This is a genomic window from Streptomyces sp. NPDC031210, from assembly GCF_055570395.1.
Window position 1 is genome coordinate 112,840 of the sequence record NZ_JBVIHH010000018.1, and the last position, 44,584, is coordinate 157,423.

45 protein-coding genes (1 of these 45 cut by a window edge) are annotated in these 44,584 nt (G+C 71.9%); 35 read left to right on the top strand and 10 right to left on the bottom strand.

What is annotated here, in order from left to right; translation table 11 throughout:
* The 11 genes from secY to truA all read left to right on the top strand — a co-directional run.
* A protein-coding gene (gene secY, locus ACZ45Z_RS28445) for a preprotein translocase subunit SecY (RefSeq protein ID WP_468368178.1) crosses the window boundary here: on the top strand, window positions 1-1,100 show its 3' portion. It extends 214 nt beyond the left edge of the window; only the last 1,100 of its 1,314 coding nucleotides appear in the window; the start codon falls outside the window, past its left edge; the stop codon is at window positions 1,098-1,100.
* Complete coding sequence (locus tag ACZ45Z_RS28450) at window positions 1,100-1,753, top strand: adenylate kinase (RefSeq protein WP_468368181.1); 654 nt, start codon at window positions 1,100-1,102, stop codon at window positions 1,751-1,753. Before secY ends, ACZ45Z_RS28450 begins: the two co-directional genes overlap by 1 nt.
* A 152-nt stretch (window positions 1,754-1,905) precedes the next feature.
* Entirely contained in the window at window positions 1,906-2,748 is an 843-nt protein-coding gene (gene map / locus ACZ45Z_RS28455; RefSeq protein WP_468368184.1) for a type I methionyl aminopeptidase, read from the top strand.
* A gap of 180 nt (window positions 2,749-2,928) precedes the next feature.
* Window positions 2,929-3,150, top strand: a complete 222-nt coding sequence (gene infA, locus ACZ45Z_RS28460; protein ID WP_003956442.1) for a translation initiation factor IF-1 — start codon at window positions 2,929-2,931, stop codon at window positions 3,148-3,150.
* 60 nt (window positions 3,151-3,210) lie between these two features.
* Complete coding sequence (rpmJ, locus tag ACZ45Z_RS28465) at window positions 3,211-3,324, top strand: 50S ribosomal protein L36 (RefSeq protein WP_003956441.1); 114 nt, start codon at window positions 3,211-3,213, stop codon at window positions 3,322-3,324.
* A gap of 200 nt (window positions 3,325-3,524) precedes the next feature.
* Entirely contained in the window at window positions 3,525-3,905 is a 381-nt protein-coding gene (rpsM, locus tag ACZ45Z_RS28470) for a 30S ribosomal protein S13 (protein WP_006604894.1), read from the top strand.
* A gap of 99 nt (window positions 3,906-4,004) precedes the next feature.
* Window positions 4,005-4,409 (top strand): 30S ribosomal protein S11, encoded by a 405-nt coding sequence (rpsK, locus tag ACZ45Z_RS28475; protein WP_004571845.1) that lies wholly within the window; start codon window positions 4,005-4,007, stop codon window positions 4,407-4,409.
* 26 nt (window positions 4,410-4,435) lie between these two features.
* Complete coding sequence (gene rpsD, locus ACZ45Z_RS28480; RefSeq protein WP_468368188.1) at window positions 4,436-5,062, top strand: 30S ribosomal protein S4; 627 nt, start codon at window positions 4,436-4,438, stop codon at window positions 5,060-5,062.
* Between the two features lie 107 nt (window positions 5,063-5,169).
* Window positions 5,170-6,192, top strand: a complete 1,023-nt coding sequence (locus ACZ45Z_RS28485; RefSeq protein ID WP_003956430.1) for a DNA-directed RNA polymerase subunit alpha — start codon at window positions 5,170-5,172, stop codon at window positions 6,190-6,192.
* 96 nt (window positions 6,193-6,288) lie between these two features.
* A complete protein-coding gene (rplQ, locus tag ACZ45Z_RS28490; protein WP_468368191.1) occupies window positions 6,289-6,777 on the top strand; it encodes a 50S ribosomal protein L17 in 489 nt (162 codons plus the stop codon).
* Between the two features lie 80 nt (window positions 6,778-6,857).
* Window positions 6,858-7,709 carry a tRNA pseudouridine(38-40) synthase TruA gene (gene truA / locus ACZ45Z_RS28495; protein ID WP_468368194.1) on the top strand — a complete coding sequence of 284 codons (852 nt, stop codon included), beginning with the start codon at window positions 6,858-6,860 and terminating at the stop codon, window positions 7,707-7,709.
* A 65-nt stretch (window positions 7,710-7,774) separates the two neighbouring features.
* Here the strand turns inward: truA and ACZ45Z_RS28500 are convergent, their stop codons facing one another.
* Complete coding sequence (locus ACZ45Z_RS28500; protein ID WP_468368197.1) at window positions 7,775-8,650, bottom strand: hypothetical protein; 876 nt, start codon at window positions 8,648-8,650, stop codon at window positions 7,775-7,777.
* A 56-nt stretch (window positions 8,651-8,706) separates the two neighbouring features.
* Here ACZ45Z_RS28500 and ACZ45Z_RS28505 point away from each other — a divergent pair, with 56 nt between their 5' ends.
* From ACZ45Z_RS28505 to glmM, 4 genes are all read left to right on the top strand, one after another.
* A complete protein-coding gene (locus ACZ45Z_RS28505; protein WP_468368200.1) occupies window positions 8,707-10,335 on the top strand; it encodes an ABC-F family ATP-binding cassette domain-containing protein in 1,629 nt (542 codons plus the stop codon).
* 311 nt (window positions 10,336-10,646) lie between these two features.
* Complete coding sequence (gene rplM, locus ACZ45Z_RS28510; protein ID WP_393487445.1) at window positions 10,647-11,090, top strand: 50S ribosomal protein L13; 444 nt, start codon at window positions 10,647-10,649, stop codon at window positions 11,088-11,090.
* Between the two features lie 41 nt (window positions 11,091-11,131).
* On the top strand, window positions 11,132-11,650 hold the full coding sequence (gene rpsI, locus ACZ45Z_RS28515; RefSeq protein WP_468368204.1) for a 30S ribosomal protein S9: 519 nt from the start codon (window positions 11,132-11,134) through the stop codon (window positions 11,648-11,650).
* A 140-nt stretch (window positions 11,651-11,790) separates the two neighbouring features.
* Window positions 11,791-13,149 carry a phosphoglucosamine mutase gene (gene glmM / locus ACZ45Z_RS28520; RefSeq protein ID WP_468368207.1) on the top strand — a complete coding sequence of 453 codons (1,359 nt, stop codon included), beginning with the start codon at window positions 11,791-11,793 and terminating at the stop codon, window positions 13,147-13,149.
* Window positions 13,150-13,251: 102 nt separating this feature from the next.
* Here the strand turns inward: glmM and coaA are convergent, their stop codons facing one another.
* Window positions 13,252-14,241: a type I pantothenate kinase gene (gene coaA, locus ACZ45Z_RS28525; protein ID WP_468368210.1), complete on the bottom strand. Its 990-nt coding sequence runs from the start codon at window positions 14,239-14,241 to the stop codon at window positions 13,252-13,254.
* A gap of 191 nt (window positions 14,242-14,432) precedes the next feature.
* Between coaA and ACZ45Z_RS28530 the strand changes: the two genes are divergently transcribed.
* The 9 genes from ACZ45Z_RS28530 to ACZ45Z_RS28570 all read left to right on the top strand — a co-directional run bounded on the left by ACZ45Z_RS28530 (window position 14,433) and on the right by ACZ45Z_RS28570 (window position 23,101).
* The gene (locus tag ACZ45Z_RS28530) at window positions 14,433-14,717 is read left to right on the top strand and encodes a hypothetical protein (RefSeq protein WP_468368213.1); all 285 of its coding nucleotides are present in this window, start codon (window positions 14,433-14,435) and stop codon (window positions 14,715-14,717) included.
* Between the two features lie 25 nt (window positions 14,718-14,742).
* Window positions 14,743-16,590, top strand: a complete 1,848-nt coding sequence (glmS, locus tag ACZ45Z_RS28535; RefSeq protein ID WP_468368215.1) for a glutamine--fructose-6-phosphate transaminase (isomerizing) — start codon at window positions 14,743-14,745, stop codon at window positions 16,588-16,590.
* A gap of 4 nt (window positions 16,591-16,594) precedes the next feature.
* Entirely contained in the window at window positions 16,595-16,963 is a 369-nt protein-coding gene (locus ACZ45Z_RS28540) for a holo-ACP synthase (RefSeq protein ID WP_468368218.1), read from the top strand.
* A gap of 65 nt (window positions 16,964-17,028) precedes the next feature.
* The gene (locus tag ACZ45Z_RS28545) at window positions 17,029-18,453 is read left to right on the top strand and encodes an NAD(P)H-hydrate dehydratase (RefSeq protein ID WP_468368221.1); all 1,425 of its coding nucleotides are present in this window, start codon (window positions 17,029-17,031) and stop codon (window positions 18,451-18,453) included.
* A 184-nt stretch (window positions 18,454-18,637) separates the two neighbouring features.
* Window positions 18,638-19,522 carry a L,D-transpeptidase family protein gene (locus ACZ45Z_RS28550; protein ID WP_468368223.1) on the top strand — a complete coding sequence of 295 codons (885 nt, stop codon included), beginning with the start codon at window positions 18,638-18,640 and terminating at the stop codon, window positions 19,520-19,522.
* Between the two features lie 80 nt (window positions 19,523-19,602).
* Complete coding sequence (gene alr, locus ACZ45Z_RS28555; RefSeq protein ID WP_468368227.1) at window positions 19,603-20,778, top strand: alanine racemase; 1,176 nt, start codon at window positions 19,603-19,605, stop codon at window positions 20,776-20,778.
* On the top strand, window positions 20,775-22,046 hold the full coding sequence (locus ACZ45Z_RS28560; protein ID WP_468368231.1) for an alpha/beta fold hydrolase: 1,272 nt from the start codon (window positions 20,775-20,777) through the stop codon (window positions 22,044-22,046). Before alr ends, ACZ45Z_RS28560 begins: the two co-directional genes overlap by 4 nt.
* 83 nt (window positions 22,047-22,129) lie before the next feature.
* Window positions 22,130-22,666, top strand: a complete 537-nt coding sequence (gene tsaE, locus ACZ45Z_RS28565; protein WP_468368234.1) for a tRNA (adenosine(37)-N6)-threonylcarbamoyltransferase complex ATPase subunit type 1 TsaE — start codon at window positions 22,130-22,132, stop codon at window positions 22,664-22,666.
* Window positions 22,667-22,873: 207 nt separating this feature from the next.
* Window positions 22,874-23,101 carry a hypothetical protein gene (locus ACZ45Z_RS28570; protein WP_468368237.1) on the top strand — a complete coding sequence of 76 codons (228 nt, stop codon included), beginning with the start codon at window positions 22,874-22,876 and terminating at the stop codon, window positions 23,099-23,101.
* Between the two features lie 51 nt (window positions 23,102-23,152).
* Here ACZ45Z_RS28570 and ACZ45Z_RS28575 read toward each other — a convergent pair whose 3' ends face one another.
* On the bottom strand, window positions 23,153-23,728 hold the full coding sequence (locus ACZ45Z_RS28575; RefSeq protein ID WP_468368240.1) for a hypothetical protein: 576 nt from the start codon (window positions 23,726-23,728) through the stop codon (window positions 23,153-23,155).
* A gap of 138 nt (window positions 23,729-23,866) precedes the next feature.
* On the opposite strand from ACZ45Z_RS28575, the gene tsaB reads away from it, so the two are divergent.
* From tsaB to tsaD, 3 genes are all read left to right on the top strand, one after another.
* Window positions 23,867-24,526, top strand: a complete 660-nt coding sequence (tsaB, locus tag ACZ45Z_RS28580; protein WP_468368243.1) for a tRNA (adenosine(37)-N6)-threonylcarbamoyltransferase complex dimerization subunit type 1 TsaB — start codon at window positions 23,867-23,869, stop codon at window positions 24,524-24,526.
* An 80-nt stretch (window positions 24,527-24,606) separates the two neighbouring features.
* Window positions 24,607-25,107: a ribosomal protein S18-alanine N-acetyltransferase gene (rimI, locus tag ACZ45Z_RS28585; RefSeq protein WP_468368308.1), complete on the top strand. Its 501-nt coding sequence runs from the start codon at window positions 24,607-24,609 to the stop codon at window positions 25,105-25,107.
* A 5-nt stretch (window positions 25,108-25,112) separates the two neighbouring features.
* The gene (gene tsaD, locus ACZ45Z_RS28590) at window positions 25,113-26,231 is read left to right on the top strand and encodes a tRNA (adenosine(37)-N6)-threonylcarbamoyltransferase complex transferase subunit TsaD (protein WP_468368246.1); all 1,119 of its coding nucleotides are present in this window, start codon (window positions 25,113-25,115) and stop codon (window positions 26,229-26,231) included.
* A 24-nt stretch (window positions 26,232-26,255) separates the two neighbouring features.
* On the opposite strand, the gene ACZ45Z_RS28595 is transcribed toward tsaD, so the two are convergent.
* Together ACZ45Z_RS28595 and ACZ45Z_RS28600 are read right to left on the bottom strand one after the other, a co-directional pair.
* The gene (locus ACZ45Z_RS28595; RefSeq protein ID WP_468368249.1) at window positions 26,256-27,479 is read right to left on the bottom strand and encodes a THUMP-like domain-containing protein; all 1,224 of its coding nucleotides are present in this window, start codon (window positions 27,477-27,479) and stop codon (window positions 26,256-26,258) included.
* Between the two features lie 68 nt (window positions 27,480-27,547).
* Window positions 27,548-28,915, bottom strand: a complete 1,368-nt coding sequence (locus ACZ45Z_RS28600) for an FtsW/RodA/SpoVE family cell cycle protein (RefSeq protein WP_468368310.1) — start codon at window positions 28,913-28,915, stop codon at window positions 27,548-27,550.
* 424 nt (window positions 28,916-29,339) lie between these two features.
* Here ACZ45Z_RS28600 and groES point away from each other — a divergent pair, with 424 nt between their 5' ends.
* Window positions 29,340-29,648: a co-chaperone GroES gene (gene groES / locus ACZ45Z_RS28605; RefSeq protein WP_010986397.1), complete on the top strand. Its 309-nt coding sequence runs from the start codon at window positions 29,340-29,342 to the stop codon at window positions 29,646-29,648.
* A 168-nt stretch (window positions 29,649-29,816) separates the two neighbouring features.
* Window positions 29,817-31,445 (top strand): chaperonin GroEL, encoded by a 1,629-nt coding sequence (gene groL / locus ACZ45Z_RS28610; RefSeq protein ID WP_468368251.1) that lies wholly within the window; start codon window positions 29,817-29,819, stop codon window positions 31,443-31,445.
* Window positions 31,446-31,547: 102 nt separating this feature from the next.
* Here the strand turns inward: groL and ACZ45Z_RS28615 are convergent, their stop codons facing one another.
* From ACZ45Z_RS28615 to ACZ45Z_RS28625, 3 genes are all read right to left on the bottom strand, one after another.
* Window positions 31,548-32,240, bottom strand: coding sequence for an ester cyclase (locus ACZ45Z_RS28615; protein ID WP_468368254.1), 693 nt, complete (start codon window positions 32,238-32,240; stop codon window positions 31,548-31,550).
* 86 nt (window positions 32,241-32,326) lie between these two features.
* Window positions 32,327-33,376 (bottom strand): hydroxyacid dehydrogenase, encoded by a 1,050-nt coding sequence (locus ACZ45Z_RS28620; RefSeq protein ID WP_468368257.1) that lies wholly within the window; start codon window positions 33,374-33,376, stop codon window positions 32,327-32,329.
* Between the two features lie 142 nt (window positions 33,377-33,518).
* Window positions 33,519-34,628, bottom strand: a complete 1,110-nt coding sequence (locus tag ACZ45Z_RS28625) for a LacI family DNA-binding transcriptional regulator (RefSeq protein WP_468368259.1) — start codon at window positions 34,626-34,628, stop codon at window positions 33,519-33,521.
* A 389-nt stretch (window positions 34,629-35,017) separates the two neighbouring features.
* Between ACZ45Z_RS28625 and ACZ45Z_RS28630 the strand changes: the two genes are divergently transcribed.
* A complete protein-coding gene (locus ACZ45Z_RS28630; RefSeq protein WP_468368262.1) occupies window positions 35,018-36,928 on the top strand; it encodes a DUF2264 domain-containing protein in 1,911 nt (636 codons plus the stop codon).
* A 126-nt stretch (window positions 36,929-37,054) separates the two neighbouring features.
* Here ACZ45Z_RS28630 and ACZ45Z_RS28635 read toward each other — a convergent pair whose 3' ends face one another.
* Window positions 37,055-37,828, bottom strand: a complete 774-nt coding sequence (locus ACZ45Z_RS28635; RefSeq protein WP_468368264.1) for an SDR family NAD(P)-dependent oxidoreductase — start codon at window positions 37,826-37,828, stop codon at window positions 37,055-37,057.
* A gap of 508 nt (window positions 37,829-38,336) precedes the next feature.
* Here ACZ45Z_RS28635 and ACZ45Z_RS28640 point away from each other — a divergent pair.
* Window positions 38,337-39,248, top strand: coding sequence for a LysR family transcriptional regulator (locus tag ACZ45Z_RS28640; protein WP_468368266.1), 912 nt, complete (start codon window positions 38,337-38,339; stop codon window positions 39,246-39,248).
* 73 nt (window positions 39,249-39,321) lie between these two features.
* On the opposite strand, the gene ACZ45Z_RS28645 is transcribed toward ACZ45Z_RS28640, so the two are convergent.
* Window positions 39,322-39,654, bottom strand: coding sequence for a WhiB family transcriptional regulator (locus ACZ45Z_RS28645; RefSeq protein ID WP_468368269.1), 333 nt, complete (start codon window positions 39,652-39,654; stop codon window positions 39,322-39,324).
* Between the two features lie 380 nt (window positions 39,655-40,034).
* Between ACZ45Z_RS28645 and ACZ45Z_RS28650 the strand changes: the two genes are divergently transcribed.
* The 4 genes from ACZ45Z_RS28650 (at window position 40,035) to ACZ45Z_RS28665 (ending at window position 44,467) form a co-directional block, all read left to right on the top strand.
* Window positions 40,035-40,646: a response regulator transcription factor gene (locus tag ACZ45Z_RS28650; protein WP_003948568.1), complete on the top strand. Its 612-nt coding sequence runs from the start codon at window positions 40,035-40,037 to the stop codon at window positions 40,644-40,646.
* Window positions 40,647-41,006: 360 nt separating this feature from the next.
* Window positions 41,007-41,582, top strand: a complete 576-nt coding sequence (locus ACZ45Z_RS28655) for a sigma-70 family RNA polymerase sigma factor (RefSeq protein ID WP_468368272.1) — start codon at window positions 41,007-41,009, stop codon at window positions 41,580-41,582.
* 147 nt (window positions 41,583-41,729) lie between these two features.
* Entirely contained in the window at window positions 41,730-43,232 is a 1,503-nt protein-coding gene (gene guaB, locus ACZ45Z_RS28660) for an IMP dehydrogenase (protein ID WP_468368274.1), read from the top strand.
* 107 nt (window positions 43,233-43,339) lie between these two features.
* The gene (locus ACZ45Z_RS28665) at window positions 43,340-44,467 is read left to right on the top strand and encodes a GuaB3 family IMP dehydrogenase-related protein (protein ID WP_468368277.1); all 1,128 of its coding nucleotides are present in this window, start codon (window positions 43,340-43,342) and stop codon (window positions 44,465-44,467) included.
* The last annotated feature ends 117 nt before the right edge of the window (window positions 44,468-44,584 follow it).

Sequence of the window (44,584 nt, forward strand, 5' to 3'; positions counted from 1 at the left end):
TCACGATCTTCGCGCTGGGGATCATGCCGTACATCACGGCCAGCATCATCCTCCAGCTCCTGACCGTGGTGATTCCGCGCCTGGAGGCCCTCAAGAAAGAGGGCCAGACCGGCCAGGCGAAGATCACCCAGTACACCCGCTATCTGACCGTGGCGCTCGCCGTGCTGCAGGGCACCGGCCTGGTGGCCACCGCCCGCAGTGGTGCGCTCTTCCAGAACTGCCAGGTCGCCAGCGAGATCGTTCCCAGCGATTCGATTTTCACCACCATCACGATGGTCATCACGATGACCGCCGGTACGGCCGTCGTCATGTGGCTCGGTGAGATGGTGACCGACCGCGGTATCGGCAACGGCATGTCGATCCTGATGTTCATCTCGATCGCCGCGGGCTTCCCGGGCGCGCTGTGGCAGATCAAGCTCACCGGCAAGCTCGCCGACGGTTGGATCGAGTTCTTCGCGGTCATCGCGGTGGGTCTGGCGATGGTCGCCCTGGTGGTCTTCGTCGAGCAGGCCCAGCGGCGCATTCCGGTGCAGTACGCGAAGCGGATGATCGGCCGCCGCTCCTACGGCGGTACGTCCACATACATCCCGCTCAAGGTGAATCAGGCGGGTGTGATTCCCGTCATCTTCGCGTCATCGCTGCTCTACATTCCGGCCTTGATCGCACAGTTCAGCGGGTCGAAGGCGGCATGGGCGACGTGGATCGCCACCAACTTCACCAAGGGAAATCACCCGGTTTACATCGTTACGTACTTCCTGCTGATCGTCTTCTTCGCCTTTTTCTACGTCGCCATCTCCTTCAACCCCGAAGAAGTTGCCGACAACATGAAGAAGTATGGTGGCTTCATCCCGGGCATCCGGGCTGGTCGCCCGACGGCCGAGTACCTCAGCTACGTGCTCAACCGGATCACGTGGCCGGGCTCGCTGTATCTGGGGCTGATCGCGCTCGTACCAACAGTGGCGTTGGTGCTTTTCAACGCGAACCAGAACTTCCCGTTCGGCGGGACGAGCATCCTGATCATCGTGGGTGTGGGTCTGGAGACCGTGAAGCAGATCGAGAGCCAGCTCCAGCAGCGCAACTACGAAGGGTTCCTCCGCTGATGCGAATCGTCCTCGTCGGACCCCCGGGGGCCGGCAAGGGTACGCAGGCTGCGTACCTTGCCAAGAACCTCGCGATCCCGCACATCTCCACGGGTGACCTCTTCCGCGCCAACATCAGCCAGGGCACGCCCCTGGGGGTCAAGGCGAAGTCCTACATGGACGCCGGGAACCTGGTACCGGACGAGGTGACGATCGGCATGGCCGAGGACCGGCTGGAGCAGCCGGACGCGGCCGAGGGGTTCCTGCTGGACGGATTCCCGCGCAACCTCAAGCAGGCCGAGGCGCTCGACGTCTACCTCAAGGGCAAGGGCATCACGCTGGACGCGGTGCTCGACCTGGAGGTCCCGGAGGAAGAGGTCGTCAAGCGGATCGCCGGCCGGCGCATCTGCCGCAGCAACTCCGCGCACGTCTTCCACGTCGAGTACGCCAAGCCGGCTGCCGAAGGCGTCTGCGACGAGTGCGGTGGCGAGCTGTACCAGCGGGACGACGACCACGAGGACACGGTGCGCAAGCGCCTGGAGGTCTACCACTCGGAGACCGAGCCGATCATCGACTACTACAAGGCCCAGGACCTGGTCGTCACGATCCCGGCCCTCGGCAAGGTCGAAGAGGTCACCCGGCGCGCCATGCACGCACTGGGCCGCGGAGAGTAACCGCCGCTCGATTTCGCGCATACGGCCGCGATGCCCGGCAAGGGCGTCGCGGCCGTATCGTATGGAGGGGCGGGCGCGCCCGCGCGGCGGTCGGCCGCCGCGCGAAGACGCACATTGTCGTAATCGTCGGTTCAGGAAGGCGTCAGGCCGCCATGGTGGAGATCAAGACCCCGGAGCAGATCGCGAAGATGCGCGAGGCGGGGCTGGTGGTCGCCGCCATTCACGCGGCGACCCGTGAGGTCGCGGTGCCGGGCGCGACGACGAAGGACCTCGACGACGCGGCGCGCAAGGTGCTCGCCGACCACGGCGCGAAGTCGAACTTCCTCGGCTACGGCGGCTTCCCCGCCACGATCTGCACCTCGGTGAACGACGTGGTGGTCCACGGCATCCCCGACACCGAGACGGTGCTGCGCGACGGCGACATCATCTCCATCGACTGCGGCGCGATCGTCGACGGCTGGCACGGCGACGCCGCGTACACCGCGTTCGTCGGCTCCGGTCACTCCCCGGAGCTGATCGAGTTGAGCCGGGTCACCGAGGAGTCGATGTGGGCCGGCATCGCGGCCGTCGCCAAGGGCAACCGGCTGGTGGACATCTCCAAGGCGATCGAGGGCTACATCCGCCGCCAGCCGCGGCCGGCCGGCGGGAAGTACGGCATCGTCGAGGACTACGGCGGCCACGGCATCGGCTCGCAGATGCACATGGACCCGCACCTGCTGAACTACGTCGACCGCCGGCGCGGCCGCGGTCCGAAGCTGGTGCCCGGTTTCTGCATCGCGATCGAGCCGATGGTCAACCTCGGCACGGCCAAGACGCACGTCCTCGACGACGACTGGACCGTCAAGACCAACGACGGTAGCTGGTCCTCGCACTGGGAGCACTCCGTCGCGCTGACGGAGGAGGGCCCGCTGGTGCTGACCGCCGTGGACGGCGGCAAGGCGAAGCTGGCCGAGCTGGGGATCACGGTCGCGCCGGACCCGTCCGCCAAGCTCTGACGCGCCCGGCGAGCGCCCCAGCGCTTAAGGATCACCGTCGGTGGGCAATAATCGTGGATTCGTCTTTTGGTGACCACTGAAGTAGACTGACGCGTCGGCTCTCGTGCATCCGTGTGCCCGCTTCTCGAAGCGGCTCGCCGCAGGAGAGCTGATCAAGGTAGCCGATTCGAAAGGCGAAGCGTGGCCAAGAAGCAAGGTGCCATCGAGATCGAGGGCACCGTGATCGAGTCTCTGCCGAACGCGATGTTCAAGGTGGAGCTCCAGAACGGTCACAAAGTCCTCGCGCACATCAGCGGCAAGATGCGGATGCACTACATCCGCATCCTCCCGGATGACCGGGTCGTGGTGGAGCTCTCTCCGTACGACCTGACGCGTGGCCGGATCGTCTACCGCTACAAGTAGATCTTGTCGGCGCCCCGCTCCCGTGGGGTGACGGCACTGACCCGGAGAACCTCACATCCCATGAAGGTCAAGCCGAGCGTCAAGAAGATCTGCGACAAGTGCAAGGTGATCCGCCGTCACGGCCGGGTCATGGTCATCTGCGACAACCTGCGCCACAAGCAGCGCCAGGGCTGACGCACGCCGACCAACCTGCATTTCGCAGTTTTTCGCGCGACGCAAGCAAGTACGTACATACGCAGTCACCCGACCCCCGCATCTGTCGCGTGGGGACGACACCCTCGGCTCGGAGGCCGGGGACCCGGCTCGTAATTCTGAAGAGTCTTACGGGAACGGTGCTGCGGAAGACCTCCGAATAGCCATCAGGAGCCACATCAATGGCACGCCTCGCAGGCGTTGATCTCCCGCGCGAAAAGCGCGTGGAGGTCGCCCTCACCTACGTCTTCGGTATCGGGCGCACGCTGTCGCAGCAGACCCTCGCCGCCACCGGCGTGAACCCGGACACCCGTGTTCGCGACCTGGCCGAGGAAGACCTGGTCAAGATCCGCGAGTACGTGGACAACAACCTCAAGACCGAGGGTGACCTCCGTCGCGAGATTCAGGCCGACATCCGCCGCAAGGTCGAGATCGGCTGCTACCAGGGTCTGCGTCACCGCCGCGGCCTGCCGGTGCACGGTCAGCGCACCAGCACCAACGCCCGTACCCGCAAGGGTCCGCGTCGCGCGATCGCCGGCAAGAAGAAGCCGGGCAAGAAGTAGTCCTCACCGGACGCACTGCGGTGTGCGGGAGCGATCCCAGGTCACCGCAGGCCATCGCGGTCCGAGTAGTAGGACCGACCACCTCCACGGGAGTAATGAATGCCTCCGAAGGGCCGTACGGCCGGCGCCAAGAAGGTGCGCCGCAAGGAGAAGAAGAACGTCGCCCACGGGCACGCTCACATCAAGAGCACGTTCAACAACACCATCGTTTCGATCACCGACCCCACGGGCAACGTGATCTCTTGGGCCTCTGCCGGCCACGTCGGCTTCAAGGGCTCGCGCAAGTCGACCCCCTTCGCCGCGCAGATGGCCGCCGAGTCGGCCGCTCGCCGCGCGCAGGAGCACGGCATGCGCAAGGTCGACGTCTTCGTCAAGGGTCCCGGCTCCGGCCGTGAGACCGCGATCCGCTCCCTCCAGGCCACCGGCCTCGAGGTGGGTTCGATCCAGGACGTCACCCCCACCCCGCACAACGGATGCCGCCCGCCCAAGCGCCGCCGCGTCTGACAAGCTGAAGTAGGAGACAAGACAATATGGCGCGTTACACCGGGGCCGACTGCAAGCGTTGCCGTCGGGAGAAGCAGAAGCTGTTCCTCAAGGGCAGCAAGTGTGAGAGCGCAAAGTGCCCGATCGAGATTCGTCCTTACCCCCCGGGTGAGCACGGACGCGGGCGCACCAAGGACAGCGAGTACCTGCTGCAGCTTCGTGAGAAGCAGAAGTGCAGCCGCATCTACGGTGTCCTTGAGAAGCAGTTCGTGAACTACTACAAGGAAGCGAACCAGAAGTCCGGCAAGACCGGTGAGAACCTTCTGCGCATCCTTGAGACTCGTCTCGACAACGTGGTCTACCGGGCCGGCTTCGCCAAGTCCCGTGACCACGCCCGTCAGCTTGTCCGTCACGGACACATCAACGTGAACGGCCGCAAGACCGACATTCCGTCGGCTCGTGTGTCCGCGAACGACATCATCGAGGTCCGTGAGGGCTCCCGGAACCTGACCCCCTTCCAGGTGGCTCAGGCCGAGGCCGGCGACAGGACCGTTCCGGCGTGGCTGGAAGCGATCCCGTCGAGCCTCCGGGTCCTCGTGCACAGCCTGCCCGAGCGCCAGGTGATCGACACCCAGGTGCAGGAGCAGTTGATCGTTGAGCTCTACTCCAAGTAAGAGCTGAATGGTCTGGGCGGTACGGAGCCAATGGCGCCGTACCGCCCGTACCCTTTGAAGTACAGAGGGCGTCAAATAGCGGGCGCCCACGACTGAAGGATTTCACCATGCTGATCGCTCAGCGCCCCTCGCTGACCGAAGAGGTCGTCGACGAATACCGCTCGCGGTTCGTGATCGAGCCGCTGGAGCCGGGCTTCGGCTACACCCTCGGCAACTCCCTGCGCCGCACGCTCCTCTCCTCGATCCCCGGCGCGGCGGTTACGTCGATCCGGATCGACGGTGTCCTGCACGAGTTCACCACCGTGCCGGGCGTCAAGGAGGACGTCACCGACCTGATCCTCAACATCAAGCAGCTCGTCGTCTCCTCGGAGCACGACGAGCCGGTCGTGATGTACCTGCGCAAGCAGGGCCCGGGTCTGGTCACCGCCGCCGACATCGCGCCGCCGGCCGGTGTCGAGGTGCACAACCCCGACCTGGTCCTCGCCACGCTGAACGGCAAGGGCAAGCTGGAGATGGAGCTGACCGTCGAGCGCGGTCGCGGCTACGTCTCCGCCGTCCAGAACAAGCAGGTGGGCCAGGAGATCGGCCGTATTCCGGTCGACTCCATCTACTCGCCGGTGCTCAAGGTCACGTACAAGGTCGAGGCGACCCGTGTCGAGCAGCGCACCGACTTCGACAAGCTGATCGTCGACGTCGAGACCAAGCAGGCCATGCGTCCGCGTGACGCCATGGCGTCGGCCGGTAAGACCCTGGTCGAGCTGTTCGGTCTGGCGCGCGAGCTCAACATCGACGCCGAGGGCATCGACATGGGCCCCTCGCCCACGGACGCCGCCCTGGCCGCCGACCTGGCGCTGCCGATCGAGGAGCTGGAGCTCACCGTTCGGTCGTACAACTGCCTCAAGCGCGAGGGCATCCACTCGGTGGGCGAGCTCGTGGCCCGCTCCGAGGCGGACCTGCTCGACATCCGCAACTTCGGTGCGAAGTCGATCGACGAGGTCAAGGCGAAGCTGGCCGGCATGGGCCTGGCCCTCAAGGACAGCCCGCCCGGATTCGACCCGACCGCCGCCGCGGACGCCTTCGGCGCCGACGACGACGCGGACGCCGGGTTCGTGGAGACCGAGCAGTACTGAGCCGTCCCGGCTCGTGAATCTTCCGCGGGGCGACCGCCTCGCGGGAACTGACACCGGTACCTGATACGGCCGGTGCAGCCATGAAGGAGAAACACCATGCCGAAGCCCGCCAAGGGTGCCCGTATGGGCGGCAGCGCCGCGCACGAGCGTCTGATGCTGCGGAACCTTGCCACCGCTCTCTTCGAGCACGGTCGCATCACGACGACCGAGGCCAAGGCCCGTCGTCTGCGCCCGTACGCCGAGCGTCTGGTGACCAAGGCGAAGAAGGGCGACCTTCACAACCGCCGTCAGGTCATGCAGCTCATCTCGGACAAGAGCGTCGTCCACACGCTCTTCACCGAGATCGGTCCGCGGTTCGAGAACCGCCCGGGTGGCTACACCCGGATCACCAAGATCGGTAACCGTCGTGGCGACAACGCTCCCATGGCCGTCATCGAGCTGGTGGAGGCGCTGACCGTGGCCCAGCAGGCCACCGGTGAGGCCGAGGCCGCCACCAAGCGTGCGGCCAAGGACGCCGAGACGGCTCCGGCCGCGGCCGAGACCGCTCCGGCCGCCGCCGAGGGCGACGAGGTCAAGGACGCCTGAGTTCCGGCGCACTGAGCGGGTCCGTCCCCTTACGGGGGCGGGCCCGCTTTCGCGTGTCGCGAGGCTGAGAGGATTGCGGTGTGAGTGACGAAGTGGAGCCCGGGTACGTCCGGGTGCGGCTGGACCTGTCGTATGACGGGAAGGACTTCTCGGGCTGGGCGAAGCAGCGGGAGCGGCGGACCGTTCAGGGGGAGCTGGAGACCGCGCTGCGCACGGTGACCCGGTCGGACCGGACGTATGAGCTCACCGTCGCCGGGCGGACGGACGCCGGGGTGCACGCCCGCGGGCAGGTGGCGCACGTGGACCTGCCGGAGACGGTGTGGGCCGAGCACGGCGAGCGGCTGCTGCGGCGGCTGGCCGGGCGGCTGCCGAAGGACATCCGGGTCTGGCGGGCGGCCGAGGCGCCGTACGGCTTCAACGCGCGGTTCTCGGCGATCTGGCGGCGCTACGCCTACCGGGTCACCGATCACCCGGGGGGCGTCGACCCGCTGCTGCGCGGCCACGTGCTCTGGCACGACTGGGCGCTGGACGTCGAGGCGATGAACGAAGCCTCGCGGGCGCTGGTGGGCGAGCACGATTTCGCGGCGTACTGCAAGCGGCGGGAGGGCGCGACGACCATCCGGACGCTCCAGGAGCTGAGCTGGGTGCGGGACGCGGACGGGGTCATCACCGCGACGGTGCGGGCGGACGCCTTCTGCCACAACATGGTGCGTTCGCTGGTGGGCGCGCTGCTGTTCGTGGGGGACGGGCACCGGCCGGTGGAATGGGCCGGCAAGGTGCTGGCCGCGGGGGTGCGGGACTCGGCGGTGCACGTGGTGCGGCCGCACGGGCTGACGCTGGAGGAGGTCGGCTACCCGGCCGACGGGCTGCTGATGGCGCGCAATCTGGAGGCGCGCAACAAGCGGACCCTGCCGGGCGCCGGCTGCTGCTGAGGCGGCGCGTCGGCGTGGGGGACGGCGGGCCCGGTGGGCCGGCCCGGGCGGGCCGGCCGGGGCCGTCAGGAGGCGGACTCGGCCTTCTTACGGGCTTCCTCGGCCTGCTTCGCGGCGGCCTTCGTGGCCTGGTCCTTGCCGCGCTGGGTGATCCGGCTGAAGGCGTACGCGCCGCCGTCCCGGGCGATCTGGCGGGCCTGGGTCTCGGCGTCGGCGACGGGCTTGCCGTCGTTGTAGCCGGCGATCGTGAAGTAGGCGTAGCGGCCGGTGGCGTTCGTCGTCATCCGGCACCGCGTGCCCTGGCAGAAACCGGCCGGGACGCCGCCGCCGGCCAGCGGCATGAGGTTGGCCTTGTTGAGGTTCATGACCTTCGTGGCCTGGGCCGGGGAGGTGAAGACCGCGACACCGACGGTGACCGAAACGCCGCCCTTGGAATACGTCGCGCGCAGCAACTGGGTGCAGCCGTTGTGGGACAGCACCGAGACCAGGGCGCCCTGGACGGCGGCGGTGCAGTCCTTGGTGGTGGAGGTGTTCGTCCGGGGATAGATGTGTTCGCCGACGACCATCTTCTTGTCGGGGAAGAGGGTGGCCGGGGTGAGCGGCGCCCGGTCCTTCTTGGGGTCGGAGATGTAGTCGCGGGGGTTGGGCGGGGGCGGCACGGAGACGTCCGGGAAGGACGGCTTGTCGTCCGGCTCGGCCGGCACACCGGAGGCCGAGGGCGACGCGGTGGTGCCGCCGGTCGCCGTGTCGCCGCCGCCGGCCACGACCGCGGTGGCGACGATGCCGGCCACCGCGACGGTCGCCAGAGCGCCGCCGCCGATCAGCATCCACCGCTTGCGCCGGGCGCGTGCTTCGCTCTCCGCGGCGAGTGCCTCCCAGTCCGGGGCCGACGACTGAGGTCCCCCGGGGCCGTCGAACGGCCCGCCTTGCCCAAAGCTCATGCCGCGCATCCTAAACCGATTGGTGGAATGCGCGGTGGGCCGTGACAATCCAGCCCATGGGACATCTTGAAGCCGGGCATCTGGAGTACTACCTGCCGGACGGGAGGGTCCTGCTGGGGGATGTGTCCTTCCGGGTGGGGGAGGGCGCCTCGGTGGCGCTGGTGGGGGCCAACGGCGCCGGCAAGACGACGCTGCTGCGGCTGATCGCGGGGGAGCTGCAGCCGCACGGCGGGGCGGTGACGGTCAGCGGCGGGCTGGGGGTGATGCCGCAGTTCGTCGGGTCGGTGCGGGATGAGCGGACGGTGCGTGACCTGCTGGTCTCCGTCGCGCAGCCGCGGATCCGGCAGGCGGCCGCGGCCGTGGACGCCGCCGAGCTGGCGATGATGACCTCGGATGACGAGGACGTGCAGATGGGGTACGCGCAGGCGCTGAGCGACTGGGCGGAGGCGCGGGGCTACGAGGCCGAGACGGTCTGGGACATGTGCACCATGGCCGCGCTGGGCATGCCGTACGACAAGGCGCAGTGGCGTCAGGTGCGCACGCTCTCGGGCGGTGAGCAAAAGCGCCTGGTGCTGGAGTCGCTGCTGCGCGGCACGGACGAGGTGCTGCTGCTGGACGAGCCGGACAACTATCTGGACGTGCCGGGCAAGCGGTGGCTGGAGGAGCAACTGCGCGAGACCCGTAAGACGGTGTTGTTCGTCTCGCACGACCGGGAGCTGCTGGCGCGCGCCGCGGAGAAGATCGTCAGCGTCGAGCCGGGGCCGGCCGGTTCCGACGTGTGGGTGCACGGCGGCGGCTTCGCCACGTACCACGAGGCCCGCAAGGAGCGGTTCGCGCGCTTCGAGGAGCTGCGCCGGCGCTGGGACGAGAAGCACGCCCAGCTCAAGAAGCTGGTGCTGTCGCTGCGGCAGGCGGCGTCGATCAGCCACGAGCTGGCCTCGCGGTACGCCGCCGCGCAGACCCGGCTGCGCAAGTTCGAGGAGGCCGGGCCGCCGCCGGAGCCGCCGCGCGAGCAGGACATCACGATGCGGCTGCACGGCGGCCGTACGGGGGTCCGGGCGATCACCTGCGAGGGCCTGGAGCTGACCGGGCTGATGAAACCGTTCGACCTGGAGATCTTCTACGGCGAGCGGGTCGCGGTCCTGGGCTCCAACGGCTCCGGCAAGTCGCACTTCCTGCGGCTGCTGGCGGGGGACGCCGAGCGTCCCGTGGAGCACACCGGGAAGTGGAAGCTGGGCGCGCGGGTCGTGCCGGGGCACTTCGCGCAGACGCACGCGCATCCCGAGCTGCTGGGGCGCACGCTGCTGGACATCCTGTGGAGTGAGCACGCCAAGAACAAGGGGCAGGCCATGTCGGCGCTGCGCCGCTATGAGCTGGAGCGCCAGGCCGACCAGCGCTTCGAGAGGCTTTCGGGAGGCCAGCAGGCCCGTTTCCAGATCCTGCTGCTGGAGCTGTCGGGCACGACCGCGCTGCTGCTGGACGAGCCGACCGACAACCTGGACCTGGAGTCGGCGGAGGCGTTGCAGGAGGGGCTGGAGGCGTACGACGGGACGGTGGTGGCGGTGACGCACGACCGGTGGTTCGCGCGGTCCTTCGACCGGTTCCTGGTGTTCGGCTCGGACGGGCGGGTGCGCGAGACGCCCGAGCCGGTGTGGGACGAGCGCCGTGTCGAGCGGGAGCGGTAGCGGCCGGGCGGCAGCCGGGGGGAGTGGGCCGTCCGGGGCCGGATCGCACGCCGGTTCGGGGCGCGTTTTGACCCGTACGGGGTTGGGTCGGTATTCTGCGAGTTCGTTATGCGTATTGGCTTGCTCTATCTCACGTGAGGGGCCCTTACGCCGGTCCACCGGGCCGATGACCAGCGGCGGACGATCGGGTTGCGTCACCCGTAGTGCCGCCAGCGCTGAATGTCGACCGTGGTGACCAGTACAGGACCCGTCCCCTTGAGCCCTCGCGGGCTTGCGGAGACCCCATCACTGAAGAAGCGAAGGCTACGACCGTGCGTACGTTCAGCCCCAAGCCCGGCGATGTCCAGCGCCAGTGGCACATCATTGACGCGCAGGACGTTGTCCTGGGCCGTCTGGCCAGCCAGGCCGCGTCCCTCCTGAGGGGCAAGCACAAGCCGGTGTACGCGCCGCACGTTGACATGGGTGACTTCGTCATCATCGTCAACGCCGACAAGGTGCACCTCTCCGGCAACAAGCGGAGCCAGAAGATGGCCTACCGCCACTCGGGCTTCCCGGGTGGTCTGCGTTCCGTCCGCTATGACGAGCTGCTCGACAAGAACCCCGAGAAGGCTGTCGAGAAGGCCATCAAGGGCATGCTTCCGAAGAACACCCTCGGCCGTCAGATGCTCTCGAAGCTGAAGGTCTACGCGGGCGCCGAGCACCCGCACGCTGCGCAGCAGCCGGTCCCGTTCGAGATCACCCAGGTCGCGCAGTAAGTCCGGCCACCCCCTAAGACGAAAAGAATCTGAGGAGCATCGTGGCCGAGACCACTCCCGAGACCCCCGTCAACGAGAACGACGAGGCGGCCGTCGAGGAATACACCACCGAGACCGAGGTCGTGGAGTCGGAGTACACCTCCGAGTCCCTCGCCTCCCGCTTCGGCGACCCGCAGCCGGCTGCCGGCCTGGGCCGCCGCAAGAACGCCATCGCCCGCGTCCGGATCGTTCCGGGCACCGGCCAGTGGAAGATCAACGGTCGCACCCTTGAGGGCTACTTCCCCAACAAGGTGCACCAGCAGGAAGTCAACGAGCCCTTCAAGGTGCTCGAGCTCGACAACCGCTACGACGTCGTCGCCCGCATCTCCGGCGGCGGCATCTCCGGCCAGGCCGGTGCGCTGCGTCTGGGTGTCGCCCGTGCGCTGAACGAGGCGGACGTGGACAACAACCGCGCCCCGCTGAAGAAGGCCGGCTTCCTCAAGCGCGACGACCGTGCGGTCGAGCGTAAGAAGGCCGGTCTGAAGAAGGCCCGTAAGGCGCCGCAGTACAGCAAGCGCTAAGCCGCTCGCTGCACCGTGCAGCTCTTGGCGAACGCCCCGGTGGCACGAATCGTGCCGTCGGGGCGTTCGGCTATCCGGGACCAGGGGCGTATACCTGGACTTCAGTCTCTGGTCCAAGCTCATCTACTCGGAGGACAGCAGTGGGACGACTCTTCGGCACGGACGGTGTGCGCGGTGTCGCCAACGCGGACCTGACGGCGGAGCTCGCGCTCGGCCTGTCGGTCGCGGCGGCGCATGTGCTCGCGGAGGCGGGCACGTTCGAGGGGCACCGGCCGGTGGCCGTGGTCGGCCGTGATCCACGCGCGTCCGGGGAGTTCCTGGAGGCCGCGGTCGTCGCGGGTCTGGCCAGTGCGGGGGTGGACGTCCTGCGGGTCGGGGTCCTGCCGACGCCGGCGGTGGCGTACCTGACCGGCGCGCTCGGCGCGGACCTGGGCGTGATGCTCTCCGCCAGCCACAACCCCATGCCCGACAACGGCATCAAGTTCTTCGCCCGCGGCGGCCACAAGCTCGCCGACGAGCTGGAGGACCGGATCGAGAAGACCTACCGCGGGCACCGCACCGGCGAGCCGTGGGAGCGCCCGACGGGTGACGGCGTGGGCCGGGTCACCGTCTACGACGAGGGCTTCGACAACTACGTCGCGCATCTGGTCGGCGTGCTGCCCAACCGCCTCGACGGGCTGAAGATCGTCATCGACGGCGCGCACGGCGCGGCGGCGCGGGTCTCGCCCGAGGCGTTCGCCCGGGCCGGCGCCGACATCATCACCATCGGCACCGAGCCCAACGGTCTGAACATCAACGACGGCTGCGGCTCGACCCACCTGCGGCTGCTGCGCGAGGCCGTCGTCGAGCACGGCGCCGACCTCGGTGTGGCGCACGACGGTGACGCGGACCGCTGCCTGGCCGTGGACCACGAGGGCAACGAGATCGACGGTGACCAGATCCTGGCCGTCCTGGCCCTGGGCATGCGCGAGGCCGGCACGCTGCGCAAGAACACCGTCGTCGCCACCGTCATGTCGAACCTGGGCTTCAAGCTGGCCATGGAGCGCGAGGGCATCGAGTTCGTCCAGACGGCGGTCGGTGACCGTTACGTCCTGGAGGAGATGAAGGCGGGCGGCTTCGCGCTGGGCGGTGAGCAGTCCGGGCACGTCATCGCGCTGGACCACGCCACGACCGGCGACGGCACGCTGACCGGTCTGATGCTGGCCGCGCGGGTCGCGGCGACCGGCCGGTCGCTGGCCGAGCTGGTGGGCGTCATGGAGCGGTTGCCGCAGATCCTCATCAACGTCCCCGACGTCGACAAGTCGCGGGTGGCCACCTCCGCGGAGCTGACCACCGCGGTCGTCGAAGCGGAGCGGGAGCTGGGCGCCACCGGCCGGGTGCTGCTGCGTTCGTCCGGCACCGAGCCGCTGGTGCGGGTCATGGTCGAGGCCGCGGACATCGAGCACGCGCGGTCGGTCGCGGAGCGGCTCGCCGACGTGGTGAAGTCCGCGCTGGGCTAGCCGGCCCCGGACGTCCACCGTCACGCCGTCACGCCGCCGCGCCGGGTCTCCCGCGCGGCGGCGTCCGGCTGTCGCGGGGCGGCGGCCGGAGCGGTGCGGTGATCAGAGCTTGCGCAGGGACAGCCGCTGCACCTTGTGGTCCGGGCCCTTGCGCAGGACGAGGTTCGCGCGGCCGCGGGTGGGCGCGACGTTCTGCTGGAGGTTGGGCTTGTTGATCGTGCGCCACATCTTGCGGGCGTAGTCCAGCGCCTCGTCCTCGGAGACCTGGGTGTACTTGCGGAAGTACGAGAACGGGTTCTGGAAGGCGGTCTCGCGCAGCTTGCGGAACCGGTCGAGGTACCACTTCTCGATGTCCTCGGTGCGCGCGTCGACGTAGACGGAGAAGTCGAAGAAGTCGGCGAGGCCCAGGCGGGTGCGGCCGTCCTTGCCGGGCAGCGCGGGCTGCAGCACGTTCAGGCCCTCGACGATGAGGATGTCCGGGCGCTGCACGGTCAGCCGCTCGCCGGGCACGATGTCGTAGATGAGGTGGGAGTAGACGGGCGCGGTGACCTCGGCCCGGCCGGATTTGACGTCCGCGACGAAACGGGTGAGCGCCCGGCGGTCGTAGGACTCCGGGAAGCCCTTGCGGGACATCAGACCGCGCCGGTGCAGCTCGGCGTTGGGGAAGAGGAATCCGTCGGTCGTCACCAGCTCGACCCGCGGATGCTCCGGCCAGCGCGCCAGCAGCGCCTGGAGCAGGCGGGCGGTGGTCGACTTGCCGACCGCGACGCTGCCCGCGACCCCTATGACGAAGGGGGTGCCGGGCTGCGAGCCGTGGCCGCCGCCCGCGTCGCCGAGGAAGGTGTTCAACGCGCCGCGCAGGTTGCTGGTGGCGCCGACGTAGAGGTTGAGCAGGCGGGACAGCGGGAGATAGACGTCGCGCACCTCGTCGAGGTCGATGACGTCGCCCAGACCGCGCAGCCGTTCGACCTCCTCGGCGGTCAGAGGCAGCGGTGTCTTCTCGCGCAGCGCGCTCCACTGCTCGCGGGTCAGATCGACGTACGGCGAGCTGTCGGCGCGGCGTCGGTGCTGCGGATCGGTCGTGAGGGGCACGCGCCCATTGTGCGCGCGTCCGCCGGGCGACCGGTGGCGGGGTGGCCTCGCGGCGTTACGGGGCGGCCTTGGGCCGCGTCGGGCGGTGGTCGCGTTTCGGCCTTAATGCCTGTACCGGCAGGTAGCTCCCGGGTACGGTCGGCGGTGGGGAACGGGGCCGGATGCGGCCGCGGACGACAAGGGGGGTGGGCGTGGGAGCGCGCCTGTCGGGACTGCTGGGTCAGGCCCGTGACAAGAATGGCAAGAGGGGTCGGCGGGGCGGCGGCCCGGGGGCGGACACCGCACCGGACGACTTCGCCGCCCGGGTGTACGCCGAGCTGGCCGAGGACCTGCCGGACGAGGACATCGCGGAGGATCTCGCCGACTTCCTGGAGCGTTACGAGCCGGGCGGCAGGCCGGGCACGGACGCGGAGGAGGTCGAGGAGTTCCTGGAGACGGTGCGCCAGGCGCATGAGCGGATAGCTCGCGGGTATTGAGCGGGGCGCGTCGTAGGCTGCCTCCATGTGCGGAATCGTGGGTTACGTGGGCGGGCAGCCCGCCCTTGACGTCGTTCTGGCGGGGCTGAAGCGGCTGGAGTACCGCGGCTATGACTCGGCGGGTGTCGCCGTGCTGGCCGACGGGGGCCTGGCGGCGGCGAAGAAGGCGGGCAAACTCGCCAATCTGGAGAAGGAGCTGGCGGACCGTCCGCTGCCGACCGGATCGACGGGGATCGGGCACACCCGGTGGGCCACGCACGGCGCGCCCACCGACGTCAACGCCCATCCGCATCTGGACAACGCCGGTCGGGTGTCCGTCGTCCACAACGGCATCATCGAGAACTTCGCCGGGCTGCGCGCCGAACTCGCCGAGCGCGGGCACCACTTGGCGTCCGAGACGGACACCGAGGTGGTCGCGCACCTGCTCGCCGAGTCCTACTCCTCCTGCGGTGACCTGCCGGAGGCGATGCGGCAGGTGTGCCGGCGGCTGGAGGGCGCTTTCACGCTGGTCGCGGTGCACGCCGACGCGCCGGATCTGGTCGTCGGCGCCCGCCGCAACTCGCCGCTGGTGGTGGGGATCGGCGACGACGAGGCGTTCCTGGCCTCGGACGTGGCCGCGTTCATCGCGCACACCCGGGAGGCCGTCGAGCTGGGCCAGGACCAGGTCGTGGAGCTGCGCCGGGACGGCGTGACGGTCACCGACTTCGACGGCGCGCCCGCGCAGGTCAGGGCGTATCACGTCGACTGGGACGCCTCGGCGGCCGAGAAGGGCGGCTACGACTACTTCATGCTCAAGGAGATCGCCGAGCAGCCCAAGGCGGTCGCGGACACGCTGCTGGGCCGGATCGACGCCTCGGGCGTGCTGTCCCTGGACGAGGTGCGGATCCCGCCGGAGGTGCTGCGGGAGGTCGACAAGGTCGTCATCGTGGCCTGCGGGACGGCGTACCACGCGGGAATGATCGCCAAGTACGCCATCGAGCACTGGACGCGGATTCCCTGCGAGACGGAGCTGGCCAGCGAGTTCCGCTACCGCGACCCGATCCTGGACCGGCGCACCCTGGTCATCGCCATCAGCCAGTCGGGCGAGACCATGGACACCCTGATGGCGCTGCGGCACGCCCGCGAGCAGGGCGCGAAGGTGCTCGCCATCTGCAACACCAACGGCTCGACCATCCCGCGCGAGTCGGACGCGGTGCTCTACACGCACGCCGGGCCCGAGGTCGCGGTGGCGTCGACGAAGGCGTTCCTGACGCAGTTGGTGGCCTGCTATCTCGTCGCGCTCTACCTCGCCCAGGTGCGCGGGACCAAGTGGGGTGACGAGATCCGGGACGTGGTCCGCGAACTGGCGGCCATCGGCACCCAGGTCGAGCAGGTGCTGGCCACGATGGAGCCGGTACGGGAGCTGGCGCGCTCGCTCGCCGGCAAGAACACCGTGCTGTTCCTCGGCCGGCACGTCGGCTACCCGGTGGCCCTGGAGGGCGCGCTGAAGCTCAAGGAACTGGCGTACATGCACGCCGAGGGGTTCGCGGCCGGCGAGCTCAAGCACGGGCCGATCGCGCTGATCGAGGACGACCTGCCGGTGGTCGTCGTCGTGCCGTCGCCGCGCGGCCGCTCGGTGCTGCACGACAAGATCGTCTCCAATATCCAGGAGATCCGGGCGCGCGGGGCGCGGACGATCGTGATCGCCGAGGAGGGGGACGAGGCGGTCGCGCCGTACGCCGACCACCTCGTGCGGATTCCGCGGACGCCGGTGCTGCTCCAGCCGCTGGTGTCCACGGTGCCGCTCCAGGTCTTCGCCTGCGAGCTGGCCACCGCGCGCGGCAACGAGGTCGACCAGCCGCGCAACCTCGCCAAATCGGTGACGGTGGAGTGACCGGGTGATCATCGGAGTGGGGATCGACGTCGCCGAGATCGAACGGTTCGGCGCGGCGCTGGAGCGGACGCCGGAGCTGGCGCACCGGCTGTTCATCGACACGGAACTGCTGCTGGCGACGGGTGAGCGCCGGGGCGTGGCCTCCTTGGCGGCCCGGTTCGCGGCCAAGGAGGCGGTGGCCAAGGCGCTCGGCGCGCCGGGCGGACTGCACTGGACCGACGCCGAGGTGTATGTCGAGGACAGCGGCCGGCCGCGCCTGCGGGTGCGCGGCACGGTCGCGGCGCGGGCGGACGAACTGGGCGTGCGCTCCTGGCATCTGTCGCTCAGTCATGATGCGGGAGTGGCCTCGGCCGTGGTCATCGCGGAGGGGTAGAGCGGGTCCCGGGCGGGTGGGTGTGGCCCCGGGGCGCCGTCCGCGCGGGGTGTGAGACTGGCGGCATGAGGACTGCCTACAGCGTTCAGACCGTGCGGGCCGCGGAGCGGGAGCTCATGGCCCGGTTGCCCGAGGGGACCTTGATGCGGCGGGCGGCGGCCGGACTGGCCGTCGCCTGCGGGGAGTTGCTGGGACGGGTCTACAGCACCCGGGTGGCGCTGCTGGTCGGCAGCGGCGACAACGGCGGCGACGCGCTGTACGCGGGTGCCCGCCTGGCGCGCCGCGGGGCCGGGGTCGTCGCGGTGCTGCTCTCGCCCGAGCGGGCGCACCGGGGCGGACTGGCCGCGCTGCGGGCGGCCGGCGGGCGAGTGTCGGCCGATCCGGAGCGGGACGTGGCCCGGGCCGACCTGGTCGTGGACGGCATCGTCGGCATCGGGGGCCGCGGTGGGCTGCGCCCGGAGGCGGCCCGGCTCGTCGGCGCGGCCCGGGAGTCGGCGATCGTGGTCGCGGTCGACCTGCCGAGCGGGGTGGACGCGGACACCGGCGAGGTGCGCGGGGAGGCCGTACGGGCGGACGCGACGGTGACGTTCGGGGCGTACAAGCCGGGTCTGCTGATCGATCCGGCACGCGAGCGGGCGGGCGCGCTGCGGCTGGTCGACATCGGCCTGGAGCTGCCGGCGGAGGCCGAGGCGGAGGCGTTGCAGCACGCGGATGTCGCGGACCTGCTGCCGCGGCCGGCGGCCGAGAGCGACAAGTACCGGCGGGGCGTGGTGGGCGTGGTGGCGGGCTCCGCGCGCTATCCCGGTGCCGCGGTGCTGGCGGTGGCGGGCGCGCTGCGCGGTGGCGCGGGCGCCGTGCGGTACGTCGGTCCGGCCGCCGACGCGGTGCTCGCCCGGTTCCCCGAGACGCTGGTGCACGCCGGTCCGCCCCACAAGGCGGGCCGGGTGCAGTCGTGGGTGATCGGTCCCGGGCTGGGGGAGGAGTCGGGGGCGCTGGAGGACGTGCTGGCCTCGGACGTGCCGGTGCTCGTGGACGCGGACGGCCTGCGCTTTCTGACCCCCGAACGGGTCCGCGCCCGGACCGCCGCGACCCTGCTGACCCCGCACGCCGGCGAGGCCGCGGCGCTGCTCGGCGGCGGCCGGGAGGACATCGAGGCGGGCCGGCTGCGCGCCGTACGGGAGCTGGCCGGGCGGTACGGCGCCACGGTGCTGCTCAAGGGCTCGACGACGCTGGTCGCGCGGGCCACCGGTCCCGTACGGGTCAACCCCACCGGCACCGGCTGGCTGGCGACGGCCGGCAGCGGCGACGTGCTCTCGGGCCTGACGGGCTCGCTGCTGGCCGCCGGGCTGCCGGCCCGCGACGCGGCGTCCGTCGGCGCCTATCTGCACGGCCTGGCGGCCCGCCGGGCGACCGGGCGGCGGGGCGCCCCCATCGTGGCCACGGAGGTCGCCGACGAACTGGGCGCGGCCTGGCGCGACGTACAGGACTGAGGGCGCGACCGGGGGAGCGCGACGCCCGCCGACACCCCGCCAGCCACGCTCGCGCCCCCTGACGCACCGTCACCACCGCCCCACCGCCCGCCGTTACGCCCGGTGGGGGAACGCCGCGCGGCAGCGGGGCGAACCTGGCGCGCGGCGGGCCGTGCGGGCGGGCGGCCACGGCATGGCTGAGGGTATGAAACGCACCCTCCCGGCGCTGCTGGCCGGCGCCTTTCTGCTCAGCCTCGCCGTCGTGCCCGCGGTGGCCGCGACCCCGCCCGGCCCCGCGCCCGAGGCGGTCTCCGGCCTGGTCCTCGGCCTGCCCCGCGTACCGCGCCAGGGCCAGTGGGGCGCGACCCCCGACCGGGCCCTGCCGCCGGTCCTGCCCGGGTGGAACGTGGTCCAGGGGCCGGTGCCGCGGCGGCCCGCCGGGCAGCCGGTGCATGTCGAGTACGTGCCGCCGGCGGAAGCGGTGCGCGAGGGCGCCGCGCCGCCCCGGTGCAGCACGTCGACCGGGCCCTCCCAGCGGCAGGTCGAGGAGTATCTGGGGCGCCGGGTGGACGGCAGGCAGTCTCCCGGCGACTGCGAGGCCATCCGCCGGTTCCAGCGCGCCCACCACATCGAGCCGGACGCCGGGTTCGCCGGGCCGGTCACCGGCGCCGTGGTGCGGCTGATGCGGGCCCAGCGCGACCCCAACCGGGCCGGCCACTGCCCGGCTCGCGCCGAGCGGGTCGCCTGCGTCGACCTGGACCGGCAGCTCATGTGGGTGCAGCAGGGCGGCCGGGTGATCTTCCGGCCGGTGGCGATCCGCTCCGGGCAGCGGACCATGGAGACCCGTACGGGCACCTACCGGATCTACTGGCGGCAGCGCAACCACCACTCGACGCTCTTCAACACGCCGATGCCGTTCGCCCAGTTCTTCGACGGCGGGGAGGCGCTGCACGGCGTCTACGGCGACATCTACGAGCTGCCCGGGTCGCACGGCTGCGTCAATGTGAAGTGGACGGACGCGGAGAAGCTGTGGAATGTGCTGAGGAACCACGACATCGTCCACGTCTGGGGGCGCAGGACCGGCGTGTGAGGGCGCCGACCGGGAACCGGCGGCGCCGGGCGGTGGCGGTCCTCCCGGGTGCGGCGGCGCCGCCTGAGACACTGAGGGGGATGAACGAGACAGCGAAGCGCGCCCGCGCCACCATCGACCTCGCCGCCGTGCGGTCGAACGTGCGCGCCCTGCGGGCCCGCGCACCCCGGGCAGAGCTGATGGCCGTGGTCAAGTCCGACGCCTACGGCCACGGCGCGGTGCGCTGCGCCCGTGCCGCGCGGGAGGCGGGCGCGACCTGGCTGGGCACGGCGCTGCCGGAGGAAGCCTTCGCGCTGCGCGCGGCCGGCGACACCGGGCGGCTGCTGTGCTGGCTGTGGACGCCGGGCGGCCCCTGGCGCCGGGCCGTCGAGGAGGACGTCGACGTCTCGGTGAGCGGTCTGTGGGCGCTGCGCGAGGTGGCCGCGGCGGCGCGCGCCTGCGGCCGCCCCGCCCGCGTCCAGCTCAAGGTCGACACCGGCCTCGGCCGCAACGGCTGCCAGCCCGCCGACTGGGCCGAGCTGACCGCGGCGGCTCGTGCCGCCGAGGCCGAGGGCGCTCTCCGGGTCACCGGCGTCTGGTCGCACTTCGCCTGCGCCGACGAGCCCGGCCACCCCTCCATCGCCGCGCAGCTCACCGCCTTCCACGAGGCGCTGGCGGTCGCCGCGGCGACCGGACTGCGGCCCGAGGTGCGGCACATCGCCAACACCCCGGCGCTGCTGACGCTGCCCGAGGCGCGGTTCGACCTCGTGCGCAGCGGCATCGGCGTCTACGGCCTCTCGCCCGCCCCGGAGGTCGGCACCTCCCAGGACTTCGGGCTGCGGCCCGTGATGACGCTCCAGGCGTCGCTGGCGTCCGTCAAACGCGCCCCGGGCGGCCACGGCGTGTCCTACGGCCACCACTACACCACTCCGGGCGACACCACCCTCGCGCTGGTCCCGCTCGGTTACGCCGACGGCATTCCCCGGCACGCCTCCGGCACCGGCCCGGTGCTGGTCGCCGGAAAGTGGCGGACGGTCGCCGGCCGGATCGCGATGGACCAGTTCGTGGTGGACCTGGGCGGGGACAGCGCCGAGGCCGGCGATCCGGCGGTGCTGTTCGGGCCGGGCGACCAGGGCGAGCCGACCGCGCAGGACTGGGCCGCGGCGGCCGGAACCATCGGCTACGAAATCGTCACCCGGATCGGAAGCCGGGTGCCGCGCGTCTACGTGGACAGCGAGGTCGAAGCGGACACGGTGAGCGCGGGGGGCGGGACATGAGCGACGGCAAGGAAGCGGCGGCCAAGGCGGTCGAGGCCGCGGTCGAGGCGGCGGTCGGGACGGCGGCCGGCACGGCGAGCAGTTGGGCGCGGGCGGGACGCAACGCGGGCCTGGCCGGCGCCGCGATCGGCGTGGTCGCGGCGGGTGCGGCGGCCGGAGTGGCGATAGAGCGGCTGACGGTCGGCCGCGGGATGCGCCGCCGGGCCCGGCTCGCGCTGGACGCCGCTGGCCCGTACGGCACCCTGCGCGGCACCCCGGGCGCGGCGGTCGCCGAGGACGGCACCGCGCTGTACTACGAGGTGGACGAGCCGGGCGAGGCGCCGGGCGGGGACCGGGACGGCCAGGGCGCCCAAGGCGGCCTCGGCAAGCGGCTGTTGGCGGTGCTGGGGCGCCGGACCGCGGCACCCACTGTCGTTTTCAGCCATGGTTACTGCCTCAGCCAGGACTCCTGGCACTTCCAGCGCGCGGCCCTGCGCGGCTCGGTGCGTACGGTCCACTGGGACCAGCGCAGCCACGGCCGCTCGGCGCGCGGACACGGCCAGCGCGACGGGCGGGAGCAGGTCACCATCGACCTGCTCGGCCGGGACCTGAAGGCGGTGCTGGACGCCGCCGTGCCCGAGGGGCCGATCGTGCTGGTCGGGCATTCCATGGGCGGGATGACGGTGATGGCGCTGGCCGAGCAGTTCCCCGAGTTCGTCGCGGAGCGTGTGGTGGGGGTGGCGCTCATCGGCACGTCGGCGGGCCGCCTGAGCGAGGTCGCCTTCGGACTGCCGACGCTGGGCGTGAAGGCGTTCCACCGGCTCGCGCCGGGGGTGCTCAAGGCGCTGGGCGCGCAGAGCGAGATGGTCGAGCGGGGGCGGCGGGCCACCGCGGACCTGTTCGCGGGCCTCGTCAAGCGCTATTCGTTCGGTACTCCGAAAGACGTCGATCCGGCGGTCGCGCGGTTCGCCGAGCGGCTGATCGAGTCGACGCCGATCGACGTGGTCGCCGAGTTCTTCCCGGCGTTCGCCGTACATGACAAGACCGAGGCGCTGGTGGCGTACGACACGCTCCCGGCGCTGGTGCTCGCGGGGGACCGGGACCTGATCACGCCCGCCGACCACAGCCACGCCATCGTCGAGCTGCTGCCCGCCGCCGAGCTGGTGTGCGTGGCCGGCGCCGGGCACTTGGTGATGCTGGAGCAGCCCGAGCTGGTCAACGAACACCTGGCGACGCTGGTGGAGCGGGCGGGCGCGGCGGCCCGCGGTTCCCGGTCGGCCCGGGCCTGATCGGCGGACCGGGCCGTCGGCCGCGACCGGGCCCGAACGGCGGCCCGGGACCGGTCCGGCGTCCGGGCCGTACCATTTGCGGCATGAGCACCACCGACGCGACCACCCGTGTAACCGTCAAGTCACCCGACCAGATGCAGGACTTGGGCCGCAGACTGGCCGGCGTGCTGCGCCCCGGCGACCTGGTGCTGCTCACCGGTGAGCTGGGCGCGGGCAAGACCACGCTGGCCCGGGGCCTGGGCGAGGGCCTCGGCGTGCGCGGCGCCGTGACCTCCCCGACGTTCGTCATCGCCCGCGTGCACCCCTCGCTGACCGGCGGCCCCGCGCTGGTGCACGTCGACGCCTACCGGCTCGGCGGCGGCCTGGACGAGATGGAGGACCTCGACCTCGATGTCTCGCTGCCGGAGTCGGTGGTGGTCGTGGAGTGGGGCGAGGGCAAGGTCGAGGAGCTGTCCGAGGACCGGCTGCACGTCGTCATCGGCCGGGCCGTGGGCGCGGACGCGCCGGGCGGCGCGGACGGCGTCCTGGAGGACGGCGCGGACGATGTGCGCGAGGTGACGATCACCGGCCTCGGCCCGCGCTGGGCGGACGCCGGGCTGCCGGCGCTCGCGGCCCGCTGACCGCCCGCGTAACCCCGCCCGGGCCTGGTGGGCGGCCGCGGCGCCGGGCCCGGGCTGGCTCCGATCCGGCCACGCCGTTCCGTAGTTTCCGACAAGCCGTCGGTAAGATGTTGCGCGTGCGGTGCCGGGCGTGGTGACATGGGTCCGAGAGCTCCGGTTAGGCCAACCTAACCTCCGCCGCTTGCCCCATGAGCCCGGGAGGCGTCCATGTCGGCCCACCAGCCAGTTGCCGCGGCGGCCCGGCGCGCCGAGCACGACGCGCCCGAGCAGCCGCCGACCATGAACCAACTGCTCGCGGCCTGCGCCGCGGCCAGCGCCGTCTCCACACCCCCCGACGCCCCCGCGCCCGCCGACCGCTCCGGCGAGGCGGAAACGGAAGAGGAACGGGAAGGGGACTCGGGGGCCGCGTCCACCGGGGGACGCGACGCGGCGTAGCCCGTAGGGGGGATAACGCGGGCCGCCGGAGGGCGGGCACCGCGCGGCGGCCTACTTGACGACGACGACCTTGCCGCCGCGCAGCGCGAAGTCCCACATGGCCTTGCCGTCCTGCCGCGTCTCGCGGATACCGCCGGTCTTCTTGGCGGCGCCCGGGTCCGGCGTGGAGCCGTCGACCGCCGCGCTGAAACCGATCACGACGCCGTTGACGTTGGCGAACTGCACGACGTGCTCGACCGCGATGCCGTCCGAGCCGGTGATGCTCACCCAGCGCGAGGTGACCGCGTACGTCCCGGCGGGCGGGCTGACGGTGCTCGGCGCGACCGGGAACGTCCGGACCGCCTTGCCGTCCGCGCCGACCAGCCAGACCCGCTTGGCGCCCAGCGAGTACACCACCCGCCGGCCCTGCCCGGAGTCGGCGGGGACCGCGACGGGACGCGGCGCGCGGTGCTTCTTGCCGTGCCGGTCGCCGGCCGACGCGTCCTTGCCGGCGGTGCGGCCGCCGTCCTGCCGCGTCGGGACGAGGTGGTCCGGCGCGGACGCCGAAGCCTGGTAGCCGAGCACACCCACCGCGACCAGGGCCGCCGCGGTCAGGGCGGTGACGATCGAGCTGCTCTTAGCGGGCACCGCGGTGCCACCTTTCCGTACTCTTCCCCGCGCCGGCGGCGGGGCCCCGGCCCGGCCGCCCGGCCGCCGGGCCGGCCAACTACGGGGCGACGGTAGCACCGGAACGGGGACCGCCGGCCGAGCCGTAGTCTTAAGGGCGTGCTGCTGCTAGCTCTTGACACCGCCACCCCCGCCGTCACCGTCGCGCTCCATGACGGCTCCCGCGTCCTCGCCGAGTCATGCGAGGTGGACGCCCGCCGGCACGGCGAACTGCTGCTGCCCGCCGTCGACCGGGTACTGGTCGAGGCCGGGCTGAAGCTCGACGCGGTCACCGACATCGTGGTCGGCGTCGGCCCCGGCCCCTACACCGGCCTGCGCGTCGGCCTGGTCACCGCCGCGACCTTCGGCGCCGTCCTGGACGTGCCCGTGCACGGCCTGTGCTCCCTGGACGGCCTGGCGTACGCCGCCGGAGGGGAGGAGCCCTTCGTGGTGGCGACGGACGCCCGCCGCAAAGAGGTCTACTGGGCGCGCTACGCCAACGCCAGGACCCGCCTGACCGAGCCCGCCGTCGACCGCCCCGCCGACCTCGCCGACCAGGTCGCCGGCGTGCCCGCCGTGGGCGCGGGCGCGCTGCTGTACGACACGGTCTTCACCGGAGTGCGCCGCGACGGCCCCACCCACCAGTCCGCCGGCGCGCTGGCCGGCCTGGCCGCCGAGAAGCTCGCGGCCGGCGAGGAGTTCCTGCCCGACCGGCCGCTGTATCTGCGCCGCCCCGACGCGCAGGTCCCGGCCAACTACAAGGTGGTCACCCCCAAGTGACGCCCGCCGCCCGCCCCGGACAGGCGCCCGGCGCGCGGCCCCCCGCGGCCGCCCCGCCCGGTGCCGCGACGCTGCGCGAGATGCGCTGGTGGGACCTGGACGCGGTGCTCCAACTGGAACGCGCGCTGTTCCCCGACGACGCCTGGTCGCCGGGCATGTTCTGGTCCGAGCTGGCCTACGCCCGCGGCGCGCACGCCAACCGCCGCTACCTCGTCGCCGAACTGGCCGGCCGGCTCGTCGGCTACGGCGGGCTCGCCGCCGTCGACGGCACCGGCGACATCCAGACCATCGCCACCGCCCGCGACCAGTGGGGCACCGGCCTGGGCGCCCGGCTGCTGGGCGAGCTGCTGTCCGCCGCCACCGCCTTCGAATGCCGCGAGACGCTGCTCGAAGTGCGGGTCGACAACCTCCGCGCGCAGCGCCTGTACGAGCGCTTCGGCTTCGTGCCGATCGGCTTCAGGCGCGGCTACTACCAGCCCGGCAACGTCGACGCCCTCGTCATGCGCCGCACCGCCGACCCCGACCCCGGCGTCCCGGCCGCTCCCGGCGCCCCCTTCGACCCTTCCGCACAAGGAACTTGAGAGATATGGCTGACTCACGCGGCGGACCGCTCGTCCTCGGCATCGAGACCTCCTGCGACGAGACCGGTGTCGGCATCGTCCGCGGCCACACCCTCCTCGCCGACGCGGTCGCCTCCAGCGTCGACGAGCACGCGCGCTTCGGCGGCGTGGTCCCCGAGGTCGCCTCGCGGGCCCACCTGGAAGCGATGGTCCCCACCATCCAGCGCGCCCTGAAGGACGCCGGCGTCGCGGCGAGCGACCTGGACGGCATCGCCGTCACCGCCGGCCCCGGCCTGGCCGGCGCGCTGCTGGTCGGCGTCTCCGCGGCCAAGGCGTACGCCTACGCCCTGGGCAAGCCGCTCTACGGCGTCAACCACCTCGCCTCGCACATCTGCGTCGACCAACTGGAGCACGGCGCGCTGCCCGAGCCGACGATGGCGCTGCTGGTCAGCGGCGGCCACTCGTCGCTGCTGCTGGCCCCGGACATCACCTCCGACGTCCGGCCGCTGGGCTCGACCATCGACGACGCGGCGGGCGAGGCGTTCGACAAGATCGCGCGGGTGCTGCACCTCGGCTTCCCCGGCGGCCCGGTCATCGACCGCTACGCACGCGAGGGCGACCCGAACGCGATCCGCTTCCCGCGCGGCCTGACCGGCCCCCGCGACCCGGTCTACGACTTCTCCTTCTCCGGCCTGAAGACGGCCGTCGCCCGCTGGATCGAGGCCAAGCGGGCGGCCGGCGAGGACGTCCCGGTGGCGGACGTCTCGGCGTCCTTCCAGGAGGCCGTGGTGGACGTGCTGACCCGCAAGGCCGTACGGGCCTGCAAGGACCACGGTGTGGACCACCTGATGATCGGCGGCGGCGTCGCGGCCAACTCCCGGCTGCGGGCCCTGGCCGAACGCCGCTGCGAGGACGCCGGCATCACCCTGCGCGTCCCGCGGCCCAAGCTGTGCACCGACAACGGAGCGATGGTCGCGGCGCTGGGCGCGGAGATGGTCGCCCGCAACCGGCCGGCCTCCGACTGGGACCTGTCCGCCGACTCCTCCCTGCCGGTCACCGAACCCCACGTCCCCGGCACGGCCGCGGCCCACCACCACGGCCACGACCATGTCCACGAGGTCAGCAAGGACAACCTGTACTCCTGAGCGGACCGCCCGCGGGGTGTGTCTTTACGGGAGCGGCGGCGCCGGCTGCCCCAGCAGCATGGTGGGGGCGCCGGCGACCCGGGTCAGGAAGATCGTGCAGGAGTGCGGGCCGCCGCCCAGCTTCAGCTTCTTGCGCAACTCCTCCGGCTCGACCGCCGAACCCCGCTTCTTGATCACCGCGATGCCCACCTCCCGCTCGCGCAGCAGCGCCCTCAGCTTCTTGACGTTGAACGGCAGCACGTCGGTGAGCGCGTAGGCGGTCGCGTAGGGCGTCGGGGTCCGCCGGTCCGCGGTGAGGTAGGCGATCGTCGGATCGATCAGCCGCCCGTCGATCCGCTCGGCGACATCGGCGACCAGATGGGCGCGGATGACCGCGCCGTCCGGCTCGTACAGCCAGTCCCCGACCGGGCCCGCCTGAGGGTCGGGCAGGCCCGCCCCCAGCAGCGAGTCGCCCGCCGGCAGCAGGGTGGCGCGGCGACCGCCCGGGCACAGGCCCGGCGCGCCGCCGGCCGGGGCCGTGCCGAACCACAGGACGGCCTCCTTCACCTCGCCGGAGTCGGAGATCCACTCCGTCTCGGCGTCCGCGGGCAGCAGGTCGTGCGCCACCCCCGGCGCGATCTTCAGCGCCGCGACCGGTGCCGTACGGGCCTTGGCGACCGCCCAGGACAGCGGCGGTGAATACGCCTCCGGATCGAAGATGCGGCCGCCCATCACCCGCCCCCGCCGCGCCGGATCGACGAACACCGCGTCGTAACCGGTGGTGTCCACCTCCGTGACGTCGGCGCAGCGCACCTCGATCAGGTCCGCGAGCCCGAGGGCCTCGGCGTTCGCCCGCGCCGCCGCGCAGGCCAGCGGATCGCGGTCGACGGCGAGCACCGAGACGCCGGCCCGGGCCAGCGCGAGGGCGTCCCCGCCGATCCCGCAGCACAGGTCGGCCAGCGTCCGGACGCCCAGCGCGGCGAGCCGGGTGGCGCGGTGGGCGGCGACCGTGGCGCGGGTGGACTGCTCGACGCCCTGCGGGGTGAAGTACATCCGCCGCGCGTCCGCCCCGAACTTCGCCACCGCCCGCTGCCGCAGCCGGGCCTGGCCGAGCGCGGCGGAGACCAGCGGCGCGGGATGGTCACGGCGCAGCCGGGTCGCGGTCGCCAGTTCGTCGGCCGGGTCGTGGTCGCGCAGGGCGGCCAGCAGGTCCTGCCCCTCGGGGGCGAGCAGGGCGGAGAAGGTGTCGAGGTCGGTCACCTGCCCCATTGTGGGCCAGCCGGCGGGCCGCGCGGCGTGGCGGGCGGCCCGGCCGCCGGGGCCGCCCGGCAGGAGGGCTATGCGGGGGCCGCGCGCACCGGCTCGCGGCGGCGCTGGGCGCGGTCGCTGATCCGCAGCAGCAGCGCCACCATCACCCAGTTCGCCACGAGCGACGAGCCGCCCTTGGCGAGGAACGGCAGGGCCTTGCCGGTCAGCGGGATCAGGCCGGTGACCCCGCCGGAGACGACGAAGACCTGGAGCACCAGCGCCCCGGCCAGCCCGACCGCCAGCAGCTTGCCGAACGGGTCGCGGGCGGTCAGCGCCACCCGCAGGCCGCGCTGCGCGAGCAGCGCGTACAGCAGCAGGACGGCCATCACCCCGGCGAGCCCCAGCTCCTCGCCGACGGTGGTGAGGATGAAGTCGCTGTTGCCGGCGAAGCCGATCAGCTCCGGGTGGCCCTGGCCCAGGCCGCTGCCGCCGATGCCGCCGCTGCCGAAGCTGAAGAGCGCCTGCCCCAACTGGTCGGACAGGCCGGCGTGGCGGCCCTGGGGGGTGAAGGCCGTCATCGGGTTCTGCCACGCCACGATCCGGCCCTTGACGTGCGGTTCGATGGAGCCGACGGTGACGGCGCCCACCGTGGCCATCAGGAGGCCGCAGACCACCCAGCTCGTGCGCTCGGTGGCCATGTACAGCATGATCACGAAGACGCCGAAGAAGATCAGCGAGGTGCCCAGGTCGCGTTCGAAGACCAGCACCAGCAGGCTGATGGCCCAGATGGTGAAGATCGGGCCGAGCTGGCGGCCGGGCGGCAGTTGGACGCCCAGGAAGCGGCGGCCGGTCAGCGCCAGCGCGTCGCGGCTGACCGTCAGATAGCCCGCGAAGAAGACCGCGATCGCGATCTTCACGAACTCGCCGGGCTGCAGGGACAGCGGCCCGATGAAGATCCAGCGCTTGGCGCCGAAGGTGTCACCGGGGAAGAACGCCGGCGCCATCAGCATGACCAGCGCCACCGCCATCGTCAGATAGATGTAGCGCTGGATCAGGCGGTGGTCCTTGAGCAGGATCAGTACGGCGACGCAGACCACCACGCCGATCGCCGTCCACACCATCTGGCCGGGGCCGGCCTGCGGCATCTTCAGCCGGGGGTGCGCCGCGTAGGTGAGGTCCAGGCGGTGCAGCAACACCAGCCCGATGCCCGTCAGCAGCGTGGCCAGCGGCAGGATCAGCGGATCGGCGCGCGGCGCGAAGCGGCGCAGCACCAGGTGGGGGACCAGCGCCATGAGGAACACGCTCGCCGCGAAGACGGCCAGGCCCGTGGGCAGCCGGCCGGTCATCGACAGCGCGGCGTAGACGTGCCCGAAGACGGTGATCAGGACGACGAGGGCGAGCAGCCACGCCTCGGTCCTGCGCCGGTCGGGCGCCTGGGCGAGGGCGGCGAAGGTCATCGTGCGCTCGGCGTCGCTCTCCCGCCTCCCGGCCGCCCGGGCGGCGCTGGTGGGTCCACGCACGGCATTCCTCCGCCCACGGTCGTCCGGGCCGCGGGCCCGGGCGGGGCGGGCCCGGGCGTCGTTCGGCAGTCGGAGTGGTAGACGGGGCAGCCACATGGGGGGTTGCGGGCGAAGCGGAAGGTGTGTCCGAACCGGCACCTTCGCGGCGGCCGGATCCCCCCGCCGGCGACGCGGCCGAAAGCGCCGAACTGGCACTCCGCTTGACCGAGTGCTAACCGCGTCATAGTCTCAGCGTTGGCACTCTCCACCGGGGAGTGCCAAACACAGCGACGGGCAGGTCCGGCACCCGCGACGACGGATCCACCTGGTCGCCACCTCAGACAGTTAACCCCGTGAGATCTCCGAAGGGGGAGGTCGGATCGTGACGACCGCCAGCTCCAAGGTTGCCATCAAGCCGCTCGAGGACCGCATTGTGGTCCAGCCGCTCGACGCCGAGCAGACCACGGCCTCGGGCCTGGTCATTCCGGACACTGCCAAGGAGAAGCCCCAGGAGGGCGTCGTCCTGGCCGTGGGCCCGGGCCGCTTCGAGGACGGCAACCGTCTTCCGCTCGACGTCACCGTCGGCGACGTCGTGCTCTACAGCAAGTACGGCGGCACCGAGGTGAAGTACAACGGCGAGGAGTACCTCGTCCTCTCGGCTCGCGACGTTCTCGCGATCGTCGAGAAGTAGTCGGGGGTCTGGGATAGCTCCCCAGACCTGTACAGCACCCAGAATTGCCTAGATCTGCGCCCCTGGTTCCCGCGTCTAAACAACCCGGGGCAGGGGCGCAGTTCGTTTGAGCGATAGCGGTCACCGCTGCGTGGCCGAGGATCGCAACGAGAGGACTTGAAGCAACCCATGGCGAAGATCCTGAAGTTCGACGAGGACGCCCGTCGCGCCCTCGAGCGCGGCGTCAACAAGCTTGCCGACACGGTCAAGGTGACGATCGGCCCCAAGGGCCGCAACGTCGTCATCGACAAGAAGTTCGGCGCGCCGACCATCACCAACGACGGTGTCACCATCGCCCGCGAGGTCGAGCTCGACGACCCGTACGAGAACCTGGGCGCCCAGCTCGTGAAGGAGGTGGCGACCAAGACCAACGACATCGCGGGTGACGGCACCACCACCGCCACCGTGCTGGCCCAGGCGCTGGTCCGCGAGGGCCTGCGCAACGTCGCCGCGGGTGCCTCCCCGGCCGCCCTGAAGAAGGGCATCGACGCCGCAGTCAAGGCCGTGTCCGACGAGCTCCTCGCGACGGCCCGCCCGATCGACGACAAGGCCGACATCGCCGCCGTCGCCGGCCTGTCCGCGCAGGACAAGCAGGTCGGTGAGCTCATCGCCGAGGCGATGGACAAGGTCGGCAAGGACGGTGTCATCACCGTCGAGGAGTCCAACACCTTCGGCCTGGAGCTGGACTTCACCGAGGGCATGGCCTTCGACAAGGGCTACCTCTCCCCCTACATGGTCACCGACCAGGAGCGTATGGAGGCCGTCCTCGACGACCCGTACATCCTGATCCACCAGGGCAAGATCGGTTCCATCCAGGACCTGCTGCCGCTCCTGGAGAAGGTCATCCAGGCCGGCTCCTCCAAGCCGCTGCTGATCATCGCCGAGGACGTCGAGGGCGAGGCCCTGTCGACCCTGGTCGTCAACAAGATCCGTGGCACCTTCAACGCCGTGGCCGTCAAGGCCCCCGGCTTCGGTGACCGCCGCAAGGCGATGCTCGGCGACATGGCCACCCTCACCGGTGCCACCGTCATCGCCGAGGAGGTCGGCCTCAAGCTCGACCAGGCCGGTCTGGACGTGCTGGGCACCGCCCGCCGCGTGACCGTCACCAAGGACGACACCACCATCGTCGACGGTGGCGGCAAGAGCGACGACGTGGCCGGCCGCGTCAACCAGATCAAGGCCGAGATCGAGGCCACGGACTCGGACTGGGACCGCGAGAAGCTCCAGGAGCGCCTCGCCAAGCTCGCCGGTGGCGTCTGCGTCATCCGTGTGGGTGCGGCCACCGAGGTCGAGCTCAAGGAGAAGAAGCACCGTCTGGAGGACGCCATCTCCGCGACCCGCGCCGCGGTCGAGGAGGGCATCGTCTCCGGTGGTGGCTCCGCGCTCGTCCACGCCGCCAAGGTGCTGGAGGGCGGCCTGGGCAAGGTCGGCGACGAGGCCACCGGTGTGGCCGTCGTCCGCCGCGCCGTCGTCGAGCCGCTGCGCTGGATCGCGGAGAACGCCGGCCTCGAGGGCTACGTCATCACCGCGAAGGTCGCCGAGCTGGAGGCCGGTCAGGGCTTCAACGCCGCGACCGGTGAGTACGGCGACCTGGTGAAGGCCGGCGTCATCGACCCGGTCAAGGTCACGCGCTCCGCGCTGGAGAACGCCGCGTCGATCGCGTCGCTGCTGCTGACGACCGAGACCCTGGTCGTCGAGAAGCCGGCCGAGGAAGAGGCCGAGGCGGGCCACGGCCACGGCCACGGTCACTCGCACTGACGCGTCAGCGCGTCACCGGCTGAACGGCCCCTGTTCCCGCTCGTGAGCGACGGGAGCAGGGGCCTGCCGCCTTTTCAGGCGCTTTCCACGCGCCGGGTGGCGTCAGCTTTCGGCGCCGAGCTGGCGCATCAGGCCCATGAGGTCCTCGTGCCACCAGCCTTCCTGGATCTTGCCGTCCTTGAACCGGAAGATCGTGGTGCCCGTCATGGTGCACTGCCTGCCCGACGGCGCCAGGCCCATGAATTCGCCCTTGTGCGTGCCGTTCCAGCTCCACAGCGTCACGACGCAGTCGCCCTGGCAGATCTCCCGCTCCAGGCTGAAGGTGAAGTCGAAGGCGTCGCGCCAGCCCCTGACGTCCGCGCGGATGTGCTCGGACCCGACGGTGCTCTCCGGCTTGGCCACGTCGTGGTCCACGTAGTCCGGCGCGAACACCTCGTCCACGGCGTCGAGGTTGCCCCCGGCGGCGATCTCGTGGAAGAAGCGGCGGGAGGCGGCCTCGTTGAGCTGCTCGTCACGGACCACGTCGAGGTCGGTGAAGGTGGGCGTCCCGTCGCAGAGCTCCACCATCTCCTGGAAGATCCGGTCCGTCTCCGGCAGCCGGGAGTTCCTCATCGCGTCTTCGTACGACGGGAATTCGATGATCTCCACGACGTGCGACCCGTCGGAGCGGTCCTTGCCCATCATGCCGTGGGTGGCGGTCCGCTTTCCTTTGGTCTGCTCGACCCACTGGTCCATGAGTCGGTTCATGTCCTCGAGCCGGTCGGTCTTGAAGTCGATGATCTGTGCGAATTTCATGGCGCCTCCCAGGGATGGCGGGACACGTCCAGTTTAGTGAGGAATGGGCTGGATGGGTGGTTCACCCTGATTCGGGCCGGCCCGCTTCAGGCCGAGTGGCTCCGGTCCGCCGGGCGTACGGGATCCGCGAAGGGCAGTCCGCGGGCGTATCGCTCCACCTCGTCGAGCGCCCGGTCGGCCATCCGGTGCAGCTCGCCGCCCAGCGAGCCCGCCACGTGCGGGGTCAGCAGGACGTTCGGCAGGGCGTACAACGGCGAGTCGGGCGGCGGGAGTTCGGGGTCCGTGACATCCAGTACCGCGTCCAGGCGCCCCGGGACGACCTCGGCGAGGAGGGCCCGTTCGTCGACGAGGGAGCCGCGCGAGGTGTTGATCAGGGTCGCCCCGTCCGGCATGAGCGCGAGCCGGCGCGCGTCGATCATGTGGTGGGTGGCCGGGAGCTGGGGTGCGTGGACGGTGACGATGTCGCTGCGGGCGCACAGGGCGTCCAGCGGTACGGGCTCGGCGCCCAGCGCGCGGGCCGCCGCCGCGTCGACGAACGGGTCGTACAGCAGAACCCGCAGGTCGAAGGGGTGCAGCAGTTCGATGAGGCGGCGGCCGATGCGGGAGGCGCCGATGACGCCGACGGTGCGGCGGTAGTTCCCGGCGCCGGCCAGTTCCCGCTGCCAGTCGTGCCCGGAGCGCAGGTCGCGGTAGCGGTGCGCGGCGCGCAGGACGCGTTTGTTGGCGAAGAGGATCGCGGCGAGGGTGTATTCGGCGACGGGCAGGGCGTTGGCGGCGGCGGCCGAGGCGACGGCGAGGCCGCGCTCCCAACAGGCTTCGGTGACGTGGTGTTTGACGGACCCGGCGGCGTGTACCACGGCGCGCAGCCGGGGGGCCGCGGCCAGCACCCGGGCGGTGAGCGGCGGGGCGCCCCAGCAGGTGAGCAGCACTTCGGCGCGGGCGAGGGCGGCGGCGACCTCGGGGGCGGGGTCGGTCCACTCGTGGGCGACGAGCCGGGGGTCGGTGCGGGTCAGGGCCGCCAGGCGGGCGCGGTGGCCGTCGTCGAGGAGCCGGTCGGCGATGCCGGGGCCCATGGACAGCAGCAGGGCGGGCCGCGCGGCGGGCGCCGACGGCTCGGCTCGCGAACTGAGGGTCATGACGCGGCTCCTGGGCCGGCGGCCTGGTGGCCCGGTGGCCTCGTGGGGGACGACGGGACGCGGGAAGGGATGGCGGCGATCCTTGGGCCCGCCACGAGCGAAGTCAAGAGCGAAACGATTGAATGATCGAAAAACGAACAAACTATGAGCGTTCCGGCGAGCGTTGAGGGTTTTCGGCCGGGGCGCCGCACGAGCCCCGCACCCGCAGCCGGGGCAGCAGCGCCACATGTCGCCGCGGCGCCGGGTCGGCCCCGTTCGTCCCGCCGCCCAACCGCTCCAGCAGCAGCGCGGCGGCCTGGCGCCCCACTTCCCGCTTGGGCGGGGCCACCGCCGTCAGCGGCGTGTCCGCCAGCGCCGCCACCTCGTCGTCGTACGCGACCAGCGCCAGATCGCCCGGCACCCGCACGCCCAGCTCCGCCAGCCGCTGCACCAACTGGATCGCGTCCACGTCGTTGTGCACCAGCGCCGCCGTCGCCCGCCCCGCCGTCACGGCCGTCCACAACGCCTGCGCGCCGCGCTCGTACCCCTGCGGGTCGCGGTCGGCCGGTGCGTCGATCACCGGATGCGGCCGTTCCAGGCCCAGGGCGCGCAGCGCCCGGTCGTAGCCGGCGCGCACCGCGAGCGCCGTGGGACTGTCCGCGCGCGCCACCAGCAGCGGCGCCGCGTGCCCCAGCCCCACCAGGTGGCGCAGGGCGAGCAGCACCCCGTGCGCGTGGTCCGAACACACCCGGTCCAGCCCGGCCAGCGGACCACCGTGCTCGGCGGTCCGCTCCAACAGAACGGTGGGAACCGGCAGTTCACCGATCCAGCCGCCGTGCTCCGCCGGATCGGCGCTCCCGCGCCAGCCCGGGGCCACCAGCAGTCCCTCGGCGCCGGCCGCCAGCAGCCCCTCGGCGCGCGTCCGGTCCTGCGCCGGGCGGTAGTCGGAGATCCGCAGGATCAGCCGGGCCCCGGCCCGCGCCGCCGCCTCGTGCGCACCACGGATCACGTCGGCGAAGTAGTACGTCGCCGACGGCGCGAGCAGCCCGAGCACCGGGACCCTGCCGGCCGCCGCGCCGCCGCGCGCTTGAGGCCAGGACACCGAGCCGTGCGCCCGGTCGAGCAGGCCCTTACGGGTCAGCGTCTCGACGTCCCGCCGTACGGTCACCGGCGACACCCCGAGCCGGGCGGCGAGGTCGGCGACCCGGGCGGTGCCGTGTTCCCGGACCAGGCTCAGCAGACGGTCATGGCGTTGCACTGCACTCTCGCGCACGGCGGCTCCCCCTCGCGTGTGGCGGCCCGGTCGGCCGGGTGGCGACCGACCCTAGTCCAGCCGGATCGATCGCTCCGTCGACCGGTTCGCCTGATCCGACCGGCCGTCCGGGCCCTTCACGGGGTCATCACCCGGCCCTTCGCCCGGCCCTTCGCCCGGCCCTCCGCCCGTCATCTGCTCTCACCCGCTCGTTCATCCATCCGTTCATCCGTCCGCTCACTCGGTCATCCACTCGGTCATCCACCATCCACTCGGCCATTCGATCGATACGCCTTGACGCTCGCGCGGCCGCGCCTGAAGGATTCCCGCGCCGCCCGGCAGTCCGCCGCGCCCGGGCACCGGCGCCACCCCCGGTCGCCCGCCGCGCCCCGCCGCCTCCAGGGGAGCCCATGACCGAACCCACCGAACCCGCCACCTCCGACCCCTTCCCCTTCCCCCTCCCGCCCGAGGACCGCCGCCGCAGTCCGTACACCGGCTGGACCCGCGCCCACTGGGAAGCGGTGGCCGACGGCCTCCTCCTGGCCACCGCCCGCCACGCCTCCCCGGGCCACGGCCTCATTCCCCTCCCGGGCACCCGCCCCAGCTCCTCCGGCCCCCGCTCGGACGCGCTCGAAGGCTTCGCCCGTACCTTCCTGCTCGCCGCCCTCCGCGTCGCCGGCAGCCAGGGCCACGACCCGCACGCCCACCTCGCCCGCTACGCACGAGGACTCGACGCCGGTACCCGACACCCCACCCGCGACCCTGACGTGAGCCCCGCGGACCCCGACTCCTGGCCCCGGATCGACACCACCCGCCAGGCCCGGGTCGAAGCCGCCTCCCTCGCGCTCGGCCTGCGCCTGACCCGCCCCTGGCTGTGGGACACCCTCGACGGCGCCGTCCGCGCCCGCGTCACCGACTGGCTGCTGCCCGCCCTAGGCCCGTCTCCCGTCGACAACAACTGGTGGCTCTTCGGCCTGACCGTCGGCGGCTTCCTGCTCGACGCGGGCCTGGAGACCACCCGCGCCCGGGCCGCCGTCGACCGCGCGCTGGCCCGTATCGAGGACTGGTACGGCGGCGACGGCTGGTACACCGACGGCGACAACCGCGCGTTCGACCACTACAACGCCTGGGCGCTGCACTTCTACCCCGTCCTGCACGCCCACCTGGCCGCCGACGACGCCCTCCTGGCCAGCCACGGCGAACGGCTGCGCACCCACCTCGCCGACCACACCCGGCTCTTCGACGCGAACGGCGCCCCCCTGCTGTTCGGCCGCTCCCTCACCTACCGCTTCGCCGCCACCGCCGGCCCCTGGCTGGGCGCGCTCACCGGCCACACCCCGCTCACCCCCGGTGCCACCCGCCGCCTCGCGTCCGGCGCCCTGCGCCACTTCCTCGACCGCGGCGCCGTCACCGCGGACGGCCTGCTCCCGCTCGGCTGGTACGGCCCCCACGACCCACTGCTCCAGAACTACTCCGGACCCGCCTCGCCCTACTGGGCCGCGAAGGGCTTCCTCGGCCTACTGCTGCCCGCCGACCACCCGGTCTGGACGGCCCGCGAGGAGCCGCTCCCCGCCGAAACCGCCGACGCCGTACGGCCCCTGGGGCGCACCGGCCTGCTCCTGCAGTCCACCGCCTCCGACGGCCTGGTCCGCCTGCACAACCACGGCAGCAACTCCACCCGGGCCGACCCCGACCCGTACTACGCCCGCTTCGCGTACTCCACCCACACCGGCCCGACGGCCCCCGGGGCGCCCGCCGACAACCACTTCGCGCTGTTCGTCGACGGCCGGCCCACCACCCGCGGCCCCGCCACGCCCTACGGCGCGGGCCCGGACTGGGCCGCCTCCACGCACACCCCCCGCCACGCCGACGGCGGCGAACTCGCCGGTGTGACGGTCTTCTCCGCCACCGCCGTCCACGGCCGCGCGGAACTCCGCGCCCACCTGGTGATCGGTGCCGCCCCCGGCACCCCCGTACGCCAGTCGGGCTGGGCGGTCACCCCCGACGGCCCGACCGCCCAACTCCACCCCGTAGCCGGCTACGACACCACCGTGCGCCGCACGGCGACCGGCAGCACACCCTTCGGCCCCCGCACCCACACCGCCCACCTGGACGGCACGGTGACCGCCGCCCCCGAGGGCACCCTCTTCCTGGCCCTCGCCTCCCTGACGGCGGACCCGTCCCCCGCCGCCCTCCCCACCATGGCGACCACCGTGCGCACCCCACGAGAAATCCAGATCACCTGGCACGACGCCACCACCACCACCCAACTCCCGCTGCCCCCGCACCCCCTCACGGAAGCTGACGAGCCGAAGCGGTAGTGGACGGGGCGTAAAGCGAAGCCCCCGCCCACCTCACCCTCCGCCCCCAACGCCCCCCGCAGCGGGAGACCCCGCGCCCTCCACCACGGCGCCGCACCCGACCACGCGGGGACGAGCCCCAACCCGCTAGCGCGGCCCGTACTTCCGCCCGGTCCGGGACGTGAGGCCGCCGATCACGCCGCGAGGCGCCAGCTTCACCGCGCCCATCAGGGCCTTGTAGCGCGGGTCGGGGATCGACAGCGACTTGCCGCGGGTCAGATCCTTCATCGCCGCGTCCACCAACTTGTCGGCGTCCAGCCACATCCAGCTAGGGATGTTGTCCGTGCCCATGCCGGCGCGCTGGTGGAATTCGGTCCGTACGAAGCCGGGGCACAGCGCCATCAACCGCACCCCGCTGCCCGCGAGGTCCCGTGCGGCGCCCTGCGTGAACTGCACCACCCACGCCTTGCTCGCGCCGTACGTACCGCGCGGCACGAACGCCGCGACCGACGCCACGTTGACGACCGCACCCCGCCGCCGGTCCCGCATGCCGCGCACCGCGGCCGTGGTCAGCCGCAGGACCGCCTCGCAGTGCACCTTCAGCATCGTCAGCTCATCGGCCATCGGCACTTCGAGGTACTCGCCCTTGTTGCCGAACCCGGCGTTGTTCACCAGGAGATCGACCGGGTGCTTGGTGTCGGCGAGCCGCGCCTCGACGGCGGCGATGCCGTCCTCGGTCGCCAGGTCGGCGCTGAGCACCTCCGCCTCGATGCCGTGCCGGTCGTGCAGCTCGGTGGCCTGTTCCCGCAGCCGCTTCTCGTCGCGCGCCACCAGGACCACGCTGTGGCCGTCACCCGCCAGCCGCCGGGCGAACGCCGCCCCGATGCCCGCCGTCGCTCCAGTAATCAGTGCAGTTGTCATACGGGGCACGCTATCCGCCCCCGCCGCGCCGGTGACGCCCCCAGCCCCAGCCTGTCCACCCCTCGGACCACGAGCAGCCCGCACCCGCCACCCGAACCCCCGCTCGGCCCCGCCACACCCGCCCCTCGACCCGCGAGCAGCCCGCACCCGCCACCCGAACCCCGAGCCCGGCCCGCCACCCCCCCCACCACACCCACGCGACACCAGCACGCGCCAACACCGCGTCGCACGCGCCTACTTGCCGACCTCGGCGGACCGCTCGTCCCCGGCGGGGCATCCGCCTCCCGCTCCTCCCGCGCCCGCCTGCCCCGCCCCGCGGACGAGCGTCCGCCGCCGGCGGAAGAGGGGCCCCACCCATGCCGCCCCCTCCACCACCGCCCCCGGGCCCGCCACCGGGCCCGCCCCGAACCCGCCCCCGAGCGACTGCCGACCCCGACCCCGCCACCTCAAGCACAAAGCTTTACGCCAACTTTTCGCGATCACCCCAAGCGGCGCTTATGCTCGAAGAATGATCGAGGCCCGTCATCTCCGTGTGCTGCGCGCCGTCGCCAGGACCGGTTCCTTCTCCGCCGCCGCGCGGGAGCTGGGCTGCACCCAGCCGGCCGTCAGCCAGCAGATGAAGGCCCTGGAGCAGTCGGCGGGCACCCCGCTGCTGGTGCGTACGGGCCGCGAGATGCGGCTGACGCAGGCGGGCGAGGCGCTGGTGCGGCACGCGGCGGGCATCCTGGCCGGGCTCACCGCCGCCGAGGAGGAGGTCGCCGCCATCGCGGGCCTGCGGGCGGGCCGGGTGCGGCTGGTGTCGTTCCCGTCCGGCAGCTCGGCGCTGGTGCCCAACGCGCTCGCGAAGATGCGCGCCGCCCACCCGGGCACCCGCGTGTCGCTGGTCGAGGCGGAGCCCCCGCGCTCCATCGAGATGCTGCGGGGCGGCGACTGCGAGATCGCGCTGGCCTTCCGCTACCCCGAGGTGCGCGGCGCGGACCCGGCCGCCTGCGCGGAGTGGGACGACCTGGTGGTCCGGCCGATTCTGGCGGACCGGCTGATCGGGTTGGTCCCGGACGGTCACCGGCTGGCCGGTGCCGGTTCGGCGGGCTTCGCCGATCTGGCCGACGAGCCGTGGATCGCGGGCTGCCCGCGCTGCCGCGGGCATCTCGTCCGGGTCTGCGAGAGCGCCGGTTTCACGCCCCGGATCGACTTCGCCACCGACGATTATCCGGCGGTCATCGGCCTGGTGGGCGCGGGTCTGGGCGTCGCCGCCCTGCCGGAGCTGACCTTGGAGTCCGTGCGCCCCAAGGGGGCGACGACGGTACGGCTGGAGCCGGCGGTGCACCGCGAGATCGTCGCGCTCACGCTGCCCGATCTGGCGCGCGTCCCCGCGGTCGAGGCGATGCTCGATCAGCTCGTGGACGCCGCGGGTCGCTAGCGGCCGGGCGTGACCCGGTCGTGGTGCCGCCGAACGCAGGAACGTTTCTTCTGGATGGCGCCGTGCCGGACGGTCAGGCGCCGGCGATGCCGGCGTGGCCGGCCAGGGAGGTCGCGGGGATCAGCCGGTGCCGGGCCCGGCCCATGAGCTCCTCGCGTTCGTCCTCCGTCAGTCCGCCCCAGACCCCGTAGGGCTCGCGGACCGCCAGGGCGTGCGCCGCGCATTCCGCCCGCACCGGGCAGCGCATGCACACCTCTTTCGCCGATGTCTCACGCGCGCTGCGAGCCGCCCCGCGTTCCCCTTCGGGGTGGAAGAAGAGTGAACTGTCCACGCCACGGCACGCGGCGAGCAACTGCCAGTCCCAGAGGTCTGCGTTCGGGCCCGGAAGGCGGGAGAAATCTGCCATTGCTTGTCCCCTCGAAGCGATGCTGTTTTCGGGCTCGGTGCTCACGACCGTACATCTACTGTCCAAGTAGATGTAAATATGACTCATTGCGAATCTAGCCGCAGACGCCACGAAAATGGAAGAAACAGAGCCAAATAGGGCATAGGGTGCACGCGTGGCGGTCAATCGGCCGATGCGCCGTCTGTGTATCCGGCCCCTCACAGAGCGTGCTGAAGTCGCTCGCCGAAGCCGTAACTCTTTCGAGTGACCGTCGTTGAGTGTGCGGAGGCGGTTGGCAGAGGTAGTCCTCGGGCAGATGTCCGAGGCCGTCAATCGCACAGGTGACGATACGTACCAGCCTGGAGGCTCAAGGTGACGCGCATCAGCTGCGGAGGACGGTCATGACATCCGTCCTCGTCTGCGACGACTCCCCGCTTGCCCGAGAGGCGCTCCGACGGGCGGTTGCGACCGTGCCCGGCGTCGAGCGTGTGACGACCGCGGCCAACGGCGAGGAAGTCCTCCGCCGCTGGGGTGCCGATCGCTCGGACTTGATTTTGATGGACGTACGGATGCCCGGGCTCGGCGGTGTCGAGACCGTGCGCCGGCTCCTGTCCGCCGACCCCGGCGCCCGGATCATCATGCTCACGGTGGCCGAGGACCTGGACGGTGTCGCGCTCGCGGTCGCCGCCGGTGCCCGCGGCTATCTGCACAAGGACGCCTCGCGCGCCGAACTGCGGGCGACGGTGACCCAGGCGCTGGCCGACCCGACGTGGCGGCTCGCCCCACGCCGGCTGCGGTCGGCCGAGATGGGGGCCGCGCCGACGCTGACCGCGCGCGAGATCCAGGTGCTGGAGGGCATGAGTCACGGCCGCTCCAACGCCGAGATCGGCCGCGAGCTGTTCCTTTCGGAGGACACGGTCAAGACCCACGCCCGGCGCCTGTTCAAGAAGCTCGGCGCCTCGGACCGGGCGCACGCGGTGGCGCTGGGATTCCGCTGGGGTCTGGTCCGCTGACCGAGCCGACCAACCCGGGGTTACGGCGCCCGTCCCTTGACCAGGGCGCGCACGCCGTAACCCCGCCGCGTCGACGCCCGGCGCCGAAAGCTCACGCGATACCGCATCCTTGAGGTGTGACTCCTCCCCGGCGGAGGCCGGGGCTTCTCACTCGGCCAGAAGAGACCTCATGACGGACAGGCCCTGCCCGGTGCCGTACGGCACGGAACAAGCTACCGGCGAGGGCTCGCGGTCGGTATGGGTACAACCCGAACGGGGGAGGCGTGGGACGTGAGTGCTAGCGCGATGGCTCGTAACGGTTCACTGCACAACAGCGGGGGTGGTGCCGCGGAACCCGCCGCGGCAAGGCACCATGGACCGATGCGCGAGGACGGGAATCAGGCGATCGGCGATCTCGTCGCACGCGCCGTCGAGGGCGATCAGCGGGCCACGCACGACCTCCTGGCCCATGTGCACCCCCTCGCGCTCCGCTACTGCCGCACCCGGCTCTCCCGGCTGCCGGGCGATGCCCGGCACTTCGTCGAGGACCTCGCGCAGGAAGTGTGCGTGGCGGTGCTGTGCGCTCTGCCGCGCTACCGCGACACCGGTAAGCCCTTCGAGGCGTTCGTCTTCGCCATCGCCGGCCACAAGGTCGCCGATCTCCAGCGGGCCGCCATGCGCGGCCCCGGCAGCACGGCCGTGCCGTCCGACGAGATGCCCGAGCAGCCGGACGACTCCCTCGGCCCCGAAGAGCGGGCGCTGCTGAGCAGCGACGCCGAGTGGGCCAAGAAGCTGCTGGCGAACCTGCCGGAGAACCAACGTGAACTGGTGCTGCTGCGGGTCGCCGTCGGGCTGACGGCCGAGGAGACCGGGCAGATGCTGGGGATGTCGCCGGGCGCGGTGCGCGTCGCCCAGCACCGCGCGCTGAGCAGGCTGCGGGCGCTCGCCGAACAGTGACGACAGCGGCGGACGGTGGCGTGCCCGGCGGAAAGTGTCCGTAGAAAGGTACGAGTGATGAGGCCCTCATCGCTCGTGGAATGGGACACCTCTCCAGGCCGTTAGCATGGGAGTCCGCGCTGAGGCAAGAGCATTGGGGAAGGTGTCATGAGTGACAACGTCGACGGTATGCCCGCCAAATTCGCCATGCTCGGGCTGACATACGACGACGTTCTGCTGCTGCCCGGCGCCTCGGAGGTGCTGCCCAACGCGGTCAGCACCGCCTCGCGGGTTTCGCGGAACGTCACGGTGAACATCCCGCTGCTGTCCGCGGCGATGGACAAGGTCACCGAGGCGCGGATGGCGATCGCCATGGCGCGTCAGGGAGGCGCGGGCGTGCTGCACCGCAACCTCTCCATCGAGGACCAGGCCAACCAGGTCGACCTGGTCAAGCGCTCCGAGTCCGGCATGGTCACGGACCCGATCACGGTGCGTCCCGACGCCACCCTCGGTGAGGCCGACGCGCTGTGCGCCAAGTTCCGCATCAGCGGTGTGCCGGTCACGGACGCCGCGGGCAAGCTGCTGGGCATCGTCACCAACCGCGACATGGCCTTCGAGATGGACCGCAGCCGTCAGGTCCGCGAGGTCATGACGCCGATGCCGCTGGTCACGGGCAAGGTCGGCATCTCCGGTGAGGACGCCATCGAGCTGCTGCGCCGCCACAAGATCGAGAAGCTTCCGCTGGTCGACGACGCGGGCGTCCTCAAGGGCCTGATCACCGTCAAGGACTTCGTCAAGGCGGAGAAGTACCCGAACGCCGCCAAGGACGCCGAGGGCCGGCTGGTCGTCGGCGCGGCGGTGGGTGTCGGCGACGCCGCCTACGACCGGGCGCAGGCGCTGGTCGAGGCCGGTGCCGACTTCCTCGTCATCGACAGCGCGCACGGCCACAGCCGCGGGATCCTCGACATGATCGCCAAGGTCAAGTCCAACATCACCGTCGATGTCGTCGGCGGCAACGTCGCCACCCGTGACGGCGCCCAGGCGATGATCGACGCGGGTGTCGACGGCATCAAGGTCGGTGTAGGCCCCGGCTCCATCTGCACCACCCGCGTCGTCGCCGGTGTCGGCGTGCCGCAGGTCACCGCGATCTACGAGGCCGCGCAGGCCGCGCAGGCGGCGGGGGTGCCGCTGATCGGCGACGGCGGCCTGCAGTTCTCCGGTGACATCGCCAAGGCCATCGCGGCCGGCGCGGACACCGTGATGCTGGGCTCGCTGCTGGCCGGCTGCGAGGAGTCGCCGGGCGAGATGGTCTTCATCAACGGCAAGCAGTTCAAGTCCTACCGCGGCATGGGTTCGCTGGGCGCGATGCAGTCCCGCGGCCAGGGCCGGTCCTTCTCCAAGGACCGCTACTTCCAGGACAACGTGCTCTCCGAGGACAAGCTGGTCCCCGAGGGCATCGAGGGCCAGGTCCCCTACCGCGGCCCGCTCGCCTCGGTCGCCCACCAGCTCGTCGGCGGCCTGCGCGCCTCGATGGGCTACGTCGGTTCCGCCGACATCCAGGAGCTGAAGGAAAAGGGCCGCTTCGTCCGCATCACGTCCGCGGGCCTGAAGGAGAGCCACCCGCACGACATCCAGATGACGACGGAAGCGCCGAACTACTCCCGGCGCTGATCCACACCCCGTCCCGGAAGCCCGCGGCCACACCCTGGCCGCGGGCTTCCGCGCGTCGGGGATACTGGAGCGCAGACGGAGCCCATGGAAAGGGAAAGGCCACACACGTGACTGAGATCGAGATCGGGCGCGGCAAGCGCGGCCGCCGGGCGTACGCCTTCGACGACATCGCCGTCGTCCCCAGTCGCCGCACCCGCGACCCGAAGGAGGTCTCGATCGCCTGGCAGATCGACGCCTACCGCTTCGAGCTGCCGTTCCTGGCCGCTCCCATGGACTCGGTGGTCTCGCCGCAGACCGCCATCCGCATCGGCGAGCTGGGCGGCCTGGGCGTCCTGAACCTGGAAGGGCTCTGGACCCGCTACGAGGACCCCGAGCCGCTGCTCGCGGAGATCGCGGAGCTGGACGGCGCCACGGCCACCAAGCGCCTCCAGGAGATCTACGCCGCGCCGATCAAGGAAGAGCTGATCGGCCAGCGGATCAAGGAGGTGCGCGACTCCGGTGTCGTCACCGCCGCCGCGCTGTCGCCGCAGCGGACCGCCCAGTTCTCCAAGGCGGTCGTGGACGCGGGCGTCGACATCTTCGTGATCCGCGGGACGACGGTCTCCGCCGAGCACGTCTCCTCCGCCGCCGAGCCGCTGAACCTCAAGCAGTTCATCTACGAGCTGGACGTGCCGGTCATCGTCGGCGGCTGCGCCACGTACACCGCGGCGCTCCACCTGATGCGGACCGGCGCGGCCGGTGTGCTGGTCGGCTTCGGCGGCGGCGCCGCGCACACCACCCGTAACGTCCTGGGCATCCAGGTCCCGATGGCGACGGCGGTCGCGGATGTCGCGGCGGCGCGCCGGGACTACATGGACGAGTCCGGTGGCCGCTACGTCCACGTCATCGCGGACGGCGGCGTGGGCTGGTCCGGCGACCTGCCGAAGGCGATCGCCTGCGGCGCGGACGCGGTGATGATGGGCTCCCCGCTGGCCCGTGCGACGGACGCGCCGGGGCGCGGCCACCACTGGGGCATGGAGGCCGTCCACGAGGACGTGCCGCGCGGCAAGCGCATGGACCTGGGCGCGGTCGGCACGACCGAGGAGATCCTGTGCGGTCCCTCGAACACGCCGGACGGGTCGATGAACTTCTTCGGCGCGCTGCGCCGGGCGATGGCCACGACCGGTTACTCCGAGCTCAAGGAGTTCCAGCGGGTCGAGGTGACGGTCGCGCCGTCGCAGCACGACAACCGCTGACGCGGGCCCGCTCCACGGGGAAGGGGGGGGGGGGGGGGGGGGGGGGGGGGGGGGGGGGGGGGGGGGGGGGGGGGGGGGGGGGGGGGGGTGGGGGGGGGGGGGGGGGGGGGGGGGGGG

Bases quoted from the DNA above. Each gene is read 5' to 3' on its own strand.
- ACZ45Z_RS28640 (WP_468368266.1), top strand. From the start codon at position 38,337: ATGATCGAGGCCCGTCATCTCCGTGTGCTGCGCGCCGTCGCCAGGACC.
- alr (WP_468368227.1), top strand. From the start codon at position 19,603: ATGAACGAGACAGCGAAGCGCGCCCGCGCCACCATCGACCTCGCCGCC.
- ACZ45Z_RS28595 (WP_468368249.1), bottom strand. From the start codon at position 27,479: ATGGGGCAGGTGACCGACCTCGACACCTTCTCCGCCCTGCTCGCCCCC.
- ACZ45Z_RS28635 (WP_468368264.1), bottom strand. From the start codon at position 37,828: ATGACAACTGCACTGATTACTGGAGCGACGGCGGGCATCGGGGCGGCG.
- map (WP_468368184.1), top strand. From the start codon at position 1,906: ATGGTGGAGATCAAGACCCCGGAGCAGATCGCGAAGATGCGCGAGGCG.
- ACZ45Z_RS28550 (WP_468368223.1), top strand. From the start codon at position 18,638: ATGAAACGCACCCTCCCGGCGCTGCTGGCCGGCGCCTTTCTGCTCAGC.
- ACZ45Z_RS28545 (WP_468368221.1), top strand. From the start codon at position 17,029: ATGAGGACTGCCTACAGCGTTCAGACCGTGCGGGCCGCGGAGCGGGAG.
- rpsK (WP_004571845.1), top strand. From the start codon at position 4,005: ATGCCTCCGAAGGGCCGTACGGCCGGCGCCAAGAAGGTGCGCCGCAAG.
- ACZ45Z_RS28560 (WP_468368231.1), top strand. From the start codon at position 20,775: ATGAGCGACGGCAAGGAAGCGGCGGCCAAGGCGGTCGAGGCCGCGGTC.
- ACZ45Z_RS28600 (WP_468368310.1), bottom strand. From the start codon at position 28,915: ATGACCTTCGCCGCCCTCGCCCAGGCGCCCGACCGGCGCAGGACCGAG.
- ACZ45Z_RS28505 (WP_468368200.1), top strand. From the start codon at position 8,707: ATGGGACATCTTGAAGCCGGGCATCTGGAGTACTACCTGCCGGACGGG.
- rplQ (WP_468368191.1), top strand. From the start codon at position 6,289: ATGCCGAAGCCCGCCAAGGGTGCCCGTATGGGCGGCAGCGCCGCGCAC.
- ACZ45Z_RS28570 (WP_468368237.1), top strand. From the start codon at position 22,874: ATGTCGGCCCACCAGCCAGTTGCCGCGGCGGCCCGGCGCGCCGAGCAC.
- ACZ45Z_RS28655 (WP_468368272.1), top strand. From the start codon at position 41,007: ATGCGCGAGGACGGGAATCAGGCGATCGGCGATCTCGTCGCACGCGCC.
- rpsM (WP_006604894.1), top strand. From the start codon at position 3,525: ATGGCACGCCTCGCAGGCGTTGATCTCCCGCGCGAAAAGCGCGTGGAG.
- glmS (WP_468368215.1), top strand. From the start codon at position 14,743: ATGTGCGGAATCGTGGGTTACGTGGGCGGGCAGCCCGCCCTTGACGTC.
- rpmJ (WP_003956441.1), top strand. From the start codon at position 3,211: ATGAAGGTCAAGCCGAGCGTCAAGAAGATCTGCGACAAGTGCAAGGTG.
- ACZ45Z_RS28500 (WP_468368197.1), bottom strand. From the start codon at position 8,650: ATGAGCTTTGGGCAAGGCGGGCCGTTCGACGGCCCCGGGGGACCTCAG.
- rpsD (WP_468368188.1), top strand. From the start codon at position 4,436: ATGGCGCGTTACACCGGGGCCGACTGCAAGCGTTGCCGTCGGGAGAAG.
- rimI (WP_468368308.1), top strand. From the start codon at position 24,607: ATGCGCTGGTGGGACCTGGACGCGGTGCTCCAACTGGAACGCGCGCTG.
- ACZ45Z_RS28620 (WP_468368257.1), bottom strand. From the start codon at position 33,376: ATGACCCTCAGTTCGCGAGCCGAGCCGTCGGCGCCCGCCGCGCGGCCC.
- ACZ45Z_RS28615 (WP_468368254.1), bottom strand. From the start codon at position 32,240: ATGAAATTCGCACAGATCATCGACTTCAAGACCGACCGGCTCGAGGAC.
- tsaE (WP_468368234.1), top strand. From the start codon at position 22,130: ATGAGCACCACCGACGCGACCACCCGTGTAACCGTCAAGTCACCCGAC.
- tsaD (WP_468368246.1), top strand. From the start codon at position 25,113: ATGGCTGACTCACGCGGCGGACCGCTCGTCCTCGGCATCGAGACCTCC.
- guaB (WP_468368274.1), top strand. From the start codon at position 41,730: ATGAGTGACAACGTCGACGGTATGCCCGCCAAATTCGCCATGCTCGGG.
- ACZ45Z_RS28645 (WP_468368269.1), bottom strand. From the start codon at position 39,654: ATGGCAGATTTCTCCCGCCTTCCGGGCCCGAACGCAGACCTCTGGGAC.
- ACZ45Z_RS28630 (WP_468368262.1), top strand. From the start codon at position 35,018: ATGACCGAACCCACCGAACCCGCCACCTCCGACCCCTTCCCCTTCCCC.
- groL (WP_468368251.1), top strand. From the start codon at position 29,817: ATGGCGAAGATCCTGAAGTTCGACGAGGACGCCCGTCGCGCCCTCGAG.
- ACZ45Z_RS28650 (WP_003948568.1), top strand. From the start codon at position 40,035: ATGACATCCGTCCTCGTCTGCGACGACTCCCCGCTTGCCCGAGAGGCG.
- ACZ45Z_RS28485 (WP_003956430.1), top strand. From the start codon at position 5,170: ATGCTGATCGCTCAGCGCCCCTCGCTGACCGAAGAGGTCGTCGACGAA.
- ACZ45Z_RS28450 (WP_468368181.1), top strand. From the start codon at position 1,100: ATGCGAATCGTCCTCGTCGGACCCCCGGGGGCCGGCAAGGGTACGCAG.